Here is a 56,393-nt window from a genome sequence, read left to right on the forward strand (position 1 = left end):
CGTGGCCGTGAAGATGTCAGATACCTCCACTAAGCCCCGGGGGCCCTCCTCACTTCAAGACTGATGTCACCAAGCTCATGGCCAAGTACAGCTAGTGGGCGCCGGCGCCATCCAGGTCTTCATGGAGCACGCCTCCGGCGCACCCAGGCACGGGCGCGATGGCAGGACTGTCTGGAGCACTTACAACCGGGCAAAATCTTGGGTGGTTACCGACCTGACCAGGCTGGGGCGCAGCACCGCGGACCTGTCCGATATCGTCACGGTACTCGGGCGCCGGGGGATAGGCTTCCGATCCCTGGCGGAACTCTGGCTGGACACGACCAGCGCGCGCGGGAAGTTGACCTTCGACATGTTCGCATTCTTGGCCGAGTACGAACGTTCGCGTTTGTCCGAACGCACTAACGCAGGAGGAGCTGCCGCGAAAGCCAGGGGTCGGCTTGGCGGCCGTCCGCCGGCGATGACTGCGGCGAAACTTGAGGCAGCCAGAGACCTGCGCCACCAGGGCAAGAAACTGCAGGAGATCGCGGAGATCCTGAGCGTGAGCATGTCCACCGTGACAAGGGCCCTTGGCCCGCGAACAAGTAGGCCAGGACCGGGGTCCGAGGCCATCGTTTCGCAGCGTCGCTTACGCCAGTCCTGTACGCGTCAATGATCGCGAGATAGCCTGGATGGGGTAAGTTGTCAACCGGATAATCCCGGCAGCAACTCGAAGAATCCCCATCGTGGTCAGCTGCCCTACGAACATCAGCAGCGCCACGAGCAACGTGCCGCCGTAGGTCAAGGAAAAAACTATCCCTCTGGCTGGTACTTGAGAAGGAATTGTTTTGCGTCCGGGCTGCTCATGTGAACTCGGATCGGTCCCAGGATGCTTGGGAGTGCAACCATTTCCTCGTTGTCGATTAGGCCGAGGCCACGGTAGAAGTCATAAGGGAAGCCGTCATCCGTGGGTCCGGGCTGCTGAGCTGGATTTCCTGCCTGCTTCAGGTTTTCCATGAACTCGAACAGCCCGTCCTTGGTCCTAATGTCGTAATCCTTGGCCTGAGGGGCGGAGGGGCGAGGATTCTCAGGTTGCGGAGGAATGTCTGACTGCGTCTCGGTAACGTCCTCATTGGTGATCGTCATGGTTCCCTTTGCCAGGTTACCGGAGTACGACGTCTTGACGGGCGCTCCGGCTCCAGCTTGGTTGTGGGTAATCAGCTGAACCAGCCGGAGCAGATCGTCGTCGTTGAAGGGGTACATCGAGCTGAGCTGGAAAGACACCTTGTCGGGGATACCGAACCGGCTCCACGTGTGGCCGAATTCCAGGTCGATCGAAGGGACAGAGGACAGCGACTTCATGACTCCGCCTCCCAGTATGTAGAGAGTCTTCAGGTATTCCTCAGACCGGCGATGTGCCTCGTCGCCGGGGAATACAGAGTCGCCCCTCAGAACTCCCTGGTGAAGCTGCGTGATGTCGTACGCCCAGACTCGGCCTTTTCCTGCTGGCGTCTCGCGTTCAATCCGGTTGAAGGGGTTGTCCCAACCGTTCGACAGGAACCCAATCGGTGAAAGGATGCGTCCGTGAATCTCGAACCTGATCACCCCGCCGTTCCACCCGTCGCTGACGGTGATCGGAACCCTTACCTTCTGGGCCAAGTGGCTGGGAGGCGTCAATCCGAAGTGGAAGTACACCGTCTGGTAGAACCGAGCGAGGTTAGAATCCCTGTCTACAATCCTCATCCCGAAGGTCTCGGGTGCGGTGCCTGAACCGTTGAAGAGGCTGTCCATTCCCTTATCGAAGCTCTTGGCAGCGTTGAAAATCTCTCCCATTATCCCCATGAAAAATCTTCTTTCTTCCGTATGCGTGTCTACTATCTATAGCTCACTGTTGCAGCCCGTGACACCTGCACTTTCTGGCCGGCTGGCTTGGCACTGCAAGCGTCCGCCTCTCGTGCGGTCGATAACCATCTACGCCGTGGACGAGGACGCCCTGGATGGCGCCGACGAGGCAATCAGCGTGCTCGGCGAGGGCGCCGGCTCGGGGTATCTTCGCCACGGCACGGGCGAGGGCGATCTTCACAGGCGGGAGAGCCCTGCCGGTAGGCCGGCCCCGATCGGGGGCTTAGAGGCCATCGCCGGGGCCTTCGAGTTCCTCGACCTCGGTATTGTCCAGCAGCTGGGCTGTGGTGGTCTCGGTGGTGCGTGCGAGGTCGTCGAGGGCGATGAACCGGGCACGCGCCAGGACAATGGCCAGTTCCGCGAGGTATTGGGGTCCGTTGCGTTGCACCAGGTCGTCCAGGACGTCGTGCATGCGTCCGGTCAGCTCGGTGGGGCCTTCGGATTCCTCGGCCGCGATCCTCGTGAGAGTCAGCGCAGCCAGCGTCGGGTTGTCGTAGATGAGTCCCATGGACCCACGCTACGCACGCCGGGCCCGTTTGTCAGTGACCGGCTCCTGCAGCTCCCGGCCCGGTGCGGGAACCAGGGTGCAGCACAAGGTTGCGATCGTCAGACTTTTCGGAGGTTGGGGGATCCGGGCGGGCGGCCTCGTGCCCTGCCTTCACGTCAGCCGGGTAGGAGCGTGTTCAATTGTGTTTCTTTGTCCTGGTCCAGTTCGTTGCGGCGGTATTTCATGCGTTGGATGTGCAGCCATATGCCGAGGACGCGTTCTTCTTCGGTGTCCGTCTTCTTGTGGCGGGGCCAGTTGTTCCCGGCGGCCATGTAGCCGGTGAGCTCTTGCAGGCGTTGGCTCCACCGGGCTTCGTCGTCGTCTTTGCGGGTCCGTTGTTCCCAGCCGGGGATGTCCTGGAGGCCGTTCCTGTAGGTGGGGGAGAGGGTGCCCTGATCGTGGTCCTGGCGCCGTCTGGTCAGCCACATCGCGAGGGCCCGTTCCCGTGCGGAGGTGGACTTGGTCGAGGGGAGCCGGCCTTCGGCCCTGTACAGGGCGATGGCGTCGTGGAGGTTTTGCAGCCCTTCAGCCGTGACCCGCGTGGACGGTGTGGGGCGGGCAGTGTTGCGGTGGTCGTTCCTGAGCGAGGGTTCCGTGGCCGCGGCGATGGCCAGGTGGTAGCGGATGGTGCTTTGAGCCGCGCCTGTTGTGGCGGCGATTTGGGTAGTGGTGAGGCCTTGACGGTACATCTGGACCCACTCCGGGTGCGGGGCTGTTCGCTTCTGTTCGGGCATGCCGGTCAGCTGTCTGTGCGGATGGCGATCAGCTTCGTGCCGTCCGGGATGGCGGCCTCGAGGGCCGCCTTTGCGGTGTCGTAGCTGTCACCGTCGGCGGTGATGTGGTCGATGCTGCTGTCGGCCATCTGTATTGTTCCGGTAATTTCCGCCGGATCAGCCTAATTGGCTCTCCGGCTTCCCGGCTGCTGCGCCGCGAAGCCTTCCAACGCCTGGTGCAGCCACCGGAGATGGGGGAGGGAGTCCACGGGCCGTGCCCCGCGAAGGTCTGCCGCGGGGGTGATCATCCAGACGGTGAAGTAGTTGTGCGGGAGCTTCAGTTCCATCGCGTGCCGGAACAGGGACACGACCGCGGGGTGGAGCTGGCCGTCGGGGAGGAACTGGAAGCCCGGGCAGTAGGTGCCTTCGCCTATGATCTGTTTACCGGACTAAGTCCATGGTTAACGGCGCGTGTCGCCGGCTGGGACGAGTCCCTTCAGCGTCATGCTTTGGTCATGGATCTCTCGGATCGCAGTTGGCATCGGCATCGAGCGGAGGGACTGACTGTCGCGAACGTCGGACGGGTGATTCCTCGCTCCGGTGTTCCTGGGTTCATGGTCCTCGACGCGATGGGCGAGGAGTTCGCTCCTGCCACGGAGTATCTGCTTGAGCTGGCAGCGACGGACCATTCGCCTCAAACGATACGAACCTATGCCTTGTCGTTGCTTCGGTTCCTTCGATTTTTGTGGGCTGTCGAGGTCAGCTGGGAGAAGGCAACGTCCCTTGAAGCGCGTGACTTCGTGTTGTGGGCGCGCCAGGCCGAGAAGTTCGTCGGGAATCGTAACGTCCCGCGGCGGCGGGGGAGCCGGAACCTTGTCACGGGAAAGAAGCATCTCGGAATGCGTTACTCACCCTCGACGATCAATCACACGACGACGGTGTGTAAGGAGTTTTACGCTTTCCAGCTTCGGGTGGGTGACGGGCCCATCGTGAATCCTTTCGAGCTGCGCCGTGGGCGATCCCATGCGCATCATGATCCTCAGCGGGAGTTTGCCTTGGTGCGGCGACAACCCTTGCGTCAGCGCGAGGCGCACCGGGTGCCAAGATCAATCCCGGATGGGAAGTTCAACGATCTGTTTCGCCGCTTGCGGTCCAACAGGGACCGGGCGTTGGTGGCGTTTTATGTCAGCAGCGGTGCACGGGCGAGCGAGCTGCTCGGGATCACGGGCGACCGGGTCAACGTGGGTGACCAGCTGATCGGCGTTTACCGCAAAGGCGGCCAGCTGCAATGGTTGCCCGCGGCGCCTGATGCTTTCGTATGGCTTCGGCTCTATCAGCTCGAAGGAGGCGTCGCCGGCCCGGATGAACCGGTTTGGCTCACGCTGCGGGGCGAGCCCCGTCCTCTGACCTACGAAGCCATGCGCGCCGTACTGAGACGCTGCAACGACCTGCTCGGTTCGAACTGGACGCTGCACGATCTGCGGCACACGTTCGCGATCCGAGCTCTCGAGGGCGGGATGGGCCTTCACGAAGTCCAGGAGTTACTGGGTCACCAGTCGCTGACTACGACCACGGTCTATGCGGTTCCGCATATGGAGGAAGTCATCGAGCATTACCGGACCCATCTGAGCAGCAGGACTTCCCCTGCCGCTGACAGTTCACCGGCTGGTCAGCCCTATAACCCCGATGAGTTGCGCGTGCTTTGGGGGAACCAGTGACAAGTCCGCCCATCAATAAGATCCAGACCGCACGACGAAGCTGGAATGACCACACGCCGCCACCACAGGAACAACAACCGCCTGCACTGCCGCCCATCCCTTCTGGACCACTGACCAGCGCCAGCATTGAGGACATCATCAACCGTCTTGAGGACTGCCGCCCGTACTGGCCACAGGTGCCTGAGCACAGGGCGCGCATTCGGCGCTTACTCGGTCATTTGAGGCAGTTGCCGGGTGAAACCTGGCAGGACCGCTGGGCGCTGTTCGAGGGCCAGGTCGGGCATGGCGCTCTGACGTGGCGGCTCAGAATTGCCGGCGGTTCAAGCAAGAACACGAAGAATCGCAACGAGGTCGAAGGACTCAATGCGGCGATGGGACCGCTGCTGGCTCTGGACGTCATGCGCCCGTCCCACCGGTGGCTCGCGGGTCAGCGCTTTGCCTTCTGGAAAGCACTCAGCCGGTTCCGGGATCCCGCCCACACAACTGAACTCGAAAACGCCCTACTCCATGCGAAGGCTTCACCGGCCCAGGCCACTAGCGGGATCCTCACCTTAGGTCGCATTCAGGCCCATACAGGCAAATCGATCCGCCAGCTCACAGCCGAAGACATCCTCGACCTGACTACCCAGCTTCCCGGGAAGCTGATCGACGTCAGCCGCAGCGGGCTGACCGCCGTATGGCCCGTGCTGCACGGGCTGGGATGGATCAGACACGATTCCGGGACCATGCCCACACGGCTCCGCGTCGGACCGAAAACGGTGGATGAGATGGTCGACTACTACGACATCACCGGCCCCTGCCGGGAACCACTCATCCGCTATCTTCAGGTCCGGTCGGCTGGCCTCGACTACGCCTCGCTCTGTGCTTTGGGCAGGTATCTGGCTGGCCTCTTCTTCGCCGACATCGTCAAGCACTACCCTGGCCAACGCAGCTTCGCACTGACTCCGAAGCAGGCTGCTGGCTGGAAAGCCAGAGTCAAAGTCAAAGCCGACGGCTCCCCGCGCCGGGAAGTTTACAGCGTCTTCTTCTCCGTCCGGGCGTTTTATCTCGACATCAGCCAATGGGCACTCGAAGATGCCTTCTGGGCGCAATGGGCCGCCCCAAGCCCCGTAACCTTCGCCGAAACCCGTGGTTACGTGAAGCACCGGCGCGCGACCATCGCAACGATGCAACAGCGCACCCGTGAACTGGCTCCCGTGTTGCCCCGTCTGGTGGAGGCTGCCGAACAGGCCCTCCGCGCAGCAGAAGCAACCCTGGCGGATGCCAAGACGGCCGGCGCCGGCCAAACTATCGACATGGACGGCGAGGCTTGGGAAGTCTTCCAGAGCTGTGAATATGCACATGTCCGGATTCGGCGCAATGGAAAGGACCGGGACCTGTCCTTTGAAGAGGACAACGCCTTCTGGACTTGGGCGCTTGTTGAGACACTTCGACACACCGGTGCACGGATCGAAGAAGTCCTCGAGTTGGTGCACATGAGCATCCAGCCCTATAAGGTTCCAGGGACCGGGGAGACCATACCGCTGCTGCACTTCGCTCCGAGCAAGACCGACACAGAGCGTCTGATGGTGGCGGGCCCCGAGCTCGTGCACGTGCTCTACCGAGTGCTCTCGCGAGTCACCAAGGACACTGGTGGTGCACCGCTGACACAGCGATGGGACTCAGCTGAGAAAGTGCTGAGCTCACCTCTTCCGCACCTGTTCGTCCGCCGCCGTGGCGCCGGACCGCCGAACGTGATGACGACGGCCACCGTCTCCACGCTGCTCAATGACTTGGCGCGACGCGCGCATATCAAGGTCAGCGGTGCCGAGGTGAGGTTCACCCCGCACGATTTCCGTCGCATCTTCGCGACCGAGGCTCTTGCCAGCGGCTTGCCTCCACACATCGTGCAGGTGCTGATGGGGCATGCCAGTCTGGCGACGACCCAGGGATACGCGGCGATTTATCCTAGGGACGTCATTCGGCACCACCGCACCTTCATCGAAAAGCGACGGGTCATTCGGCCCACCGAAGAATACCGCGAGCCAACCGCCGCCGAATGGGACGAATTCGAAGCCCATTTCGTGCAGCGCAAACTCAGCCTGGGCAGCTGCGGACGCGCCTACGGCACAGGCTGCCAACACGAACACGCCTGCCTCCGCTGCGCCCTTCTCCGTCCGGATCCCAGCCAGATCAACAGACTCCAGGACATCATCGACAACCTCGAAGAACGCATTACCGAAGCCGAACAACACGGCTGGCTCGGCGATGCCGAAGGACTGCGGGTCACGCTCAACAGCGCCGAAATGAAGCTTGCCCAGATGTTCAAATTACAGAGCCAACAAACGCCCGAAGCCGTCGACTTAGGAATCCCAATGGTCGGGCGGCCGAACCGACACGCCAACCCACCTAAACCGGATAGTCAGATGAATTGAATATCAGGCGCCGTCGTCGATGGACTCGAGCAGCCACTGCGTGGCGAGGGGCTGGCGGCGCAGGGTGAAGGTCTGCAGCGGGCCGTTGGAGTCGGGGATCTGGGTTATCTGCCCTCCGGGAACGTTTGGGCCTGTCAGTTAGGGATGCCAGCGCGAGTCACGTTGCGCACGTCCAGGAATCTTGGCTGCAACGTCCCCATTTTAAGGAGTGGAAAAGCAAACAGAGGCGTAGTTGGTTTTTGCCGGACCCGAAGGGTCAGTTGCCTCATCCTGCGCCAGGCAGCTCATGGCATCGTTCTTGACGTGAAAAGCGTGTGGACGCTGGGGTATGCGGACATCGAGGGAAAAGGGCGGCGATTAATTCGATCGACTGGGCTGGAGCCTAGCAGCGCGATCAGTGCGGAAGCGCAGGGGGGCTGGCAACTAATGGTGGTGGTCCCTTTCCGGGCTGACCGGAAGCACTGAACCCCGGAAGTCGGCGCGGCTGCGCGCAGCCTCGGCAGCAAGGTTTAGGGGCAATACGCGGGCACTTGCCGTCGGCGCGGACCTGGCCATAATCTATGGGGACCCCGCCGCATGACCGGCGAGCGTTGTTGAGCGGACCGCGGCCGCAGTCAGGGCGACCGCCCGATACTCACAGCTCAGGCCAATTCTGGGTGTGCGCTCCCGAAATACAATCCTCAGCCCTTGGAGACAAAGATGTCCCGGAAACGAAGACTGACCGCATCCGTATTCGCGCTCGTTACAGCATTTTCGTTCGCCGTAATCGGTGCGCCGCCTGGCGCCGCCGCAACAACGCCGATTTCCTTCCAATTCACAACGGTGGTCGATGCCACCGCCGTGGGTGGCAGCTCCAGCACCCCCATGCGCGTCATATACCAGTTCAACCCGGACCTGGCGCCAGGTTCAGGGTTGTCCGGTTCCGGCGAAAATTTCGCAAGCTATGGTCCCCTTGAGAAGATCATTTTCGAGGTGGGCAGCCAGTGTGTCGCACTGGCAGGCGCGGGCACTGACATCACAGTTTTCGACAACGCCGGAACAACATTCGTTGAGGACTCCTACAACGTACGGGCCAGCGACGCGGCTGTAGCGGGCAAGACCGTGTTCGGGCTGAACCTCGAATTGGCCAGGTTCCTCCTTGTTGACAATCAAGCGACAATGTTTTCCGACACGTCGTTGCCCACATCACCAGAGTTTGCTGATGCCGCCGACTTCCAGCAGTCCGCCCTGCAGCTCAGGAACCCCACGACAAATCGACGGACTACCGTTAGTGCTGCACAAGATGCGCCTTTCCAGCTGGGGCGGTTCGACCCGCACGGCAGCATCGGCGAGATTATTGATGAGGTCAACGCCCTGCCGGTGAGCAGCGACCTCAAAGCAAAACTGGTTGCTCCACTCGAAAAGGCAAGAACCCTTCTGGAGGGGACCCTACTCCAGAAAAATATCAAGCAGGCGCGTGGTTCTCTGGAAGATTTCATCAAAATCGTCCACACGAATCGCAACAGACTGGGCCAGGAAGCCGCCGCCTCCCTGCGAAACAGTGCGCTCTTTGTCATCGACGAGCTCCCTGCGTGTGCGTGAGGCAGTGATCCGCGCTGCCGGCACGAGCAAATGTGCCGGGCAGCTGGGACCCGGGCGAGTGTTTCCAGGCGCCAGCATGGGCAGCCTCGTTCGGTGCTGTATCGGCGAGTATTTTTCTTATGGCTGGCTGCCAGGACCAGAACCAGTGGAAGTCCGCACGACTGGAACGACCGCCAATTCCTGGGATTGTCCTGCAGTGAATGAGCTTGAGCACTTGCCAGCTACGGCCTCTGGTGGGCCGTCGCTCCTGCCGAAGTCCTCGTACGTGTGCAGGGAGAGCTCACCGCCGAAAACATCCGCATAAAAGTTCAATGCCTCCCGCGCCGTTCCCGGGAAAAAGACATAGATCTGAGGCCCGGCCATGGCGCCCATTAGTCTTGGGCGCCATGGCGGTGCTGTCCTTAACCCGGTCGATGGTGGCACCCGAGTGGAGCAAAGCAGCCGAATCGAGGCACCGTGGCAAAGTTGGCCCTTGCCCTAAAGGTCGAGCCTCAATTCACTGGCGGCGGCTCACCGCCCCGCGTGAATAGGCCGCACTTTCGATCGCTGCGTTCTACTCCACAGGTCGCACAGGACGAAGCGAAAGCCTACGGAAAGTTTGTCGCCGAGGTAGCAGGCATGCTTGAGAACGCGGTGGAATTTCCCGAAGTGTTGCTCCCCGATCTTCCAGTTAACCCTGATGAGCGAACGGTAAGCCCGGAGCACGCGGCCATGCAGGCCCGTCAATTCTTTGGCGTCGGACCGGGCCCGATCCAGCACGTTTTCCGTCTGGCGGAGCGAGCGGGAGTGGTGGTTTGTTTTCAGCGAACCGGGGGTTGCAGCTATCGATGCATACTCGCTACACACAGCCACGCGGCCGATCATAATTCTCAACCCTGTCAAAGACGACTACTACCGGCAGCGGTTCGACGTCGCACACGAACTTGGGCATTTGATAATGCACCACGATGCTGAGCCGGGTGGAAACGTGGCAGAGGATCAGGCCAACCGTTAACCGTCCGGCCGGGGCCAAGAAGGCTTGACACGATCACCTGGACGACCTGCTGCCTAGCGAGCGTTTCCCGAACAGGATCAGCACAACCTATTTAGTCCGGATAAGAAGACTCGAACGAGCTGCCGCATCACCGGGTCCGGGTCTTCCATGAGTTCGGCGAGCCGGCGCCGGACCTGCTCCAGGGCGGGCAGGGCGAATTCGGCCCTGACGGACTCCCAAACCTCCTCTGACACGGGCCTGCCGATGATGGGCTGGGCCATCAGGCGCCGTCATCGACGGACTCGAGCAGCCACGCGGTGGCCAGGGGCTGGCGGCGCAGGGTGAAGGTCCTCAGCGGGCCGTTGGAGCCGGGGATCTGGGCCTGGACGCGCCAGTATTCGACGCTGACCAGGTCCCCGCTGCCCTTGGCGGCGGTGGACCGGGTGTCCCACCACGCGTCGCGGCCGTACCAGTGCTGGGTATCGGTGGCGGGGTCAACGATCCAGATCTGTCCGTCGTGGCGGATGGCCAGCGGTGTGCCGGCGGGGTCGGTGCGGACCTGGACGTCGTGGGCGCGGGCGGGGGCTTCGGGGGTGATGGTCATGGCTGTGTGTTCTTTCCGGTGGTGCTGGGGCTGTGCTGTCGTACAGATAAGGCATGGGTTTAGGCGGCTTTGACGAGGGGGAGTTCCTCCCAGTGGGTGGTGTAGCGGGGGAGAGCATGTCCCGTTTCATGGCCCAGTCCGGCCCGCCGCGGATCCCGCCGTGGCCGAGGCCGATGGAGCCGCGGCCGTATTTCTTGGTGACGACTTCGAGGAGGGTGCCGACGTGGCGTTCCTCGTGCGGGTTCTCGAACAGGGACAGGGGTGCCTGGTTGCCGGTGGGCCGCAGGTCGGTGACCATGATTCCGGCCCGGGCGTACCTCACGCCGTCTCGGATGTGGGGGAGGAGCGCGTGCGCGGCCTTTGTCAGGATCACCGGGTCCGCAGTGGGCATCGGCAGCGGCACACAGACGGAGGGGTAGGAGGTGTCCTTGGGGTTGAAGTGGGAGGTGCCGGCGAATGCGGTGAGGACTTTGGCCTGCAGGTCGTGTTTGGCCAGTCGGGCTGAGGCCTGCTGCCCGTACACGGACATGACCTGCCGGATCCCGGCGGCGGTGGTGATGGGTGTGGCGAAGGAGCGGGAGAAGATCAGCTGGTCCTTCCCGATGCGTTCTTCCTCCATCGGGATGCAGGGGGTGCCCTGCAGTTCCAGGACGGTGCGCATCATGACGATGGAGAACCGGTCCCGGATCATGACCGGGTCGGCCCGGGCCAGATCGAGGATCGAGAAAATGCCCATCACGTTCAGCCGCTTCGTCAGCCGGGTCGCCACACCCCAGATCTCGATGACCGAGAGCCGGCCCATGAGCCCTTCGCGTTCTGATGCGGGGATGGAGTCCCAGTGGCAGACGCCGCCGAATGCGGGGTTGTTTTTGGCCCATTTGTTGGCCAGCTTGGCGAGGGTCTTGGTGGCGGCGATGCCGACGCAGACGGGCACGCCGACGTTCCGCCGGACCGCGGCTTTCATCTCACGTCCCAGTGCCAGCAGCTCGGCGGGGGTTCCTTTGACGCCGAGGAAGGCTTCGTCGATGCTGTAGACCTCCAGCCAGGCCGAGTACCGGCCCAGCAGTTCCATCACCCGGGCGCTGATGTCCCCGTAGAGCTCGTAGTTGCTGGACAGGGCGACGAGTCCCCATTCCTTCGCCCGTGGGGCGAGTTTGAACCATGGCTCACCCATGGCGATGCCCAGGGCTTTGGCCTCGGGGGAGCAGGTGACGGCGCAGCCGTCGTTGTTGGACAGCACGATGACGGGTCTGCCCTCGAGGGACGGGTCAAAGGCCCGTTCGGCGGAGGCATAGAAGCAGTTCACGTCCACGTGTGCGATCTGCGGCATGTGCCGCATCTGGACCGGCTTAGACATTGTCCGCCCTAAACGTGGTGGAGGCATCGGGTTGCCACACCCCAGATGACCAGGTCCGACAGATCTGGCACCCGGATATCCGGGCAGACGGGGTTGTCTGCCTGCAGCACGACGCCGGTGGGTGTGATCCGCAGCCGCTTGATCGTCAGTTCCCCGTCCAGGACGGCGACGACCACGCATCCGTCGTGCGGTTCCAGTGCCCGGTTTACGATCAGCTCATCACCGTCGCTGATCCCGGCACGCTGCATCGAGTCCCCGGACACGCGCACCACGTAGGTGCTGGTGATGTCTTTGATCAGGTGCTCGTTCAGGTCGATCCGGCCATCAAAATAGTCCTGTGCCGGCGACGGGTAGCCCGCCGCGACCGGGACCGGGGAGATCAGCACCGACAACAAGGAGGCGCCCGCATCTATCACGCGGGGACCGAGAATAACGCCCACAACACACCTTTTATTCGAATATATGTTCGATGAATTCAGTGTAGTCCCTGGCACCGACAACGGGACCACTCCACCAAGTTGCACCCGATGCAGGGTGCGGGAGGGCCGACGGTGGCGGTGCTGGGAGCCGAGGTTTCCGCTGCCCCACAGCCGGGGACAATTCTCATGGGTTATCCACTGCTGCGGCTGCGAGGGAGCTACCCCGAGGGCTCCCATTTCAAGCCGTGGATAACCCGAATTGACCCCGGCTGTGGACAGCTCTCCGGTCACCGAAACAGGGTGACGGCTTCACCCATCCGGCCCGGCCCCAGCGTCGAATCATCTGCGATGCCACCGATGCCGAGCGTTTAGGCGCTGGGGGCAGCCATGTTTTTCGGAAAAGCGTCACCTATCAGAAGGCGTGCAGATATGAGCGACCTCCAGTTCAACCGTTTTCTCTCAGAATGCATCACCCATGACCCGGACCGGCCGACAGGTCTTCGCGGGGAGGAACTGTACGGGGTGTATATCAGCTGGTGCCTGCTGCACGGCGAAGCTCCGGCCTCGGGCACGGCCTTCTGGGCAGGCATGAAACGCCAGAGATACGTGGGCCGTCAGCGTCACGCCGGCAGCTACATCTGGCCGGGTCTGGCTATGACCGGACCAGCAGTTGTGGACTATATCCTTTCGAGCCAGCCCAGCCTGGTGTAGAGAACACGGACGGTGGGCGGTCCCGCGTCCGCAAGGCCACTCTTGGTGCTTCTTCTTTAGTGTTCGGTAGGGCTGGGTTTCTTGCGTCGTGTCCGCGCGTAAACGGGGAGGGTCAGGAGCCTGACTATCCCGGCCAGGGCCAAGAGGACGGTGAATGCGGCCAGTTGGCCGAGGAACATCAGAGCAGCCACTGCCAGTGTTCCGGTGTAGGTCAGGGCAAGGGTAAGCGTTTCAGCGTCAGGCATCGACGGCCCTCTCCGAGTAGTGGGGGAAGCGAGGCGGGAGGCCCCGGTACAGGGTCGTGCGTTTTCCCGGTCCTGGTAATTATCTCCCGGGCAGGGGAACCATCGCCCGGAGGAAGGCAGCCTATTTCGCTGGTGGGATCAGCCACGGACCAGCTTCGTGATGCTGCGTTGGGGAGGGGCAGGCATTCGGATCTTCCCTGACTTGGTAAGGCAGAATGGGCCCATGTGCGGCAGATATGTGATGTCCAAAGCCACGGGGGACCTTCTGAGCTACTTCGATGCCAAAGTAGTAGAGGGGGCAGTCCGCCGCCACCGAGCTGGAATGTTGCGCCCACCCAGGATGTGCCGATCATCGCGGAACGGCTGGATGAAGACAGCATCAACCGGCATCTGCTCGTCGGCCGTTGGGGTCTGGTGCCTTCCTGGGCGAAGGACATCAAAATCGGCTCGAAGCTCATTAACGCCCGCAGCGAGACGATTCTGGATGAACCGTCGTTCCGCAAGGCCGCGTTGAAGCGCCGGGCCATCATCCCGGCAGAGGGCTATTACGAGTGGCAGAAGACCGAAGACGGCAAAAAAATACCTAACTACCTTTACTCCGAGAATGAACCACTGCTCGGTTTCGCAGGCCTGTATGAGTTCTGGCTTGATCCCCGGATGCCGGAGGATGACCCGGGCCGCTGGCTTCTCAGCTGCACCGTGCTCACCACCACGACCCAGGACGCCCTCGGGCACGTCCATGACCGCTCCCCGGTGATCATCCCGCGGGACTCATTCGGGCAGTGGCTAAACCCGGACATGACCGACAAGGCCGACGTGCAGAGCCTGCTCGACTCCCTGCCCGAGCCAGTCCTCACACCAAGGATCGTCAGCACGAGTGTGAACAGCGTGCGCAACAACGGGCCCGAACTCATCGAGCCCGCCGTCTAAAAGCCCATGGTTCAATCCTCCCGGCCATCAAGCCCGGGCCCTAAAGGCCCGGCTGGTCCTCGGCCGCTGCGTTCTCTGCCCGGACGTCTCTGAGTATTGCGGCCAGGCCACGCACGGCCGCGGGGTCCGTTGCGAGAGCATGCGTGCAAGCGGGTCACGCCAGAGCCTTCGGCTGCCTGTGCGAGTTCGGCCCAGGCCTCCTGTAGCTCTGCCAGCTGCGCAGGAGGCAACGGCGCCGACGCCTGAGTCACTTCCACTGTAAGTGCTGCAGTGTCGGCCGCCTCCGGCCGTCTTCTGAAATAGCTCCGCAAGCCCATGCCTTACTCGCCTTCGAACGAAGTCCCGCCAGGAGTGCACGGTGAGATGCGCTGCCACTGACGAGACCATTCCACCGTATCAGTGCCCCTGGTCTCCGCTGCGCTTCAACCAGTTGTTGGGCGTCCGCTGGCGCGGTCGGCTGTTGGGTCCAGGGTGCGCCGTCGCAGAGCTCCGTCACTCCCTGGACCTGTCTTGTCTACGACGTTTTCTGGTTGCTGTCCTGCGGATTCTAGGCGTCCGCTCCACCCCGTCTAGCCCCTCCTTCGTCGGGGCCTGCGGTGCAGGAATTTCCCTGCGGCGCTCCTGCGTCGCTTATTTCCTCCGGTAAATGTCCTGCCCCTCGCCCTGCCGGGTAGTCAGGCCTCCGTCGGCCGCCGAGCAAGCAAGCTTGCCAGCAACCAAAAAACAACTGTGAGTCTTTACGTGGCTGGTCTGGGACTAGCTGGCAGTGTTGATGCCGGTCGTTCTGCTTGGTGCGTGACTCGAAAAAACAATTGCCCCTCGAGGGTGCGTTTCCCCCGATTTGTCCACGCTGGGTGGAGCGGCCGGCGCTGACCTGTCCCACGTCGGTGGCTTGATTAGAAGCTTGTCCAGCCTCTGAGGTTGTGGCTCATCACAGTTTTGCCTCGAAGTGACTCTTCCCAGGTCCGGCGCCGGTCGCGCTGCGACCTGTCTTGTCCGTTCGAAAGGAAGGAGCGTGGCCGCGTTGACTATCGTTGCGCAGACCCGCCCGTTCGTCATCGGCGTGGACTGTCACGCCCGCACCCACACTTACGCGATCATTGAGGCCAGCACAAAGCGACAGGTGGCGTGCGAGCAGTTCCCGACCACCTCCGCAGGGATTTCACGCGCACTTGCCTGGGTAGGCCGACGAACAGACGGCGATATGGGGTGTCTATGGGCTGTTGAGGGTATCGGCTCATATGGGGCCCGTCTGGCCAGGGCAGTAACCGACGCCGGTTACGACGTCGCCGAAGCTCCACGCATGAACGCCCGAGGCCGTCGGGGGATCGGCAAATCGGACCCGTTGGACGCTACCGCCATCGGAACCGCTGTCATCGGCTTAGAGGAGTCCCAACTCCGGGTTCCGCGACGGGACGAAGGAACCCGTGCCGGACTCAGGATCTTGAGCACAGCCCGGGATCAGCTGACGCGGGAACGAACGATGTATGTAAATGCACTCATCGCCCTACTCCGGGCACATGATCTTGGAATCGACGCACGTAAACCTTTGATTCCCGCCCAAATCGCCACCATCACCAGGTGGCGGGAACGACAGGAGCAGATGGAACTATCGATCGCCCGCGAGGAAGCAGTTCGGTTGGCGCGCCGCGTTCTCGAAGTGACCACTCAGCTCGCTACGAACCAGAAGCGCATGACAGAGCTGATCCAGCAAAGCCCTGCGGCGCCGCTATTGGAGATGGTGGGCGCCGGGGCTGTCACAGTCGCTAGTGTACTGACAGCGTGGTCGCATCCAGGCAGGGTTCGCAGTGAAGCTGCGTTCGCCTCACTGGCAGGGGTGAATCCCTTGCCTGCCTCAAGCGGTAACACTGTCCGGCACAGGCTCAACCGGGGCGGTGACAGGCGCCTCAACCGTGCCTTGCACACCATCACCATGACCCGGATGACGCACGACCCCGGAACACGGGACTACGTCGCCAAACGCACCCAAGAAGGCCGTAGCTACCGGGAAATCCGCAGATCCCTCAAGCGCTACATCGCCCGAACCCTCTACCGCCAACTCAACACCCTTTACGCCACCGCGGAACCGGCGCCACCCCACGCTGCAGGGGCAGACCCTGCTAGGAATAGGAGCGCACCGTCGCTCCTCAGCACCAACAATTCTGGTTCTCGAGGTGGTCGTTAAGTTTCTGGGATTGCTTCATCGCAGCAGGACACGGACGTTATTCGGTTCGGCCGTTTTGAGCGTCCCGCGCTCGGCACGGGCGGGCCGTGGCGCAGAGCCTCCTACTAGGAAGAGGCGTTAAGCAGGAAATCCTTAGCACCCTGCAACGCGATGCGCCGAAAATTCGTTGCCCAGCTATTTCCCTTCTCATATCCCTAGAGATTTGCGACGTCGGGAGGTTGCCGCGAAGGGACTTCGCGAGGGAGGGACCAGAGCTGAAGAGTATGTGGGCGTACTCAGCCCTTCCCTCGGCGAGGATTACGAGGATGGTCATGCTGCGAGCGGTACCAGGCCCAAGTGGCATATAGCTTGTTGAGGGACGCTGACGAGAGAAAGCCCGCCGAAGGGGGTCGGCGAGCTTTCTACCTGACGGTAAGGGATAACGCAGTCAGCCATCGGCTGGAAAAAAATTTTGCGTGATTGATCTCCCTATTTGAAAGCGTGAGTAGTCTCTGAATTTATTTGAGGCCGGACCGTACGAAGCCCGCTACGATTTGGCGTTGCAGGAAGATGTAAAGCAGGAATACTGGCAGGCAGGCGAGTCCGCTGGCGGCCATGATGGCACCCCAGTTGCTGCCTTCGGCGCCCATGAAGGAGCGGATACCGACCTGCATCACGCTGGTTTCCTGCTGCATGATAAGCAGGGGCCAGGTGTACTCGTTCCATGCGGAGATCATGAGAATCACGGCGAGTGAGGCCAGGGCTGGCACAAGGTTGGGCACGATGACAAGCCAGAGCGTCGCCCAGGTGCTGCGCCCGTCCATTGAACTGGCGTCGATGAGTTCACGCGGGATTGCACGCATGTGCTGCCGCAGCATGAGCACGGCGAAGGCCGAGCAGAGGTTGGGCACAACGATGCCGGCAACAGTGTTGAGTAGCCCGAGCTGGGAGACGAGTACGTAGTTGGGGATCATTGTTACTTGGAACGGTACAAGCCACGACGCGACGAAAAGCAGGTAAATCACTTTGCGGCCCGGGAAGTCGAAGATTGCGAAACCGTAGGAGGCGAGGATGGCGACGAGCAACTGCGCGAGGCTCATGGTGAGCGCCATCACGACTGTGTTGCCGAGCATCTGAAGCATTGGTATCGCTTCGAATACGTAGGCGAAGTTCTCGAATGAGAACGACGGGGCGATCAGTTGCCCGCCAACCATCGCTCCGGGTGCGGCGAATGCTGTGATCACAAGCCACAGGAGTGGCACTACGGCGAGCAGGGCGAGCACGAGCATGATGAGGTGTGCGGGTCCCTGACGCAAGAGCCAGGTTACGGTCCTGCGAGTCAGTGGTGCTACGGGTGCGAGCACAATGGGGGCGCTCGGCTGTATGGGCTGCACGATGGAGAAGGCCATGAGCGGTTCCTAGTCGTCGAAGAAGCTAAGCCGCTCGCTGAGTTCTACGAAGAACAAGGCGATGAGGCTGAAGGCGATGAAGAAAAGCACGCCTGCGGCGGAGGAGATACCAGCGTCGAAGTTCTGGAAGCCGAAGACGTAGAGCAGGTGGTAGACGTTGGTTGAGCTGGAGCCCGGTCCGCCCTTGGTGAGCAGGTCGATGAGGGGGAAGGACCATTGCGCGACGAGCAGCACCGCCATGAGTCCGAGAAAAGCCAGTGTCGGGGAGAGCAGTGGCAGCACGATCGTCCACGTGATCCGCCGTTCACTGGCGCCGTCGATTGCTGCTGCCTCGGAGTAGAGCGGGTCGATGCCCGTGTAGCCGGCGCTGACCATGAGGACCCCGAAGCCGATCATTTGCCAGCCGAGGATCACGACGATTGCCCAGAGCGAAGTGCTCGGGTCACGGAAGACGTTGCCGAGTTCGATGCCTGCGGCAGCTGCCCATTGTGTAATGAGCCCGGTCTGTTCGGCGAAGAGCCAGCGCCAGAGCGCGCCGGTCGCGACGGGGGTCATGAGGTAGGGCAGGAAGACAAGCGCCTGGTACGCATTTGAGGCGCGGCGGCCCAGGCGGCGCACGACGAGTACTGCGGCAGTGGGCAGCAGAACGAGGAAGGTGATCCCGGCGAGGACGTACAATCCGGTGTTTGCGACCGCTGCGCGCATCTCGGGCAGGTTGATGACCTCGGTGTAGTTACCCAGTCCGACGTGAGTCGACGGGGACGTGGGCAACATATTCCAGTCGTAGAACGAGAGGTTCACGGTCTGGATGAGGGGTGCATAGATCCACACTCCGACGAGCACCAAAGCGGGCAGCACGTAGAGGTATGGGATGAGAGGGTTGATGTTGCGCAGCCGGCGAGGGCTGCGGGTCTGGGCTGGTGTGGCGTCGGGTTCGCGGAGACCTTCAGGAGGTAGGGGCGTGAACATCAGCTCTCCAGAAGCCCAGTTGCGACGAAGGGCTTCCCCGCGCGGGCCTGGTCCATCCATTCCTGCGCTTGGACGGGTGAGATCTCGTAGACGGTCGGGCCGTCGGCGAGTGTAAGTTGCGAGTGCACAATACGGTCGGGATAGACATGGACGAGGTTTGCGCTTTGCGCCGCATCCCTTGCCCGGGACTGACCCGGGGGTAGGGCCAGGTCCTGGGTGTAGCAGGTGGCGGCCGCGACGGAGACCGGGATGTTCGCGAAGGTTGAGTGTGTCGAGTAATGGAAGTGCCCGGCAAGGATGCCGCGCACGTCTGTGCCCTGCACGACCTCCTGGAAGGGCGCCGTGTCACTGAGCTCGACGAGTTGCAGTAGCGGCAGGATGGTTGGCACGGGCGGGTGGTGCAACGCGATGAGAGTGCCGTGCTCGGCAGGTGTCGCGAGTTGTTCGCGCAGCCAGCCCAGTTGTGCCGGGGCGAGCTCGCCGTGGTGGTGGCCGGGAACGGTTGAGTCAAGTGCGATGATGCGTAAGCCGTTTACATCATGCACGCGGTCGATCGGGTCAGTGCCCGCCGCCTCGCGCAGCAGCTCGGTACGGAACGCGGCGCGGTCGTCGTGGTTGCCCATCACCCAGAGCACGGGGCATCCGCGTTCCGCGGCGAAGGGCTCGATGAGTTCGCGCAGGCGCACGTAGGCATCCTCGGCACCGGCATCGGCCAGGTCGCCGGTGAGCACGATGGCGTCCAGCTGCGTGCCAGCAGCGCGTAGGCGGTCGAGCAGTGCGGCAACGTTCGCGTCTGAATCAACGGCGCCGTAGAGCGGGCGGCGCTCGTTCACCAGGTGCGTGTCACTGAGGTGCAGGATCGTGTGGCTCGGCTCCGGGTACTGACCGATGTTCATGAGGTTCCCTCTGAGGTGGCCGCGGTGGCGGTCACGAGGCGGGCGCGAAGCGCATTGAAATCGTCATCGTCGAAGCCGTGGCTGCGCAGGTAGCCGACTGCTCCTCCGTGCTCAAGGTCGAGCCGGTCCAAGAGAGCCTCCAGGATCGGTGCGGGGCTGCCGTTGACGATTTCCCTGACGTTGTTGGGCAAAGATGTGACGTCGATGAGGAGTGATTCCAAGATCATTTTGGTCCAGGCTCCTTTGAGATTGGCGTGGGTGACCGCATAGTCGCGGATGACCTCGGCGCGCGGTGTCCCGACGGCCAGAAGTGCGAGAGCGATAACGATGCCGGTACGGTCTTTACCCGCGGTGCAGTGGACGAGCACCGCTCCTTCGTCGTGCCGGGCGATGGTTCGCAGGGCGGTGATGATCCTCGGACCGTACCGGTCGATGAAGCTCTCGTAGAGAGCCCCGAGTGTTTGCTCGGTTGTCAGCGCCGCGGTCGGGTTGAGTAGCTCGACGGGGATGCCGGTGCGCTGGATGCCGGGAAGCTCATAGCTCGCCGTTTCGACTTCTTCAGCGGAGCGGAGGTCGATGATGAGATCGATACCCAGCGCGCCGAGCGCGGCCGCGCCTGCTGCGTCGAGCCGTGCCGGGGAGTCGGACCGGTACAGCCGACCGGGTGCAATGATGCCGCCGGTGGCTTTCCAGATGCCGGTGCTTCGCAGGTTGTAAAGCCCCGGAACGGGGGAACCCTGTGCGCCCTCGTTGCGACCGAGCATGGTCGAGGTCATTCTTTGACCAGCTTCTGGGCACGTGCTGCAGCGTCGGCCATGGTCGTCTTCGGGTCGGCGCCCTGGTAGGCGACCTGCTCGACGGCGTCCATGATGATGGTTCCTATCTGCACGTAGTTCTTGCCCGGGTAGGCCACCCACGGTTCGATGACCTCAAGCTGTTCGAGGTTCGGGGTGAGCAGGTCGGCCTGCTTGGTTGCCCATTCCGCGAGGGGACCGCCCTCCTTGGTCATGGTGGTGCGCAGCGGCAGGTAGCCGATCTGCGGAGTGATGACTTCGTATGCGGCAGGGCTCGTCATGTACTTCGTGAATTCCCACGCGGCCGCCTGCTTGGCGGGGTCCTGCGTGAAGACCGAGAGCATGGATCCGGATGAGGTCGGCACTACACTCTGGCCTTCGATGCCGGGCATGGGGGCTGCGGCGAGTTCCCAGCCGCCGGCAGCGGCGCCCTTCTGGAAAGCTGCCTGCATCGAAGCGGAGTTGATGTGCATCTGCGTGGTACCGGCGGCGAAGGCTTCGTACTGGTCGTTGAAGTCGCCGTTCTGCAGGGCGCCGGCCTTGTGCAGCTCCTGCATTGCGGCGAGAGGCTCGGTAGCGCGGGGCTCACCAGCCGTGATCGTCGATCCGTCCTGGCTCAGCACGCGGCCACCAGCTGAGCGCACCATTGACTGGTAGCACCACTCGCCGATTGCATCGAGGCACGAATTGCCGAAGGACGGCGCGCCGGTCTTTTCGGAGACCTTGGTGGCGATGTCCGCGACGGATTCCCAGGTCGAGAAGTCGGGGTTGGTGATGCCGGCTTCGGCAAGTGCCGTGGCGTTGTAGAAGAAGATCGGCGTCGAGAGGACGTAGGGGATGCCATAGGTGCTCCCGTCGACGACTCCGAAGTTCTGCACCTTCTCGTGCATGGGGTACTCACCGGCGAAGTGCTCGTCGATCGCGTCCTGCCCGTAGAGCTTGTTCAGGGGCTGCGCCTGGAGGTCGCTGACCGCGTAGCTGAGGGTATCGAAGGTCATTTGCACTACGTCCGGCGGGTTGCCGGCGACGACCTGCCGTTGCACGCTCGCTGCAGTACCGCCGGCGGCTGTCGAGTCACCGTTCGCCTGGGGGATGACATCTACATTGGGGTACTTGGCCTCGAACTGCTCGATAAGGGAGAGGATCGGACCTTCCCAGGTGGCGGACCCGAGGTTATAGCTCTCAAAGACAATCTCGACCTTTTGGTCGGGATCAAAAGCGGGCGCGGCTGATGAAGAACCGGCTGTGGTGGCAGTTGGTGCGCAGCCGGTAAGGGCAAGCGCCGCGGCTGCACCGAAGCCGAGGTAGCCAAGGAGGCTGTGGCGTGTAGGCATGGGAGTTCGCTTTCTCAATAGGTAAGGGAGTGGGTGATGCTGCAGTAAGGTCAGGCAGATACAAGGGCGCGATCGGTCGCGACCAGATCAGAGTCCGGCTGCCACTCAAGGCGGCGGCCACTTGCCCGGTCGAAGAGATGCAGATGCTCTATCGCGGCACCGGCGCGCAGCGCCTGACCCTCCACGATTGCGACGTCGGCCGGGGTGCGGAGTACAGCGCTTCGGCGCCCTTCGCCGAACGTGCAGAACAGGAGGTTTTCGTGACCAAGCCGCTCGACGGTCTCGACCACCAGATCCAGCTGCACCGGACCCACACCGTCGATCAACAAATGCTCCGGGCGGAGCCCGAGAACGGCATCGATCGGCGGCGTCGCGCCGGCCCACAGATCCGCTGCTATGCCATCGCCAATAACACGAACAATGCCGCGTTCGGAGGTAACGCTGACGTCAACGAGGTTCATCGGAGGGCTACCAAGGAAACCTGCGACGAAGACCGAGGCGGGCTTGGCATAGACATCGAGCGGCGTACCAACCTGTTCAAGCCGTCCGCCGTTCAGCACGGCAATCTTCGTGGCCATCGTCATCGCCTCAACCTGGTCGTGGGTGACATAGATGAACGTGGCACCCAGCCGGCGGTGCAGATCCACGAGCTCATGACGGGTGGCGGTACGCAGCTTCGCGTCCAGATTGGATAACGGCTCATCCATGAGGAAGGCCTTAGGCTCGCGGACCAGGGCGCGGCCCACGGCCACGCGCTGCCGCTGGCCACCGCTGAGCTGCTTGGGCTTGCGATCGAGTAGATGGCCGATTTCCAGCAGCTCAGCAACCCGTGCGACGTGCTCGCGGGTCGCACCCTTAGCCATCCGCCTCGCGCGCAGCGGGAAAGCGAGATTACTGGCGACGCTGAGGTGGGGATAGAGCGCATAGCTCTGAAAGACCATTGCGAGGTCACGGTGCCGCGCGTGCTGGTGTGAAACGTCAAGGCCGTCAACGAGGAACCGCCCCTCGGTGGTGGGCAGCAAACCGGCCAACATCCGCAGCAGGGTTGATTTACCGCATCCACTCGGCCCCAGCAGAACGAGGAAATCGCCGTCATCGACAGTCAGGCTGACGTCGTCAACGGCCACAGTCGATCCAAAGCGGCGGCTGACCCGCTCGATAGTGATGCTGCCCATCCGGACTCCTTGTAATTATGCGCCGCGTGAAGTGCGGCGTAATTCCATTACAGGAGATGAGGTGAGACAGAAAAAGTATTACAGGTTAACGGGGGATGAATCTGCTTCACTATCGCCCGGGCGGCGATTTCCGGTCACCACGCGGATGATGTCGTCGAAAACCGTCGCGGCCTTATCGCTAGCACCGCGCGCCTCTCCCACTGCTGCGACGAGCGCATTGAGCAGGAAGATCTGAAGGATGTTGCTCGTCAGCACGGAGTCTGGCCATGGTCGGCCCGAGGCCCCAATGATGAGCTTCTCATCAGCCATCCTGGCAAGCACTGATCGAGGGAAACTTGAGACGGCAACGACACTGGCACCAGCAGCACGTGCGGCCTCGACCGACGATAGGGTGGACGAGGTTTCGCCGGAGTCGCTGATCGCCAGCACTACGTCACCAGGCGCCAACAGCCGACATGCGAGAAGTTGCAAAGTAGGCTCTTGGGGCGCTTCTACGGCAACGCCGACGCTCATGAACCTTAGCGCAATCGCGGAGACCGACGCTGCAGACCCTCCTGCACCAATGAGAAGGATGCGCCTTGCATTGGCGACCATTGCCGCAGCCCGGGCGAAGGCTTCCAGATCGACTGTTGTCGGCGCAGCATCCAGTTCTCGCGACGCCTCGGCGAACAAACGATGCAGAGCGTGCTCATGTGTGTTACCGCCGCGGGCTGCTTGAGCTGCAGCGCCTTCATCACGCACGAGCAAGGTGCGCAAATGTGGGTAACCGCCGAAACCCATCGACTGACAAGCACGAGTCACGGTTGCCGCAGAGGTCCCAACCTGGGCGCCAATTTCAGCGGCGCCCAGCCGACCGACAATCGACGGATCACGAATAATTGCCTCCGCCACATCGCGTTCCCGGGGACCGAGGTCCGGAATCGCGGCGCGTATCAGCATGATGGTTGACCCCACCCCAGGATTCAGCATTACTCAATCATATGCATTGCCTGTAACGGCATCACCGATGACGACGAAGCGTGCAATAAGTTTTCAATTTGTTGGTCATTACGGCACCGTCACTGCTTGAGGCCCTTGGCGCGCGATTTTCTTCGTTATCCGGCGCCCCGATTGCCCACCTCTCTTGATGCATGCACGCACGCCCACGGCGTGGAAGTGGGAGAGCACCTACAAGTCAATTCGGGTGCGGTGTCGGCGAAGTCAGCATAGAAGTCCCGAAACGCCCAAAGCTACTTTGCGAGACATCGACAACTTTCGCCTTGGAAAACAACAGCTTTTCAAGACACTGATCAGAGATCCGAAGGAGCATATCGAGGGCGCAGAAGCATGGGTTCCCTGAGTCTCGGAAACATGTCTCACCACAAATCGTCTCGCCGAGGGCGCACGGAGGGCTTTTCGAGGCAAATTTGGCTGGTGACACAACTGAGTTACCGCGCGTCAGTACTTCCAACTAGAATGCGCAGCTCCAACGGGACGCGCTGCTCGCCGTCGGCGTGCAGAAACGCGACGTCTTCGCCAACGTGACCTCCGGAAGCACGACAGCCATCGAACGGCCCGGAATGAAAAAACTCCTTGAGTACGCCGTGAGGGTGACACCGTCCTGGTGTGGCGCGTCGACCGGTTGGACCGATCTCTGATCGACGTGCTCAATACCGGGACCCTGCTGCATGACAGCGGAAGCCGCGTTCGATCCATCTCGGACGGCATCAGACCACCGGCTGGACGAGCCGTAACTGACGCAGCGCGGACGCTGTCCCACAGATTTTCGCAGTAGCAGAGGACAAAAGAAAGAGCCGGGGCAACTGTGCTGGCTCTTCTCGTGTGCTCTCTGGAAGACTGGTGGAAGTTGCTATCAATTCATGTCGGCCGCGTCTGTTCTCATGGCCCAGCCGTCCATCGCCCAGGGGTGGCCTCGATGTTGGTTGCCAGGTGCGCTGTACAGGAGGACAATCTGCTTGACCAACGTCTGGCGGAGGATGATGTCCCGTGAGAAATAGGCGACCACCTGTAAGGGACCCTAAATGGGTACGTGCCAGAGCTAAACCCCTTGGGGAAGTCTCCAAAGGGAAACCCAGACACGCAGTGTGGCGGAAACTGTGGCTAATAATAGGCGGCGTGGCCCTGTTAGCTGGTCTTGCGGCAACTGTCATCTCTTTAGTCCAAACAGCAAATGCTCGGCCCAGCAACGTGAGCACTCTGGTGATGGAAATGGGGCGAGCTGGCGAGTACACATTGGGCGCGTACGCGGTTCCGTTGGACGCACCATTCGCTGAAATACCGGCTGACCTGGCTCCTTCTCCAGATTGACCGGTAGCCACAAACCTGATCCCTGAACTGACGGAAAGCGCCGACTTCAGACGACAAGTTACGAAGGGCATCCCCGCCCAGAGGATGGGAACCACGGAGGAGAAAGCTGACACCATTCAGTTCCTCCTTTCGGAGAGCGCCAGTTACATCAACGGCACGGTGCTCAACATCGACGGCGGACTATCAAGTACACACTGACGTGCAAAAACGGGGGCTTTCGCGAAGACGTCCTCTCGGTCATCCCGTGAACCGCGGCTGTATGGTTTGTCCTGCCAAAGTAGGTATGGACACTGTCCACACCTACTTTCGCTTGATAAGAGTCCCGCTGTGGCGAGGAGCGCGGAAGGGAATTTTGGATCACGAGCGGCATGGTCCCCTGACTGCTACGGGGAACGGCCCATCGACCACGAAGATCAGAGCGACAACCAGCGAAGCGGGCTTGGCTGCTGGTTGTCCAAGAATTGTGGGGAGCGGGCCCTACGGCTGCCAGGAATGGGATCGTACTTCATTTCTGACCTGGGAATGAGCGCGGAGTGGTCTTCTACAGTGGGGTACAAAGGCGCAGGGAACCCGACCGTCTGCAAGAAAGCCCCGCGGCTGGTTGCCCGAGACAACAGGGCCAGAACCCGTTGCTACGGCAAAAGGAGAAACTCTGCAGCTTTTGTTCAGCATGTTGAACGACCGGCACCCTGCGATGCAGACTTTAAACGCAGGGTGCCGGGCGTCGAGCATTGTGGTCTAGGGGTGGACGTCGATGACGACCTTAATCGCCTCGTCCTTTTTTCGATAGCGGTCTTGAATGCTTCGACCACGTCTTCCTGGGCGAAGTGGTGCGTGACCACAGGGGTGGGATCGTACTTCTCGTCGCCGAGGTACGAGACGACCTGCGCGATATCCTCGTTGTTGTAGGCGGTGGAGCCGATCATCGTCAGCTCCGAGAGGACGAACTGCGTCTGCGGGACCTCGATCGGTTGCGGGGTCAGCGCTAGAACGACCATGCGGGAACCGGCCTTGCCGCCCCGCACATAGTCTGGGAGTGCGTTCGGCGCGCCCGCCGAGTCGAAGTAGAGGTCCACGTCCGGGCGCTCCTCACCGAGGAAGTTCGCCACGGTGCCAAACTTCTCCTTAGCGAACTCGATCGGGTCAACATCCTTGCCATTGACCGGGATGCCACCCATCTGTTTCACGATCTCCAGCTTGCCGGGAATGATGTCGGAGACGATGACCTCCTCGACGCCATTGGCCATCAGGTTGGCCAGGACACCCAGGCCTACGGCACCTGCACCGAACACCAAGGCCCGCTCGCCAGCCTTCGGCTTCCCGAGGTTGACGCCGTGGTTGGCCACGGAGAAGGGCTCGATTACCACAGCCTGGTCGAAGCTGACATTGTCCGGAAGGGGGTGCAGGTTGAAGCCGATTTTCGCGTCCTGAACCGAGATGAACTGGCTCAGGCCACCGGCGGAATCAGTGATCTCCAGCTTTGTCCGGCCGTCGTCGCCACGCTTGGAAGTAGAGGCGTTTACGAACACCCGCAGGCCAGGAATGATCTGGGGATCCTCAACCTCCGCGCCAACCTCAACAATTTCCGAAACGAACTCGTGTCCAAGCAGCCCGCCAGGGAAGATCCCGAGATCATCGCCGCCTTTTAGATAGGCGCTAATATCGGTACCGCAAATGCCGGCACGCATGTTCTTGACCAGAACGTCCTTCGGTCCGATCTCAGGAACGGGGGCGTCCTGTACGGCTATTTCCCCGATGCCTTTGTAGATAACTGCGCGCATAAATTGAATCCCTTAGTTGTGTCGGAATGCGTTGGTCGGCTTCGCCAGGCGTTCGGGTGGAAGCCGACCAATAGTGCTCTTCGCATCTCTTTTCACCGCAGCCCTGAACAATTATATATGCAAATGCATATTAATTCCGCGCGTCCCTGCGGTTCCCGACTTACCGGAAGACGATGCCGCCGTCGATGAGCGGGGTCTGGCCTGTCATGTAGTCCGAATCCGGTCCGGCGAGGTAGGAAACGAAGCCCGCAACGTCCTCGGGGGTGGACGCCCGGCCCAGTGTGATGCCTTCCACGTACTTCTTGAAAGTGGCACCCTCCTCTGCTCCGGTGAGTGCGGCGAAGTCGCGGTCAAGCTGTTCCCACATTCCGGTTCCGACGATCCCCGGGGAGTAGCCGTTCACGGTGATACCGAACGCGCCGAGCTCCTTGGCGGCAGCCTGGATGAGCCCGCGGACGGCAAACTTGGTGGACGAATACAGGCCGGTCATCGGAAAGGAATCGTGTGCTGCGATCGAGGTGGCGGCGATGATCTTGCCGCCGTGGTCCAGTTCCTTGAGCTTGGCCGCCGCGACCTGGATGCCGAAAAGCACACCCTTGACGTTGATGCTGAACGTCCGGTCGAAGTCCGCCTCCGTGATGTTCTCCACGGCGCCCACACCGGCGATGCCGGCGTTGTTGATCATGATGTCTAAGCCGCCGAGTTCCTCGACCGTGCGGTTCACGGCCGCCTCGAGGCTGGCCTTGTCCGTCACGTCACCGCCGATGACTATGGCGCGGCGGCCTGCCGCCTCTACTAAGGACTTCGTTTCCTGCAGACCGTCTTCTTTCAGGTCGAAGAGGGCGACGTCGGCCCCATCGCTTGCCAGGCGAGAGGCGATTGCCTGACCGATGCCTTGGGCGGCGCCAGTGACGAAGGCGACTTTTCCGTTAATAGCCATACTGATTCTCCTCTTGGGACGTAGCCCACGTTCTGTGGCGGTGCCCCTTTGGTTTTTCGGGTCGATGTGCCCTTGCGGTGCTGTACTCGGACTGCTCAAGGCGGGAACAGGGCTTGGCTGAGCTGGGGTGGGACCGGTACAAATCTGGACGAGTTCATACTGCGGACGTATTGCGTGGTGGCATCGACCGCGGCATTGCGAACGCCGCCTCGTCGGCCAGCAGGACTGCGACCAGGTAGGCCGCCGGCTTCTGCGACTTGCCGGATTGCTTCATGGCGTTCAACTGGACAAACTGCCGAACTGTCGGCGAATTCTTCCCACGAGCCGCCCCCAGCTGATCAAGCCGGTGCCAGCGCGTCCTCTTCGGTCATGAAGTTCGGGTAGTCGTTCAGTGACTCCTCGGCGAGGACGGATCGGTATTCCTTGAGGCCACCGAGGTAGAACATCACGGTGCGCTTCTTGCCGGGGACATTGGCACCGAAGATCCACGATGCGGCCTGGGGGAACAGTGTCTGGTGGGCGATGTCCGAGCAGGTCTCCGTCCATGTGATCTCTGTTTCCCTGTTGACATCAATCCAGCGGGTGTCGGAGGCCGATACGTGGCGGATGGTCTCGCCAATCCATTCCACCTGGGTTTCAATGGACGGCGGCAGGTTGGTGAAGGGGCCGTTGGGACCGAGGATCATGAACATGTTCGGGAAGCCATTGGTGGCCATGCCGAGGTAGCTCGTGGGCCCGTCCGCCCAGTGTTCCTTGAGGGTTTCGCCGCGGCGGCCGCGGATGTCCACCTTCACGTAGTTGCCGTCCACGGCGTCAAAGCCGGTTGCGCAGATGAGCACGTCGAGTTCGTGCAAGGTGCCGTCAGCCGTAACGATGCCTTCCGCGGTCACGTGGCTGATTGGGTTTTCCTTAACATTCACCAGCGATACGTTGGGGCGGTTGAAGGTTTCATAGAAACCCGAGTCGCACAGCGGCCGCCGGGCGTAGAGATCGGTGGGCGTGAGCAGGCGCCGGGTTTCCGGGTCCTTGACGATTTCAGCAATTTTGCTTCGGATGAACTTCGCGGCCTCTTCGTTTGCGGCGGGGTCGGTGGCGATGTCATTGAAAGTTTCGAACATAAACCGGAAACCGCCGCCTTCCTCCCAGGCCCGCTGGTAGATCTCTTCGCGCTCCTCCGGCGAGACGCTGAACGTGGGAACGGTGCTCTCTTCAAAGCCCATGGCGACTGACGAGGACCGGACCTGGGCCCAGTTGGCGTCGAAGTTCTCCCGGTGCGACTGGAACTCCGCCGGCGTCAGCTTCCGGTTGCCGGCCGGAACGCTGTACTGCGGGGTGCGCTGGAAGGACGTCAAGTGGGCGGCGATCGGAGCGGTGGAGGTGATCACCTGGTTGCCGGTGGAGCCATTCCCAATCACACCAACGCGCAGGCCGGTCAGGTCAAGGCCTTCGGGCCAGGCGCCGGTGTGTACAAGTTGGCCCCTAAAGGTTTCCATGCCCGCGAACTTTGGCAGGTTCGTTGCTGAGAGCAGGCCGAGCCCAGTGACCAGGAACCGGGACCGGAAGGTGATGCCCCGGTCGGTTCCGACGGTCCACATCCCGGTGGTCTCATCAAACTCCGCTTCGGTCATCCCTGTCTCCAGCTGGATGTGCTGGCGGAGGCTGTACCGGTCAACTACACCGTTCAGATATGAAAGGATCTGGGCCTGGGGCACGTACTTTGTGTCCCACGGGGTGTCCTGGTAGAGGTCGCGATCGAAGGAGTACTGGTATACGAAGCTCTCGGAGTCCGAAAGAGCTCCGGGGTACTTGTTCCAGTACCAGGTTCCGCCTACGCCACCTGCGCGGTCGATTGCCACGGCGTCGAGGCCAAGCTCGTTGCGCAGCTTGTGCAGCATGTAGATTCCGCCAAATCCTGCGCCGACGACGACGGCGTCGAGTTCGAGGATGGCTTCGGGGACTGCGTTGTCCATGATGGTGTTCCTCCAGTTACTGGGCCTGTGTGAGATAATTCACTTCGTAGTTACCAGTCTGTGGTGATGAAAGAATGCCGTGGTGTTCCACTTTGGAACACTCCCATCCTCCCCGCGCTGCCGCGATTGATACCCGTTGAGTCATAATCGAAGACGGAAGTATCCACAGACAACCATCCGTGTGCGGGCCTAAACCTTCTGAAAGTGCAGAGTATGTCTGATCCAGTGCGGGAAGCGCGGGAGCGTCTAATTCGCGGTGGACTGATCGCCCCATACCAGGTCAGTGATGAAGTGCCTGAGCTGATTGTGCGGAGCTGGCGGCGCTCACTCGGCAACGCGGTCGAAACTTCAGCCCCGCCTCAGCACTATCAGGAAGTGGACACGGACTCGATGGTGAGCCGCGCAGCTCTCCCTGTGCTTGACCGGTGGCAGCAGCAGCTTGAGGACACCGGCACCACGCTTTTCCTCAGCGACCGCGGGGGTCGAATTGTTGCCCGAAGAACCAGCGACAGCAGTGAACGCCGGCGTCTCGACAGCGTGCATGCAGCGGAGGGTTTCGACTACTCCGAGGACGCAGTGGGAACCAATGCGCTGGGAACGTCGATGGTTGAAGGGCGCCCTGTCGTCGTCAAGGGGAGCCAGCATTACAGCGAGGTCCTGGCCGTTAACGCGTGCGCGGCCGCGCCTGTAATTTCACCCAGCGGCCTGGTCCTCGGCTCCATAGCGCTGGCCGGTCCCTCCGAGGCAGCGAACCCGATAATGCTTTCCCTCACCCGGGAGATCAGCCAGCAGATTGCGGAGAGGCTCCGGGCATCGGCAAGGCCGCAGGATCTGGCCCTGGCGATGTCGTTTATGCGCTTCAGTAACTCGCAACGGCCCACGGTGGTGATGGACCGGGAATCTATTCTGGCCAATACGCCGGGGCTGCCGTACGTCAATGTGGCATCACACGTCATGCTCTGGGAACTGTTTAACTCGCACAACTGGTCCGTCAACAGCATCATGCGGCACCGGCTGGAGGGGACCGCCATCGAAGTGATGGCCCGCCGATCGACCGATGGGCCGAGGGAGCATTTCGTGGTGCATTTCGAGGATCTGCCGGAGTCTGCTGAGCCTCGGACAGGACTAATTGTGCCGTCCCGCGCCTCCGCCGCGGACCTGACGCCGAGGGCTAAGACCTCCCTTGCTGTGATCCTTGTTGAGGGCCCGCCGGGCTCCGGGAGGGCCACGGCAGCTCAAGCGTTGCGCACAGGGCGTGGGGCCCTTGAAGTTTTTGTTGCTGCCGCCGAGGCAATTCCGCCGTGGGCTTCCGTGGAGGCCCTGCTGGCAGCTGGTACGGACGTGCTGATCCGTCGTATTGAGGAGATTCCCGAGCAGGAGATAGTCCGCCTGGCTGGCGTGGTTGACAAGCGCCGACAAGCGCTGCCTCCCGGGGAACGCGCAGGCAGCCTCCTCCTGACAGCGTCGCATGATCAGGCTGTACCAGCGGTCCAGGCTTTCCTCGACACCGTTGGTCCAGCCGTGCATACAGAGGCACTCGCCCGGACTCCCGAAAGGATCCCGGGCTTGGTCAGGCAGATCCTTAACGTGGTGGACCCGGAAGCACGGCACACCATCTCGCCGGCGGCACTGCAGTCCATGGTCCAGTGGAATTGGCCCGGCAATATCACCGAGTTGGCTGAGACAGTGGCGGATTTGGTCAGGTGCGTGAACAATGCGGTCATCGAGCGCCGACACTTGCCGAAACATCTGCAGCAGGCCCCGCCTCGGCGTCACATGGGTCTCATTGAAACGGCCGAGCGCGACGCCATTATCAGGGCGCTGGACGCGGCCAGGGGCAACAAATCCGAGGCTGCCGAACTGCTGGGCATCGGCCGGACAACTCTGTACCGGAAGCTGCGTCAGCTAGGACTTGATACGGGCGAAGGTTCGATCTGACGCGGCCGGGGGTCTCAGCCTTTTGCGGCCTCATCGAGGCCGATCACTTCATCCAGCACGGCCTTAAGCACCGCGCTTGAGTCGGCGCGGCGCCAGGCTGCCCGCAAATCGACGTCCGCGGTGGAATCCTCGAGCGGGACGAACACCACATGTGGGTCTGTCGCGTGCTCGGCAACAGACCGCAGGGTCAGATGGCATCCGACCTCGGCGCTGACCAGCGCCAGTGCGGTCTGCGTGTCCGGAGCCACCTGGACAATGTCCGCGACGAAGCCGGCGTTGTGCGCCAGCCGCCGGAGGCGGTCAGGCAGGACCGCGCCCTCGAAAGGGGTCAATGAGATGAAGCTGTCGCTGGCTAGCCGTCCCATCCCCAGCCGGCGTGCGCCCGCCAACGGGTGGGTATCCGGCATGGCCATTACGAGCGAGTCCTGCATGACCACCCGGGAGGAGATTTCTGATGGGATGACATCCCAGCGTCCCAGCGCGATGTCAGTCTCCCCTTGGACCAGTTTCTTCATCGCAGGCTGGGCGAAGTTCTGGCTGGACAGCTCCAGCTGGATTCCCGGCCGGTTGGATTTCACTTGACGGGCCAGCCGGGCAACCAGCTGATGCGTGGACACGCCAGCGAAGGCGATCCGCACCAACCCCGTCTCGCCGCTCTCGGCCGACATCACTGCTTCTTCGGCACGGCGAAGGGCCTCGAGAACCTCGGTGGCCGGGGCGATCAGTGCTTGCCCGCTGGCTGTGAGCTTCACGGAGCGGGTGTTGCGGTCCAGCAAGCGCGACCCCAGTTCGGTTTCGAGCTGTTTGATAATCCGGCTCAGGGGCGGCTGGGCCATGTGCAGCCGCTCCGCTGCCCGCCCGAAGTGGAGCTCCTGCGCCACGGCCAGGAAGGCCTTCAGCTGGCCGACGTCCATGGTTCTCCTCATAAAGACATTATTCACCACAAGGTATCACCGGGGTGGGCTGGTGTGGCCATACTGCATCACTGGCCATCGGACGCCCGCTAGTAGAGGACAACGGGTCAGCTCCAGTCGTAGAAGCCTTTGCCGGTTTTACGGCCGAGTTCGCCGGCGGCGACTTTGTCGCGGAGGATCTGCGGCGGGGCGAAGCGGTCGCCCAGGGTGGTGTGCAGGTATTCGGCGATGCCGAGGCGCACATCAAGTCCCACGATGTCCGTGGTGCGGAGCGGCCCCACAGGGTGCTTGTAGCCCAGGACCATGGCGTTGTCGATGTCCTCGGCGGTGGCCACTCCCTCCTCGACCATCCGCATTGCTTCGAGCGCGATGGCCACGCCCAAGCGGGATGATGCGAAGCCGGGCGCGTCGCGGACCACCACTGCGGTCTTTCCCAGTCGGGCCACCCACTGTTTTGCCGCGGCGAGGGTCTCCTCGGAGGTTTTCTCGGCGATGACCACCTCTATCAGCGTGGAGGCCGGGACCGGGTTGAAGAAGTGCAGGCCCAGGAACTGCTCCGGCCGCGCGAGCGACTCGGCCAGCCCGCTGACGGACAGCGACGAGGTGTTGGTGGCCAGGTAGGCATTCGGGGCAAGGTGCTCGGCCACTGCGGTGAGTGCGGCTGTCTTGAGCTTTTCATCCTCGGGAACGGCCTCGACGACCAGATCGCACGATGCGAATTCGGCGTAGTCGACGCTCGTCGAGAACCGGTCAAGTACCTCGTTGCGGTCGCCTGCAACCACGCCGCGCTCGAAGGACGCCGCGACGGACGCGGCGACGCGTTCCCGGGCGCCGTGGGCGGTGTCCTCGTCACGCTCGACGACGGTCACTTTGGATCCGTGGATGAGGAACGCGTGTGCGATGCCGGCACCCATGCGGCCGCCACCCAGGACGCCGACGGTTGCCGGCAGGAGTGCTGTCGGAGTTTCTTCGTTGCTGGTGCTCACGGTTACTTCTTCCTGTCGAGGAACTGCTGCATACGGTCGAATTTCGCCTGGGATTCGAAGAGGATGCCTTGGGCGAGGGTGTCGATGATGGGATGGACCTCCCGCGGAGCGTGGAAGACGGTCTTGGTCAAGCGCACCGCGAGGGGGTCCTGGCGGGCGATGCGGTCTGCCAGTGAGTGGGCCGCCTCCAGGAGTTCCCCGGGTTCAACGAGTTCCGTGATGAGCCGTGCCCGGAGGCACTCGTCGCCGGTCAGCGTGCGCCCGGCCAGGAGGATTTCCTTGGCCAGCGGCTCACCAACGAGCTCGCGGAGCCGCCAGGTGGCCCCAGCGGCGGCGACGATGCCGAGCCCGGTTTCCGGGTTGCCCATCCGGAGGCCAGTGGTGCCGATGCGGAAGTCGGCGGCGTAGGCAAGCTCGGCGCCGCCGCCCAGGGCAAACCCGTCGAGGGCGGCGATGACGGGCATGGGAAGCTTGGCGAGCCGGTCGAACAGCGAGGAGTTGATGCCAGCCAAGGCGTCATCCCGACGGCGTTCGCGGAGCTGGGCGATGTCGGCACCGGAGGCAAAAAATGCCTTTGAACCGGTTGCCGCGTCCGCCTGCGTGCCCGCGAGGATCAGGATCTTGGGTGTTGCTTCCAGATGGGCGCAAACAGCGTGCAGCTCTTGGACCATGGCGGAGTCAATGGCGTTGCGCACCTCTGGGCGGTGCAGGCGGACCAGAATCCGGTCCTCGCGCTCGGCAATCCGGAGCGTGGCGAACGCCGAGGCGTCGAGGAAGCCTTGGGCGGCACCTGCCGCATCAACGGCGTCGTAAATTTCCTGAGTTGTCATGACATGCCTTCCAAAAGCAGGGCTGTTCCCTGGCCGACGCCGACGCACATGGTCGCGAGGCCGAGCTTGCGGGCGTTGCCGGCGAGTTCGCGTTCCATGCGTCCGAGCAGGGTGACCACGAGCCGGGACCCGGAGGAGCCGAGCGGGTGGCCGAGGGCGATGGCACCGCCGTCAGAATTCACGATGTCCTGCTCCAGTTTCAGTTCGCGCATCACGGCGAGGGACTGCGAGGCGAAGGCCTCGTTCAGTTCCACGGCGCCCAGATCACCGACGGAGAGTCCGGCGCGGTCCAGGACCTTGCGGGTGGCGGGGACCGGGCCGATGCCCATCACCTCAGGCGCCACTCCGGCCGAGCTGCCCTCCAGGATCCGGGCCCGCGGCGTCAGGCCGTACCTTTTGATTGCGGCTTCGGAGGCGACGATGATCGCTGATGCTCCGTCGTTGAGGGAGGAAGCGTTCCCGGCGGTGACCACGGAGCCGCCTTTGACGACGGGCCGGAGTCCGGCGAGGACCTCCAACGTGGTCCCGGGCCGGGGCCCTTCGTCGGTGTCCACCAGCGTGGTGGCGCCCTTGCGTCCGGCAACGCTCACGGGCACGATTTCGTCAGCGAACCGGCAGGCACTGATCGCTGCCAGAGCACGTTCGTGCGAGCGGGCGGCGAAGGCGTCGCAGTCATCCCTCGACGTGCCGTACACGCGGGCGACTTCCTCCGCGGTCTCCGGCATGGAGAAGGAGGCCTTGCCGTCACGGGAACGCTCGCCGCTCAGGAACGCGGGATTAACGAAGCGCCACCCGATGGACGTGTCGAAAACCGCGCCGGGCTTGGCGAAGGCTTTGTCGGGTTTCTCCATAACCCAGGGGGCGCGGCTCATGGATTCCACGCCGCCGGCGACCACGATGTCCGCAGCTCCTGCCTTGACCATGTGGCTTGCCATGATGATGGCGGACAGGCCGGAGGCGCAGAGCCGGTTTACGGTGATGCCGGGGACACTGTCGGGGTAGCCCGCGAGGAGCCAGGCCATGCGTGCCACGTTGCGGTTCTCCTCGCCGGCGCCGTTGGCATTGCCGAGGATGACCTCGTCCACCACTGCCGGGTCAATGCTGGCGCGTTCGACGGCGGCGCGTACCGTCAGTGCCGCGAGGTCATCCGGCCGGACGGAGGAGAGGGAGCCGCCGTAGCGGCCCACGGGCGTGCGGGCGCCACCAATCAGAAAGGCCTCAGCCATGTTTTTGCTTTCCTTTGTTCGTGTCGCCGGCGTTCTGGCGCGGTCATCTGTCGCGATCCGCGACGGCGGACCGGGAAGCTTAGTTGAAGGCGGAGATGCCCGTGATGTCGCGGCCCACGATGAGTGCCTGCATGGAGTCGGTGCCCTCGTAAGTGGATACGACTTCCATGTCGGTCATGTGGCGTATGACGTGATTCTCCAGCAGCAGGCCGTTGCCGCCGAGCAGGTCACGTGCCTCGTTGCAGATCCATTTGCCTTTTTGGGCGGTTGCCATTTTGACCATCGACGCCTGTGCGACGGTGAGCTGGCCTCGGTCCGCGAGTTCGGCCATGCGGTTGCACAGCAGCTGCATGGTGGTGAGTTCGCTGAGCATGTTCGCCAACCGTGACTGCACCAGCTGGTACGACGCGATCGGTTTGCCGAACTGGATGCGGGTTTGCGCATAATCGGATGCAATTTCGAAGGCGGCCATGGCATGGCCTACCGCCTCCCAGGCTGCGCCGCCCCGGGTTGCCTGAAGCACGCGGGACACGTCACGGAACGAGTGGCATCCCTCTAGCCTGTTGGCCGCGGGCAGGCGCATTTCCTCGATGACGATGTCGGCCTGGAGGATGGCACGCTTGCCCACCTTGCCGGTGATCACGGTGGGGGAGTAGCCCTCCGGGTACCGGCCGTCGTCGTCCTTTTCGATGACGAACGCGTTGACGTTCCCGTCCTCGGTGTTGCGGGCGAACAGGACAATAACGTCAGCGACGTGCCCGTTGCCGATCCACCGTTTGCGGCCGCCCAGGACCCACTGGTCCCCGTCGCGGCGGGCGCTGGTCTCCAGTGCGACAGAGTCCGAGCCGTGGTCCGGTTCGGTCAGGGCGAAGGCTCCTGTTTTTTCGATCCGGGCCAGGGCAGGAAGCCAGCGCTGCCGCTGCTCGTCGCTGCCGAGAATGTTCAGGGCCCCCATACAGAGATTCGAGTGGATGCCGAGGAAGGTGTTGAGGCTGCCGTCCGCCCGGGCCATCTCGCGGGCCACCATGCCGGCGGCCTTACGGCTCATACCCGGGCATCCATAGCCTTCGATGATGGTGCCGATGATTCCCAGCTCGGCCAGCGGCGGCAGCAGTTCGGTGGGGAATTCGGCCTTCTCCCAGTACTCATTGATGACCGGCAGGACACGCTGCTCGGCGAACGCACGGACTTTGTCCCGGATGCCGATCTCCTCAGGGGTGAGGTCGTCATCCAACAGGAAGTAATCGGAGAGCGTTGCGCGCTGATCAATTGTGGTGGTCATTGAACTGTCCGTTCGTAAACTTGTTGGAACTGTGGTGATGCTGCGGCGGGGACTGCTGCTCCTGGGGACGCTGAACGCAGCCACGCGAGAATGGGCTCTCGGTGGGCATTGTGATCCGGCGGGGCCATGTCGTAGCTGACCGGGGTTTCGGAGAAGGTGATGGGGTTGCGGATCCCCGGCAGCGCGGACTCGCCCGTACCGACTTTGACGACGGGATCCAGTCCGATCCGTTCGGCGAATTCAAGGCCCTGACGGACGTCGTTGATCGGCGCGCAGGGGATCCGCGCCTCTGTGAGGATCTCAAACCATTCGGCGGAACCTCGGCTGCGGAGGGCCTCCAGCAGCAGCGGCCTCAGAGCCTTGCGGTTGAGGCTGCGCTGGGGAGCCGTGGCGAAGCGGTCGTCGCCGGTCAGGGCCGGCGTGCCGATCGCCTGGCAGAGCCGGCGGAACTGGGGGTCGTTGCCAATGGCGATCACAATGTCACCCTCGCCCGTGGTCAGCGGCTCATAGGGGTAGATGCTGGGGTGTTCGTTTCCGAGCCGGGTGGGCACACTGCCGCTGAGGAGGTACCCCGCTGTCTGGTTGACCATGCCGGACAGGGCGGAGGACATCAGGTTGACTTCGATCCGCTGTCCTTTACCGCTGCGCTGGCGTTCCTGGAGGGCGGCCAGGATGCCGATGGCCGCGTGCAGGCCGGTCATCACATCAAACACGGCCACGCCGGACCTGTACGCGGGAGTCTCGGGTGAGCCGGTCACGCTCATGAGACCAGACATGGCCTGGACCAGGAGGTCGTAGCCGGGAAGGGACGCGCCGCCTGCTGTCCCGAACCCGGTAATGGATGCGTAGATCACGCTGGGGTTTGTTGCCGCAACCGTGTCATAGTCCAGGTCAAACTTGTTCAGCCCGTTGGGCTTGAAGTTCTCCACTACCACGTCCGCCTGCCCGGCAATCTCCTGGGCAATCCGCCGGTCCTCCGGGTCCTGGAGATCCAGGGAGATGGAGCCCTTGTTCCGGTTGATCGAGAGGTAGTAGGTGGACTGGCCGTCCCGGACGGGCGGCTTCCAGGCCCGCGTCTCATCGCCGTCGGGGCTTTCGATCTTCACCACGGTGGCACCCATGTCAGCCAGCAGCATGGTGCAGTACGGGCCAGCAAGCACGCGGCCGAAGTCGGCCACGAGCAGCCCGGCAAGTGGTCCGCTGCCAGTGCGACCGAACATGTCGGCGTCGAGCGGCGCGTCAGGTGCCGCAAAATTTGCGGCCCGATGCCGCCCATTGAGGGGGCTTGTTTCAATCATCACCATGCTCCTTGGAATCCTTGGGTGCTAGATCTATGCCTTGGGGATCCGGACGAGCTTTTTGTTGGCGAATTCGTTAATCCCATACTGCGCGAGTTCCCGGCCGACGCCCGAACGCTTGACGCCGCCAAAGGGCAGGTCCGGTGCGCTGCGGCTGATGCTGTTGATCCACACCATGCCGGTTTCCAGCTGGTCGGCGAGCTGCTGGGCGTAGTCGACATCGGCGGTGTAGATGGAGCTGGACAGGCCGTAGGGGGAGTCGTTGGCCAGGTCGATGGCAGCCTCGGGGGAATCCACGTGGAAGACCACTGCTGCCGGGCCGAAGATCTCTTCCGAGTAGGCACGCATCTGGGGTGTCACGCCGGTCAGCACCGTGGCAGGGTAGTAGGCGCCCGGTCCGTCTGGGCCGGCACCGCCGGTGGAAGCGGTTGCGCCCTTGGCGACGGCGTCCTGGACCAGCTCGTCGATTTCTTCGACGGCGGACTGGGAGGACAGCGGACCGAAGGTCGTTTTTGCATCCGTGGGGTCACCAGGCGTGATCCTGGACATGGCTTCGGTGTAGCGCTCCAGGAACTCGTCGTAGATGTCGCCGACGATGATAAAACGTTTGGAGGCAGTGCAGGCCTGGCCGCCGTTGTACATGCGGCCGGAAACGGCGCCGGTCACGGCCTTGTCCAGGTCGGCGTCCGGCAGCACGATGAACGGGTCTGAACCGCCCAGCTCAAGCACATACTTCTTCAGGTGGCGTCCGGCGACCTCTGCGACGGCGGATCCGGCCTTCTCGGATCCTGTCAGGGAGACGCCCTGGACCCGCGGGTCGGCAATCATCGTGGCGATCTGGCCGCTGGTGGCAAATGCGTTGATGTAGACGTCCCCCGGCAGCCCGGCATCCCGGAAGACTGCCTCGATGGCCAGCGCCGACTGCGGGCAATTGCGGGAGTGCTTCAGCATGACCGTGTTGCCGAGCGCGATGTTGGGCGCGGCGAAGCGGGCCACCTGGTAGTACGGGAAGTTCCACGGCATGATGCCCACAAGGGGGCCGATGGGTTCGGTACGGACAACCGCCCGGCCGGGTCCCTTGACGTCCAAGGGCTCTTCGCGGAGAAAGCGTTCGGCATTGTCCGCGTAGTACTCGTAGATGGAGGCAACGAGGGCAACCTCGCCCTTGGCTTCCGCCGTTGTCTTCCCTACTTCAAGGGTCAGCAGCGCGGCCAGCTCGTCGGAGCGTTCGCGGTGCAGCTCGGCCACCCGGCTGAGGATGGCAGTTCGTTCGGCCAAGGGAACGGAGCGCCATTCACGGTATTCCGTGAACGAACGCTTCAGTACGTCCTGTACGTCCTCGTCGCTGAGGGACGGGAACTCGGCAACGCGTTCGCCGGTTGCCGGGTTGATAGTTGCGTAGTTGCTCATCGTCCTGATCTCTTCCTGCGGGGAATTTGTCTTAGTGACTACGATCCCAGCTGTCGGCTATACAGTCCAATACTTATTAGTCGTTCTATCTATGACAATTTCGCACTAATACCCTGGGCGGACTATCCAGGAAGGCGGAATCGCGGGGTGACTGCCCTGTTTGAGGCCTTGTGCCATCAGATCGGGCTGAATCGCCAGGCAACCTAAATAATGGGCATTCGACGGCCGCACGGCCCGAGGGCCGGGCCACAGTTGATTCGGCGGCCTGATGACCGCGCCCTGTTTGCGCGGCGGCTATGCCTCCTTGAATACGGGATATGACCGGGTTAGATGCATATGCATTTAATTCTCGGCCTAAGCGGGACCGCCGGACGAAGCCAGCCGCTCATTCAGGTGCAACGAAGGGATTAACATGCGTGCAGTCATCTATAAGGGCATCGGCGAGATAGTCGTCGGGGAAAGCCTCCGTTCCCGAGATAGGCCCGAAGGACGTTCTGGTCAACAACATGCGGGCCGGCAATTCGTCCTCTCGGAGCTGACGATGATCGGCTCCACCGCCTACAACAACGAGGACATCGCGCAGGTCGTCTCGTCCCTCGGCGACGAGAAGTACGATCCGCCGCCTGTGCTCACACACCACTTCGCCCAGGAAGATGTGGTCGAAGCGTTCAAGACCGCGATCGAGAAGAAGGACGAGGCGATCAAGATAGTCGTCGACGTCTACCTCTAATTGTTATGCTCGACGCCGGCACGCTGAGAAAACAGCCTTCATCGCAGGGTGCCAGGCGCTGTGCATACGCGGTGCGGAGCCCGGGCCGGAAGTGCGCGTTGATAAAGCCAACAATCGGAATCGGAAACTCCTAAGGGGGCAATTTTGGTTTTCCGCTCCGGTAAAACAAAGGGCTCGGTCCGCCGGATTTCGCAGACCGAGCCCGTCAATCCAAGGCCACGATCACCTGTTGCGGTAGGCCTCTATAACGCTCGAAGCGTCTTGCGCTGCAAGGCCGAGTGCCACCGCGCGCTCGAGTACGGTACGGGCGGCCTTGGTCATCTCGCCTTGGAAGCCAGTGTTTTCAGCCGTGTCGTCTACCAGCGCGCAGTCTTTCAGGAAGATGTCGACGCGGGCGGATATGTTTTCCGGTTTCCGGTCAAGGATGCGCGGGCCGTAGTGTTCAAGCATCCATGAGCCGCCGGCGCCGCCTCTTACGGCTTCGAAAACCTGGTGAGTATCGAGGCCAAGCCGTTCGGCGAAGCCAAGGGCTTCGGCGGCGACCACCAATTGGCTGGTGGCCAACAGCTGGTTCACCATTTTGAAGGCCTGACCGTCGCCGACGTTGGGACCTGCGAAGACAACTTTGCCCATGGTTTCGAGTATCGGACGAATGCGTTCGATCTCCTCCGGGTCGCCGCCGGCGAAGAGAGTGAGGGTGCCGGCGATTGCGCCGGGCACGCCGCCGGTCACAGGGACATCCAAGAGCATGGGGCCGGCGGGCGGCCGCTCTGCGGCGAGTTTCTGCATGGCGGCCGGGCCGAGCGTGGAGAGAATGACGATGGTGGAGCCCGCACCGGCACGGGCGTACAGGCCTTCCGGTCCATTCAGGACGGCTGCAGCCTGGTCGGCGGTGGCAACCATGACCAGCACAGTGTCCGCAGGAAGAGCGCTATTGATGGATTCGGCGGTCTTCAGGCCTTGCTTGCGCGCTTCGGCCAGGCGCTCTGGTGAGGTGTCGACGGCGGTGACGTTTCCGGCTGCTGCGGCGCGCACGGCCATGGGGAGGCCGATTGCGCCGGCTCCGATGAAGGCGATCTGGGGGGTGCTCATGGCAAGCATCCTTTCATGTAACGGTTTACGTGGACGTGGGAAAGCGTGGCCAGGCATCGAGCCCGGCCACGCTTTCCAGTGCTATGCGCTGATAAGGGTTTGGATCTGTGTGACGGTGGTGAAAACTGCGACGGCGGCGTAAAACAGCACCGCAAGGCCGAGTGCCAAGATTCGTGGGCGGGTGATGCGAACTACCTTGTGCAGGCTGCGGTTCAGGCGGATAAGGAGGGCGCAGTACACCACCATGACCCCGCAGTTCAGGATTGCAGCCATGGCCAGCAGGGTGATGGGCTGGGTAATGCCAACACTGAGGATGATGACGCCCAGGGCAATCATGGTCCACACGCACGTGGTGTAGATCTTTGCTTCGGTCCAGAACTTGTGATCGCGCAAGTAGCTGACGGCAAGGACGTCGGCGACAACGCGGGCGACGATGTCCACTACGGCCAGATTCGCGAACATCAGGGCGACGGTGCCGATGAGCAGGTAGAACGTCTGCAGCGGGCCGCCGAACTGCTCGCCGATGATGTTGGCCTGCACCTGGATGAACGACAGGTCGCCCTTGCCTTCATAGCTCCCGACGGGCATCAGCCGGTAGGCAAGGAGTGAGAAGATCACGATGGTGAACAAACCGATGACGAAGAAGGACCAGAACTGTTCGGTCTTGGCATTCTTCCACCAGGTCTTCCAGTGCCCCTCACTCTCGGGGGTAATTTCAAACTGCGTGCCCGTGGCAGATCCGGCTTCTTCGTGACCGGTGATAGGGGAGACAATGCGAGGTGCGTGGGCTCCCATGCCCCAACCCTTATCCCGGATGTAGTTGCTGACGGTCAGATTGAGTGCGCCGCCGCCGCCCGCGAACACCATCGCTGTGACCAGGAATGCGGCCGGGATGCCCTCCGGCATGCGCCCGGCTCCCTGGACAGTGGCTGCAGGCAGCGCGGCCCACGGTTCCCATCCGATGACGAACAGAATGATCACCACGGCGAAGACCAGGATCGCGATGACCTTGAGGAACTCGATCTTTTCCACGGTCTTATAGACGATGGGCGAGAGCGTGAGGACGAGGCCAATAATGACAAGGCCGCCGACAGCGATCCACTGTACGCTTCCCTGCCCGCCGGCCGTGAAGGTCACCATGGTGGCCGCGCTGCTCATCCAGCCGGGCCACGCGAAGGGGACAACGGTCATGATGACAAACAGCGGAGCCCAGCCGCGCCAGAGACGCGTGAATCCGGTTACGGCTGTTTCGCCCGTTGCCAGCGTGTAGCGTGCTACTTCAGTGTTGATGAAGTACTGAAGCCCCAAACCGACTGCGGCGGCCCAGAGAAAGGTAAGCCCGACCTGGCTGGTGATGTACGGGTGCGAGATGTATTCGCCCGATCCGATGCCAACGGCCACCAGGATAATGCCCGGGCCGAGCATTTTACGGAGTCCGACGGGCTTGGGTAGCTCCGCCCATCGCAGGGCCGGAAGACGGCCCATTTTCTGGCGGCCTGCGGAACCGGAGGCGTCTTTGCCCTCCAGCCCCTGGGCGGCTTGGGAATCATTCAATTTCATGGCCTTGGCTCATTCTCGTTGAGGGGTCCGGCAGCGTGTTCACTGCTGCACTTGCGTCAGCGTCGCTGTGGCTGGAGCGTTTCGGGGCTACATCCTGCGTCGACGCCGGTGTGACCTCCGTAACAACTCCTTCCAAGAATGCTAGGGAGTCCTGTCTATCTAACACAAATACCAATGAGTGATGGTTCAATACGAAAACTAGATGACTGATGCGGATGGTCTTGATGGCAATTAGACGTCAGGTTCCGGCAGAACGTCGTCACAGACCTCGAGAACCCGGGCGAGGGCCGGGGACGTATTGTCAGTCCGCCATGCGATGGCGGCATGCAGCCAGATCGGTTCGCCGGCGATCGGCAGATAGGCCACGCCTGTGGGCTGGACATGTTGGACGGAAGTGAGCGTCAGCGTGGCGCCGGCGCCTGCCGCCACCAGGGCGAGGATCGTATATGAGTCAGGAGCTTCCTGAACAATCCGGGGAGTAATTCCCCGTTTGGCGCAGGAGTCGACGAGGGCGGCTCGCAGCGAAGATCCCCCCTCTGCGGGAAAGCTGATGAATGGATCGTCGGCCAGTTGTTCCAAGCGGACCTCCGACCCTCCGGCGAGGGGGTGCGAGGAAGGCAACGCGCAGATGAGTCGTTCATGTTCGACTATCCGGTAACTGATGTCAGGGTGGGGGATGGGCAGGCGGACGAAGCCCATGTCGAGCTGTCCATTGGCGACCTGATCCAAGGCTGCGTTGGCATAGATCTGCCCCTGTAGGACGAAATCGATGCCAGGATAGCGGCGCCGGACCTCCTGGGCTAGAGGGGGAAGGATCTTGCTGCTCGAGGCTCCTGCAAAACCGAGGCGGACGCGTCCGGATTCACCGGCTGTGATGGAACGCGCGGCAGCCTGCGCGAGCTCGACGTCGGCCAGGACTTTGCGGGCGGGGCCCAAGAGCCTCTCCCCGGCATCGGTTAGCGTCACTGATCGCGTATTCCGATTGAAAAGTTTGATTTTGAGTTGCTTCTCTAGTTGCTGGATCCGGTAGCTCAGCGGCGGCTGCGCGATCTGAAGGCGCTCGGCCGCGCGGCTGAAATGGAGCTCCTCCGCTACCGCGACGAATGCCTCAAGTTCTTTGAATTCCACTGTTCATCCTTGGGTTCTCGTTGCCCGGGCCGCACCTCGGACCAGGGGGGCGCGAGGATCGAAGCACACACGGTTTGATTTATATATCTAAAGCATAGATAACTAAGTGCTCGATTGGTATTGGACGCCGAATAAGTTGTTTTGGGAAGGTAAAGCCATAGGGCGCAGCGTTGTCTGCGGTATTGAAGGAGTTTCCACGTTGACCATGCAAGCGTCGAACACACGCCCACAGGGGGTTCCCCCTGGCGGCAGGACCAAGAACAAGGCGCTTTCCATGCGGGAAGCGATTGCCCGCTACGTCCATGACGGTGATGTCGTGGCGATTGAGGGCTTTACACATGCGATACCTACAGCGGCAGGTCACGAGATCATTCGCCAAGGGCGGAAGAACCTGACCTTGGTGCGGATGACTGCAGACATTGTGGTGGACCAGATGCTGGCCGGAGGGTGCATCAGTACTCTGGTGTCGTCTTTCGTCGGAAACTCCTCGGCTGGCTCCTTGGGGGAGTTGCGCCGGCGAGTGGAGCGGTCCGATCCCGCCCCTCTGGATTACCAGGAGTACAGCCACTACGGGATGATCTGCCGGTACTTGGCCGGTGCTCAAAGACTGCCTTTTTATCCTCTCCGGTCATACTTTGGGTCGGACCTTCCGCGGATCCAAGATGGGATGCGCAAGGTCACCTCACCTTTTCCTGATGAGAAGGGATTGTACGAAGAAATTTACGTAGTCCCGCCGATCAACCCCGACGTCACGATTGTGCACGCCCAGCGGGCCGACCGATCGGGCAATACACAGATGTGGGGCCTCACCGGCATCCAGGCCGAAGCGGTCTTCGCAGCCAAGCATGCGATTGTCGTTGTTGAGGAGATCGTCGACGACGACGTCATCCGGGCCGATCCCAACCGCACGGTGATCCCTGCGCTGGCAGTGGATGCTGTCGTGGAATGCCCCGGCGCCACCCATCCCTCATTTTCGCAAGGCTACTCCGACCGTGACAACGATTTTTATCGGTCCTGGTCAGGCATCAGCGCCGACCCGGTCACCCTCTCGAACTGGCTGGATGAGTGGATCTACGGAACAGACGACCATGCAGACTACCTGGCCAAGCTTGGAGATGCCACGCTGGCCCGTCTCCGTGTAGGAGAGGCGCTGAGCGGTCGGGTCAACTACGGAACACGGCTCGAGCCGGCCGACGGCGCCGGCGAAAACACAAAGGACCCGCGATGACTTCATTGGCCGCAGAAATCGGCATCAGTGCGACGGAGTTGCTTACCGTCGTCGCTTCACGCGAACTGGCAGGCAGAAATACTGTGTTTGCGGGAATCGGGTTGCCTACGCTCGCTGTTTCACTCGCCAGCATGACCACTGCGCCGGATTTGGAAATCGTTTACGAATCCGGCGTGTGTGGAGCACATCCATCCCATCTTCCCGAAACCATCGCGGACGCTGTCCTGATCACCGGAGCAGAGGCTGTCCTGTCGATGCCGGTCCTGTTCGGCTATGTCTTGCAGGGCGGCCATATCGACGTCGGATTCCTCGGTGCGGCCCAGATCGACCGGTGGGGAAACCTGAACTCCTCCGTAATTGGACCATGGGAGAAACCAAAGGTGAGACTGCCCGGCTCAGGTGGCGCGGTCGAAGTGGCTGCCAACTCCAAGGAAGTGTTTGTGGTGATGCGACGCCACGACGCCCGCACTTTTGTGGAGACCCTGGACTTCTGCACGTCACCAGGCCCGGACCGTGCCCTTGCAGAAGGTGGCCGCGTGAGAGGGGCAGGGGTAACCAAGGTGATAACCGAGTTCGGAATCCTGACTCGGTCCGGGGTGGACCAGGAACTGAAACTGTCCGCGGTCCACGAGGGCGTCACCGTGGACAAGGTTCGTGCGAACACTGGCTGGGACCTCCAAATTGCCGATGATCTGGCCATTACGCCGCAACCTACGGTAGAAGAGTTGCGGTTGCTCCGCACAGAGATTGACCCGCGCCGTGTCTACCTGCGATGACCGCGAAATAATAGAGAGCATCGAAAACCATGAAGATTGAACGCATCGAAGCCATTCCCTATGAAATCCCGTATGTCAGGGCGCTGAAATTTGCCAGCGGGGAAGTCACGACCGCCGACCACGTTCTGCTGCGCATCCACACCGACGCCGGTTTTGTCGGACAGGCTGACATCCCGCCGCGCCCCTACACATATGGTGAGACACAAGCGTCAATAGTGGCTGTAATCGAAGGCATCTTCGCCCCGGCACTGATCGGCATGGACCCGTTCCGCCGCCAGGCGGTCCAGCAGATGCTGCGCAGAACCGTGCACAACAACACGGCCAAGGGTGCCATAGACATAGCGCTGTGGGACATCATCGGCCAAGCAACCGGCAGCTCTGTCTGGAGCCTGTTGGGCGGCTTTGCTCCGTCCATGCGCGTGAGCCACATGCTCGGTTTCAAAGAGCCCGAGGTGCTGCTCGACGAAGCCCGGCGTTTTGGTGAGGACTACGGCATCACTACCTTCAAGCTCAAGGTGGGCCGGCGACCGCTGGCCCTCGACATTGAAGCGTGCCATGTGCTGCGCGAGGGGTTGGGCGAGAATGTGGAAATCTATCTCGATGCTAACCGTGGCTGGACAGCCAACGAAGCAATCGAGGTCCTACGCCGTACGGAGGGCCTAGGCCTCAGCTTCCTCGAGGAGCCTTGCGACGCCAAGGAAGCCATGGGCCGTCGTCGGCTGGTGCAGATGTCAACGATCCCAATCGTGGGGGACGAAAGCGTGCCGACGGCAGGAGACGCTTCACGCGAGCTGCTCTCGGGTGGCTGCAACGGCCTCTGCATCAAGACCGCACGGACCGGCTTCACTGAGTCCCAGGAAGTACTGGGACTGGCCACGGGACTTGGTGTAGACGTCTATATGGGAAACCAGATAGACACCCAAATCGGAACGATTGCCACTGTGGTGTTCGGCGCGGCGCATGAAGCTACAAGCCGACGTGCAGGAGAGCTGTCCAACTTCCTTGATATGGCCGACGACCTACTGGCCGACCCTCTCGTCATTACGGAAGGCCGGATACACGTACCGGAAGGTCATGGCGTCGGCGCCAGGATCGACGAAGATAAGCTCGCGTTCTACCGCGTCGATGGCGTTTAGTCATCCTCATCCAGATAATTCCTAAGCGAACAGGCTCAACAATGACGTCCCTCAGTGCTCCGGAGAAAGAATTCGCCCACCCGCGCCAAACAATGCGTGCTGTAGTAAAGGCAAGGCCCGAACGTGGTGCCGAATTCGTCGACAGCTACGCCGAACGGCAACTTGCGGCCGGTGAGGTAAGAATACAGATTGCTGCAGCCTCGGTTTGCGGAACTGATCGCGAGCTCTACGAGTACTCGCCCATGGCGCAGGCATTCAACCTCAACATCCCCGTGGTGCTGGGCCATGAGTGCGCCGGCACCGTTATCGAAGTCGGACCCGGCGTTGACTCTCTTGCTATCGGGGACAGAGTGGCGCTCGAATCCCACGTCGCCTGCTGGGACTGCTATCCGTGTGATACCGGAAACGCACACAACTGCCTCAACATGCAATTGCTCGGTTTGCACCTTGACGGCGGTTTCGCCGAGAGGCTGGCCATCCCCGCAACCGCATGCTTCAAGTTGCACCCGGATTTCCCCCTCGAACAGGGCGCTCTCCTGGAGCCGGCCGGGGTTGCCATGCACGCCATTCAGCGATCCAAGATTGACCTCGCAGGGGCTGACGTGGTGATCAGCGGCGGAGGCCCGGTGGGCCTTTTTATTGCGGCGATTTCCCGCGCCATGGGTGCGGGCAACGTGGTGGTTATCGAACCCAACGCCTACCGCCGAGGACTCATTGAGGAACTGGGGGCAACGTCACTTACCCCCGGGGACGATGTAATAGGAACTTGCCGCCGGCTTTCGGGCGCCAAATTTGGTTTTGATGTCGCCTTCGAGGCCTCCGGCGTGCCGGCAGCGCTGCCGCCACTTCTGGAAGCCCTTCGAAAGGAGGCGACGGTTGTCGCCGTGGGAATTCCGGGCCGGCCGCTCGAATTGGACGTCGCCGCGTACCTCATAAAGAAGGGGCTCACCTTCACAGGCAGCTTCGGCCGCGCTCTCTGGGGAACTTGGGAGAATATCGCTGACCTCGTTGCCAGCGGCAAACTGGACCTGTCCAAATTCATCACGCACCGCCTTCCGTTGTCTGCCCTCGACGAAGCAATCGAACTCCTTTCCCAGGAGTCCTGCAAAGTCCTGCTTATTCCGGGCCTGCCTGACGGAAGCGAGACAATTTCCAAGGGCGATGCATGAACCACCAGGAAGAACTTCCCAGCTACAGCGACCTGCTGGCCCGAACAGACGCGCCGCCGGGCAGCAGTTGGGGCCTCTTTGGGGACGATGATGACCTCGGCACCCTGAATTTCCTGACCCCCGAACGCCGGATCCGTGCGGCGAGTCTGGTCAGTAGCGGCCAAGCCTATTCCCTTGACCTTCCCCTGGATGCCTTTCGACAGCCGCTGATTTCCCACCGCGGCGCCCTGCAGCACACCGTCTTCGGCCTGAACGAGTTCCATCGCGACGACAAGATTGACAACCTTTTCCCACAGGCGACAAGCCAGATTGACGGACTCCGTCACTTCGGTCACCCGGACTACGGCTTCTACAACGGCGCCGATCCCGAGAGACTGATCGCCGGAGACCCGACACTGGGGATCCACCGCTATGCCGAACACGGAGTGGCCGGCAGGGGAGTGCTGCTGGACGTCGGGCGCTACCTGGAGCACAGCGGAGATCCCATCGACTACACCCAGGCGCGGTCCATCCCCGCCCGCGTACTCGACGAAACAGCCCGGCATCAAGGGGTCAACATCGAACCAGGCGACATTCTGCTGTTGCGTTTCGGCTGGCTGGGGCATCGCATGAACCAGATGAGGCAGGACGCGCAAACAGGCAAAGACACTTTGTCTGACACCCCACTGGTTTCTGTGGGCCTGGAACAGAGCCACGACACTGCCGAGTGGTTCTGGGATCACCGTGTGGCACTTGCCGCTGCCGACAACGTCGCACTGGAGGTGTGGCCGGCAACTGCTTCGGGACTCAGTGTCCGAGCCGACACGCAGGGGGCACTCCCGCCCTCCTCACATACCGGCATGCTTCACCGGATCCTCATACCGCTGCTTGGTCTCGCCATCGGGGAACTTTGGCAGCTGGACGAACTGGCCGAAGCCTGCCATGCCGACAGGCGCTACGAATGCATGCTCGTGGCCACGCCGCTCAGGTTGCCCGGTGGTGTCGGCTCACCGTCTAACGCCGTCGCAATCCGCTAACGGCCCCAAGAACACAACTGATCGGACTACAACGTGGACATGCTTAAGAATCGGACGGCCGTCATAACCGGCGGTGCAAATGGCCTGGGACTGGCTACCGCGGTGGCATTCGCGCGTGAGGGGGCAAACGTAGTTATCGGCGACCTTGACGCCGAGCAGGCCGCCAAAGCAGCAGCGGGTCTGGGCATCGGCGCCCGGGCCGTGGGCATTGGATGCAACGTGACGTCTGCCGACGACGTCGATGCTCTGGCGCAGGCAGCACGTGCGAGCTTCGGCGGGCTTGACGTATGGGTCAACAATGCAGGGTTCACCCGCGATGCCACCATGCGAAAGATGTCTGAAGACGATTTTGACGCCGTCATTTCAGTCCACCTTAAAGGCGCCTGGCTGGGCACCCGTGCTGCTGCAGGTGTTATGCGCGACCAGCCGGGCGGAGGGTCAATCATCAATGTGTCTTCAATATCCGGCAAGGTTGGGAACCCTGGCCAGACCAACTACAGCTCGGCGAAGGCGGGCATTGTCGGCCTGACGAAAGCCGCTGCCAAGGAAGTCGGTTTCGCCAACGTCCGGGTAAACGCGGTCCAGCCAGGAATCATCCGCACCGCTTTGATCGATTCCATGAAGCCTGAAGTCCTCCAGGCCCGTCTGTCAGAGGTGCCTCTCGCACGCTTTGGCGAGCCCGAGGAAGTGGCCTCGGTCATCCTGTTCCTCGCCTGCGATCTGTCCAGTTACATGACGGGCACGGTGCTCGAGATCGCGGGCGGCCGGAACATTTGACACAAACTTCACGACTTCAACGAAAACAGAACAAGGAGCATTTTGAATCAGGCTTTTGTTTACGACGCCGTTCGCACGCCGTTCGGGAAGTTCGGCGCCGGCCTCGCGGCCGTGCGTCCGGATGACCTTGCCGCGCACGTGATCAGGGAATCCGTGAAGCGCGCCCCGGGGCTGGACCCCGAGCGGATCGATGAGGTCGTCTTTGGCAATGCCAACGGCGCCGGTGAGGAGAACCGCAATATCGCCCGGATGGGCACGCTGCTCGCCGGCCTGCCGGTCTCGATCCCCGGCACGTCCGTGAACCGGCTCTGCGGTTCCTCGCTGGATGCGGCGATCATCGCCTCGCGCCAGATCAACGCCGGCGATGCCGAGTTGATGCTGGTGGGTGGTGCCGAGTCGATGTCCCGCGCCCCCTGGGTGCTGCCGAAGACGGAGAAGCCGTACCCGGCCGGGGACATGACCCTGGCCTCCACCACGCTGGGCTGGCGCCTGGTGAACAAGGCCATGCCCAAGGAATGGACCATCTCCCTGGGTGAGGCCACCGAACGGCTCCGCGAGAAGTACGGCGTGACCCGCGAGGCGCAGGATGAGTTCGCCGCGAACTCGCACAACCTCTCCGCGGCCGCGTGGGATGAGGGTTTCTACGACAACCTGGTGACCCCGGTCCCGGGTACCGACCTGGTCCGCGACGAAGGCATCCGTGCCGGGTCCTCGGCGGAGAAGCTCGCGGGGCTGAAGACCGTGTTCCGGACCGAGAACGGCACCGTGACGGCCGGGAACGCCTCGCCGCTGTCCGACGGCGCCTCCGCGGCCTGGATTGGCTCCGAGAGTGCCGCCGGGCTGCTGGGGCTCGAACCGCTGGCCCGCATTGCCGGGCGCGGCGCGCACGGCAACGATCCGCAGTTCTTCGGGTACGCCCCGGTGGAGGCCGCGAACAAGGCCCTCGCGAAGGCGGGCATCAGCTGGGACCAGGTGGGCGCCGTCGAACTTAACGAGGCGTTCGCCGCGCAGTCCCTGGCCTGCATCAACGCCTGGGGCATCGACCCGGCAATTGTGAACCGGCACGGCGGTGCGATCGCCATGGGCCACCCGCTCGGCGCGTCCGGCACCCGGATCCTGGGCACCCTCGCCCGGTCCCTGCAGGCTTCCGGCGAACGCTGGGGCGTCGCCGCGATCTGCATCGGCGTGGGCCAGGGCCTCGCCGTCGTCCTCGAAAACGTCACCGCCTAAAGTCCCGATATAAGGCAAGGAAATACCCGGTTGGAAAGCTCCAGCCGGGTATTTTCTTCGAACGATGGGGCCGGGGATAGCCGCTGTGGCCCAGAACTTAAATGGCGATGGCCGTTGCATTCCCGGTGTCGGGGCTGCAACGGCCATCGGGGCCGGTCCAGGGTACGGAACTACGCCTTCGGTTCCTTCACTTGGTGAATCTCGATCATGTTGCCGGCCGGGTCCGTCAGGAAGATCTGGTGCCATCCTTCAACGGACCAGATGCCCCAGTCGTCGAACGGAATGTTATGTTCCGTCAGGCGGGCCTTGATTGCTTCAATATCGTCGGTGCGGAACGCGAAGTGGCCGCCGACGAGGGGATTTACCGAGTGCCCTTCCTGCAGGGCAAGGTACGCCTGGCGCCGGGTGGCGTGCACCTGCAGTTCTTCGGGGTCGCCGGCTTCGAAAAAGCGTGCGCCCTCTTCCCATTCAGCGTTTCCATCCGTGACTCCGGCGTCGGCAGCGTGGGTGGTCGCGATCATCTTGGGCGACGGCAGCAACGGCAGGCCGAGGGCGTCGCGATAGAAATCGCTGAGGGAATGCATGTCATCCGAAGTGACGTTCACGTGATGGAGGCGAAGATAAGCCATGGGAATTCCTTTCGTCGTTGTTCAAGTATCTGCTCCTGCCGCTTATGGCGTCCAATATTTATTAGGCGATCAGTTATGTAAATTCCGTATAAGTGGTCGCACGGCGACTGGCCTAGGTCGAGCAGATCGGTGACCCAACGTGGAGGGCCGCAACATCGTCATTGCCGCTGCGGTGGCCGCCGGCTGAGCGGACTGCTGTTGTTGCGCAGCCGGCGCCGGTCCCACAGGCTTGCCCTATACCGGGAGGGACTGGAGCAGTGGGTTCCGGCTCCCTCCGTAGGAGCGGGGCAGGCCCAGGACTTCGGTGGCCACGAAGGTCTTGATCATGTTGTTGTTGACCGGGGCCACCTGGAACTTGCGTTCGACGTCGTATTCGTCCACGAAGCCGTAGCCGCCGTGGGTGTCGAGGCAGGCGTTGGCGGCGGCCCAGCTGGCCTCGGAGGCGAGGTGCTTGGCCATGTTTGCTTCTGCGCCGCAGGGTTCGCCGGCGTCGAAGAGCCGGGCGGCTTCGTAGCGCATCATGTCCGCGGCGCGGACCTTCATGTAGGCGTCGGTGATGGGCAACTGCACGCCCTGGTTGGTGCCGATCTTGCGGCCGAACACTTTGCGGCTGTTGGCGTAGTCCACGCCGCGCGTGGTGAACCAGTAGCCGTCGCCGATTGCTTCGGAGGCGAGCAGGATGCGTTCGGCGTTCCAGCCGTCGATGACGTAGCGGAAGCCGTTGCCTACCTGGCCGATGACGGCTGATGCCGGGACGCCCATGCCGTGGTAGTGGATCTGGTTGGTGGCGTAGTTGAACATGGTGCGGACCTTGACCACTTCGAGGGTGTCAGGCTGTTCGGCCCGGACCTGGCGGAGGTCCACTAGAAACAGGGTCAGGCCGTGGGTCTTGTCGGTGCCTTTGCCTGCGGGCTTTTCGGAGGTGCGGGCGAGGACGAAGAGGAGGTCGGATTCGTCGATGCGGCTGGTCCAGCTCTTGTGGCCGGTGATGACGAAATCGTCGCCGTCGCGCACTGCTGCGGTTTCGATGCTGGTGGTGTCCGAGCCTGCCTTGTCCTCGGTGATGGAGAAGGCCTGCAGCCGCAACGTGCCGGCGGCGATCTGCGGCAGTACTCGTTCTTCTGGGCCGCGTTGCCGTGCCGCAGCAGAGCCCCCATGGTGTACATCTGCGCGTGGCATGCCGCTGAGTGGCCGCCGGACACAACAGAAGTACCCTGGGGGTCCTGCTCCTCATCGGGGGCGGTCTGACCCTGTCCGCCCAGTTCTTCACCAGCGGCCTCGGCACCTGGATCGGAAAGCAAATGGGTGGGCTGGGAGTCTTTCCGGCCATCATCCTGCTGGTCGCCGTCGCCGTCGTACTCATCCTGCTTACCGAGCTGACCAGCAACACCGCCACCGCAGCTGCCTTCCTGCCGGTCACGGGGGAGGTCACGGTGGGCGCCGCGGTGCACCCGTTACTGATGTCCCTCACAGTGGAGATGGCCGTCACCTGCACCTTTATGCTCCCGGTTGAGACGCCATCCAACGCGGTCGCCTACGCCACAGGCCAGCTCGGGATGCGGCACATGATCCGGGGCGGCGTCTGGCTTAACATAGTCGGCGCTGTCATCACAATCGGAATGCTCTACTCGTTCGCTCCGATGGTGTTCGGCGTATCACCGTAGCGTCCGAGGCCAAGACCCCTGCGGCCTCTATCTCTGTAGGTATCGGAGCGCTATCCAACGGATATTGGAAGTCTGCCCGCGAGCCTGAGCATGATGGGTCCAGCGGCTTAAGCCACATCACACGAGTGGGTGCAGGGAAACAATTCCGCGCCATCGACGCCACGGATGGCCCGGCCCCACCCCACTGTTCATCGAAGGAGATGACATGCAATCCACCACAGAATTGAATGCTGCACGGCGCAAGGCCGTAGCGGCGGCAGGCATCGGAAATTTTGTCGAATGGTTCGACTTCGCGCTCTACGCGCAGTTTGCCGTCATCATCGCCGCCCAGTTTTTCCCGTCGTCAAATCCCTCAGCGGCGCTGCTGTCCACCTTCGCGGTGTTCGCTGTCGGGTTCTTCGCACGGCCCATCGGGGGCATCATTTTTGGGCACTTCGGAGACAAACTGGGCCGCAAAGCCTCCCTGTCCGCCGCCGTCCTGCTGATGAGCGCCGCCACTATCGCCATCGGCTTGACGCCGAATTACGCGACGGTCGGTGTGGCGGCTCCAATCCTGCTGGTGGTCTGGAGGGTGCTACAGGGACTGTCTGCCGGCGGTGAGTACGCCGGCTCCAGCAGCTTTGTCATCGAATACGCACCCAAGGGCAGGCGCGCACTCTTCGCCAGCGTCAATCCCGTAGCCACAGCCCTGGGTACCGTCGGAGGTGCCGGCGTCGGCCTGCTGGTGACCGGCATTCTGGGCTCCGCCCAAGTCCAGGACTGGGGCTGGCGTATTCCTTTCCTCATCGCCGGACCGCTGGGCCTGGTGGGACTGTACCTGCGGTCACGGGTTGAAGAGACGCCGGAATTTGAGGCAGTACGCCGAGCTGGCATCAAGTCCGAGCACGCCCCGCTGGTGGAGGCCTTCAAAGTGGCCAAGGGTCGCATGCTGCTGCTGGTCGGCTGGGCGATCGTCAATGCGGTTGGGTTCTACCTGCTCAGCGGATACATGATCGCCTACATGACGCAACACGTGGGGCTGTCCCAGTCTGAGGCGTTGACCGCCTACATCGTTGCACTGCTGGTGTTCTCCGTCGCGAGCCCCCTCGCCGGACTGGCGACGGACAAATATGGTGCGCGGCCCGTCGCCCTGTTGACCGCGGCCGCGCTGGCCGTGGTGGTCCTGCCGGCCTTCGCGCTGGTGGGAGTCGGCACGCTGCTGTTCGCGATCCTGGGGCTGTCCCTCTACGCGGTGGTGGTGGGTGGCATTTCCACCCTGACCCCGCTGTTTATGGTGGACCTCTTTCCCACGCGCATCCGCTACACGGCCAGCGCCGTCGCCTACAACGTGGCCTACGCGGCGCTCGGCGGTACGGCACCCTACGTTGCAACATACCTCGTGGACCGCGCCGGAAACGGCGCAGCGCCCGGATACTACGTGCTGGTCATCGCTGTTATTGGCGTACTGGTGGCACTCTTCGGGCTGCGGACTGTCTACCGGCCAGGGCGTCGGGGAGTCGCCTCGCCTGCTGTTGCCGCGGCCGACGACGGCTCGAAGGTCAGCATTTAGGGTCCGGGTCTATTTGGGCAAAGGATATTGGAGCCCTACCAAATGGGTATTGGACGTCCAAGCAACGTTCTTGGCAGGATTAATTCACCAGACAAGAAACCAGGAAAGATTCAATGAAGAATTTACGAGAAGTAGTCATTTGCGACTCAGTTCGAACGCCTATTGGAAAAATGGGGGGTGCGCTGAAAAGCATTAGTGCCCTTGACCTTGGTGTTACGTTGGTAAAGTCCCTTTTGGAGAGGAATAAGCTCTCCGGGGAATTCATTGATGAAATCATTATTGGCCAGGGATATGGCTCTGCGGATGCGCCGGCCATCGGCCGGGCCATCGCCCAAGATGCCGGGTTGCCCGATTCCGTCGGCGGACTGCAGGTTGACCGGCGCTGCGGATCGGGCCTGCAGGCTATCCTGGACGCTGCCATGCAGATCCAGACCGGCGTCTCCGAACTGGTCGTTGCAGGCGGCGCGGAGTCAATGAGCGCTGCGCCCTTCTACAGCACCACGGCGCGCTGGGGTGCAGGGGCTGACGGTCTCGGGCTCAAGGACTCGCTCGTCCACGGCAGGATCCACGCCGGCGGCGTGTCCAAGCCCATTCAGGGCGGGATGATCGAGACCGCAGAGAACCTGCGGCGCGAGTATGGAATCTCCCGTGAGGACCAGGATGCCTTGGCGGCCCGCAGCCAGGAGCGGGCGCTCAAAGCCATCGCCGATGGAAGGTTTGACGACGAAATCGTCCCGGTGTCCGTACGCGGACGCAAAGGCGAGACCATAGTTGACCGCGACGAGCATCCGCGGGAGACCACGCTGGAAGCACTCTCACGACTGGAGCCGGTGCGGCGGCGGGTGGATCCGGATGCGACAGTGACCGCCGGCAACGCATCCGGACAAAACGATGCCGCTGCCCTATGCATCGTGACAACGCGGGGAATGGCTCACAGGCTCAACCTGCGGCCTGTAGCGTCACTAGTGTCCTGGGCCCGGACCGGTGTGGCGGGGG

At 62.4% G+C, this 56,393-nt stretch carries 48 protein-coding genes and 6 pseudogenes (1 of these 54 running past the window's edge); 22 read left to right on the top strand and 32 right to left on the bottom strand.

Annotation, left to right across the window (positions count from 1 at the left end; translation table 11 throughout):
- The first annotated feature begins 121 nt into the window (after window positions 1-121).
- On the top strand, window positions 122-652 hold the full coding sequence (locus J2808_RS20905; protein ID WP_309820706.1) for a recombinase family protein: 531 nt from the start codon (window positions 122-124) through the stop codon (window positions 650-652).
- A gap of 137 nt (window positions 653-789) precedes the next feature.
- On the opposite strand, the gene J2808_RS20910 is transcribed toward J2808_RS20905, so the two are convergent.
- The 5 genes from J2808_RS20910 to J2808_RS20930 all read right to left on the bottom strand — a co-directional run bounded on the left by J2808_RS20910 (window position 790) and on the right by J2808_RS20930 (window position 3,506).
- Complete coding sequence (locus J2808_RS20910; RefSeq protein WP_309820546.1) at window positions 790-1,818, bottom strand: hypothetical protein; 1,029 nt, start codon at window positions 1,816-1,818, stop codon at window positions 790-792.
- 283 nt (window positions 1,819-2,101) lie between these two features.
- Complete coding sequence (locus J2808_RS20915) at window positions 2,102-2,386, bottom strand: hypothetical protein (RefSeq protein WP_309820548.1); 285 nt, start codon at window positions 2,384-2,386, stop codon at window positions 2,102-2,104.
- A gap of 155 nt (window positions 2,387-2,541) precedes the next feature.
- On the bottom strand, window positions 2,542-3,159 hold the full coding sequence (locus J2808_RS20920) for a helicase associated domain-containing protein (protein ID WP_309820551.1): 618 nt from the start codon (window positions 3,157-3,159) through the stop codon (window positions 2,542-2,544).
- 5 nt (window positions 3,160-3,164) lie between these two features.
- Window positions 3,165-3,287, bottom strand: coding sequence for a hypothetical protein (locus J2808_RS20925; protein ID WP_309820553.1), 123 nt, complete (start codon window positions 3,285-3,287; stop codon window positions 3,165-3,167).
- Window positions 3,288-3,320: 33 nt separating this feature from the next.
- On the bottom strand, window positions 3,321-3,506 hold the full coding sequence (locus tag J2808_RS20930) for a hypothetical protein (RefSeq protein WP_309820554.1): 186 nt from the start codon (window positions 3,504-3,506) through the stop codon (window positions 3,321-3,323).
- Window positions 3,507-3,515: 9 nt separating this feature from the next.
- Between J2808_RS20930 and J2808_RS20935 the strand changes: the two genes are divergently transcribed.
- From J2808_RS20935 to J2808_RS20945, 3 genes are all read left to right on the top strand, one after another.
- Window positions 3,516-4,856 (top strand): tyrosine-type recombinase/integrase, encoded by a 1,341-nt coding sequence (locus J2808_RS20935; protein WP_309820557.1) that lies wholly within the window; start codon window positions 3,516-3,518, stop codon window positions 4,854-4,856.
- Complete coding sequence (locus J2808_RS20940; protein ID WP_309820559.1) at window positions 4,853-7,270, top strand: tyrosine-type recombinase/integrase; 2,418 nt, start codon at window positions 4,853-4,855, stop codon at window positions 7,268-7,270. Before J2808_RS20935 ends, J2808_RS20940 begins: the two co-directional genes overlap by 4 nt.
- 699 nt (window positions 7,271-7,969) lie before the next feature.
- Complete coding sequence (locus tag J2808_RS20945; RefSeq protein ID WP_309820561.1) at window positions 7,970-8,851, top strand: hypothetical protein; 882 nt, start codon at window positions 7,970-7,972, stop codon at window positions 8,849-8,851.
- Window positions 8,852-9,070: 219 nt separating this feature from the next.
- Here J2808_RS20945 and J2808_RS20950 read toward each other — a convergent pair.
- Window positions 9,071-9,214, bottom strand: a pseudogene (locus J2808_RS20950) (VOC family protein); the annotation flags it as partial.
- Window positions 9,215-9,581: 367 nt separating this feature from the next.
- On the opposite strand from J2808_RS20950, the gene J2808_RS22300 reads away from it, so the two are divergent.
- Entirely contained in the window at window positions 9,582-9,845 is a 264-nt protein-coding gene (locus J2808_RS22300) for an ImmA/IrrE family metallo-endopeptidase (protein ID WP_397428100.1), read from the top strand.
- Between the two features lie 259 nt (window positions 9,846-10,104).
- Here the strand turns inward: J2808_RS22300 and J2808_RS20955 are convergent, their stop codons facing one another.
- The 3 genes and pseudogenes from J2808_RS20955 to J2808_RS20965 form a co-directional block, all read right to left on the bottom strand.
- Window positions 10,105-10,428: a hypothetical protein gene (locus tag J2808_RS20955; RefSeq protein ID WP_309820564.1), complete on the bottom strand. Its 324-nt coding sequence runs from the start codon at window positions 10,426-10,428 to the stop codon at window positions 10,105-10,107.
- 59 nt (window positions 10,429-10,487) lie between these two features.
- Window positions 10,488-11,785 (bottom strand): annotated as a pseudogene (locus J2808_RS20960) (Y-family DNA polymerase).
- 8 nt (window positions 11,786-11,793) lie between these two features.
- On the bottom strand, window positions 11,794-12,225 hold the full coding sequence (locus tag J2808_RS20965; protein WP_309820565.1) for a LexA family protein: 432 nt from the start codon (window positions 12,223-12,225) through the stop codon (window positions 11,794-11,796).
- A 408-nt stretch (window positions 12,226-12,633) separates the two neighbouring features.
- On the opposite strand from J2808_RS20965, the gene J2808_RS20970 reads away from it, so the two are divergent.
- Window positions 12,634-12,915, top strand: coding sequence for a hypothetical protein (locus J2808_RS20970; RefSeq protein WP_309820567.1), 282 nt, complete (start codon window positions 12,634-12,636; stop codon window positions 12,913-12,915).
- 56 nt (window positions 12,916-12,971) lie between these two features.
- Here J2808_RS20970 and J2808_RS20975 read toward each other — a convergent pair whose 3' ends face one another.
- Window positions 12,972-13,160, bottom strand: coding sequence for a hypothetical protein (locus tag J2808_RS20975; protein WP_309820569.1), 189 nt, complete (start codon window positions 13,158-13,160; stop codon window positions 12,972-12,974).
- Between the two features lie 241 nt (window positions 13,161-13,401).
- On the opposite strand from J2808_RS20975, the pseudogene J2808_RS20980 reads away from it, so the two are divergent.
- Together J2808_RS20980 and J2808_RS20985 are read left to right on the top strand one after the other, a co-directional pair.
- Window positions 13,402-14,090: pseudogene (locus J2808_RS20980) on the top strand (SOS response-associated peptidase).
- 1,024 nt (window positions 14,091-15,114) lie between these two features.
- Window positions 15,115-16,158 (top strand): annotated as a pseudogene (locus J2808_RS20985) (IS110 family RNA-guided transposase); the annotation flags it as partial.
- 614 nt (window positions 16,159-16,772) lie between these two features.
- Here the strand turns inward: J2808_RS20985 and J2808_RS20990 are convergent.
- The 7 genes from J2808_RS20990 to J2808_RS21020 all read right to left on the bottom strand — a co-directional run bounded on the left by J2808_RS20990 (window position 16,773) and on the right by J2808_RS21020 (window position 23,800).
- Window positions 16,773-17,663, bottom strand: a complete 891-nt coding sequence (locus tag J2808_RS20990) for a carbohydrate ABC transporter permease (RefSeq protein WP_309820571.1) — start codon at window positions 17,661-17,663, stop codon at window positions 16,773-16,775.
- Window positions 17,664-17,672: 9 nt separating this feature from the next.
- Complete coding sequence (locus J2808_RS20995; RefSeq protein ID WP_309820574.1) at window positions 17,673-18,632, bottom strand: carbohydrate ABC transporter permease; 960 nt, start codon at window positions 18,630-18,632, stop codon at window positions 17,673-17,675.
- On the bottom strand, window positions 18,632-19,528 hold the full coding sequence (locus J2808_RS21000) for a phosphodiesterase (protein ID WP_309820575.1): 897 nt from the start codon (window positions 19,526-19,528) through the stop codon (window positions 18,632-18,634). Before J2808_RS21000 ends, J2808_RS20995 begins: the two co-directional genes overlap by 1 nt.
- Window positions 19,525-20,292 (bottom strand): tyrosine-protein phosphatase, encoded by a 768-nt coding sequence (locus J2808_RS21005; RefSeq protein ID WP_309820577.1) that lies wholly within the window; start codon window positions 20,290-20,292, stop codon window positions 19,525-19,527. The genes J2808_RS21000 and J2808_RS21005 overlap by 4 nt, the downstream gene beginning before the upstream one ends.
- Window positions 20,293-20,300: 8 nt before the next feature.
- A complete protein-coding gene (locus tag J2808_RS21010; protein WP_309820579.1) occupies window positions 20,301-21,656 on the bottom strand; it encodes an extracellular solute-binding protein in 1,356 nt (451 codons plus the stop codon).
- A gap of 50 nt (window positions 21,657-21,706) precedes the next feature.
- Window positions 21,707-22,831: an ABC transporter ATP-binding protein gene (locus tag J2808_RS21015; RefSeq protein ID WP_309820581.1), complete on the bottom strand. Its 1,125-nt coding sequence runs from the start codon at window positions 22,829-22,831 to the stop codon at window positions 21,707-21,709.
- A gap of 78 nt (window positions 22,832-22,909) precedes the next feature.
- Window positions 22,910-23,800, bottom strand: a complete 891-nt coding sequence (locus J2808_RS21020) for a MurR/RpiR family transcriptional regulator (RefSeq protein WP_309820583.1) — start codon at window positions 23,798-23,800, stop codon at window positions 22,910-22,912.
- Window positions 23,801-24,309: 509 nt separating this feature from the next.
- On the opposite strand from J2808_RS21020, the pseudogene J2808_RS21025 reads away from it, so the two are divergent.
- A pseudogene (locus tag J2808_RS21025) lies at window positions 24,310-24,587 on the top strand (recombinase family protein); the annotation flags it as partial.
- 563 nt (window positions 24,588-25,150) lie between these two features.
- A pseudogene (locus J2808_RS22305) lies at window positions 25,151-25,336 on the top strand (SDR family oxidoreductase); the annotation flags it as partial.
- Between the two features lie 467 nt (window positions 25,337-25,803).
- On the opposite strand, the gene J2808_RS21030 reads toward J2808_RS22305, so the two are convergent.
- From J2808_RS21030 to J2808_RS21040, 3 genes are all read right to left on the bottom strand, one after another.
- Window positions 25,804-26,919 carry a zinc-dependent alcohol dehydrogenase gene (locus J2808_RS21030; RefSeq protein WP_309820584.1) on the bottom strand — a complete coding sequence of 372 codons (1,116 nt, stop codon included), beginning with the start codon at window positions 26,917-26,919 and terminating at the stop codon, window positions 25,804-25,806.
- 160 nt (window positions 26,920-27,079) lie between these two features.
- The gene (locus J2808_RS21035; protein ID WP_309820587.1) at window positions 27,080-27,859 is read right to left on the bottom strand and encodes an acetoin reductase; all 780 of its coding nucleotides are present in this window, start codon (window positions 27,857-27,859) and stop codon (window positions 27,080-27,082) included.
- A 338-nt stretch (window positions 27,860-28,197) separates the two neighbouring features.
- On the bottom strand, window positions 28,198-29,829 hold the full coding sequence (locus J2808_RS21040; protein WP_309820589.1) for a flavin-containing monooxygenase: 1,632 nt from the start codon (window positions 29,827-29,829) through the stop codon (window positions 28,198-28,200).
- Between the two features lie 213 nt (window positions 29,830-30,042).
- Here J2808_RS21040 and J2808_RS21045 point away from each other — a divergent pair, with 213 nt between their 5' ends.
- Window positions 30,043-31,767, top strand: coding sequence for a sigma-54-dependent Fis family transcriptional regulator (locus J2808_RS21045; RefSeq protein ID WP_309820591.1), 1,725 nt, complete (start codon window positions 30,043-30,045; stop codon window positions 31,765-31,767).
- Between the two features lie 14 nt (window positions 31,768-31,781).
- Here the strand turns inward: J2808_RS21045 and J2808_RS21050 are convergent, their stop codons facing one another.
- From J2808_RS21050 to J2808_RS21080, 7 genes are all read right to left on the bottom strand, one after another.
- Complete coding sequence (locus J2808_RS21050) at window positions 31,782-32,693, bottom strand: LysR family transcriptional regulator (protein ID WP_309820593.1); 912 nt, start codon at window positions 32,691-32,693, stop codon at window positions 31,782-31,784.
- A gap of 95 nt (window positions 32,694-32,788) precedes the next feature.
- Window positions 32,789-33,667 carry a 3-hydroxyacyl-CoA dehydrogenase family protein gene (locus J2808_RS21055; RefSeq protein ID WP_309820595.1) on the bottom strand — a complete coding sequence of 293 codons (879 nt, stop codon included), beginning with the start codon at window positions 33,665-33,667 and terminating at the stop codon, window positions 32,789-32,791.
- Between the two features lie 2 nt (window positions 33,668-33,669).
- The gene (locus J2808_RS21060; RefSeq protein WP_309820597.1) at window positions 33,670-34,497 is read right to left on the bottom strand and encodes an enoyl-CoA hydratase/isomerase family protein; all 828 of its coding nucleotides are present in this window, start codon (window positions 34,495-34,497) and stop codon (window positions 33,670-33,672) included.
- The gene (locus J2808_RS21065) at window positions 34,494-35,723 is read right to left on the bottom strand and encodes an acetyl-CoA C-acyltransferase (RefSeq protein WP_309820599.1); all 1,230 of its coding nucleotides are present in this window, start codon (window positions 35,721-35,723) and stop codon (window positions 34,494-34,496) included. Before J2808_RS21065 ends, J2808_RS21060 begins: the two co-directional genes overlap by 4 nt.
- Window positions 35,724-35,802: 79 nt before the next feature.
- Window positions 35,803-37,005: an acyl-CoA dehydrogenase family protein gene (locus J2808_RS21070; RefSeq protein ID WP_309820602.1), complete on the bottom strand. Its 1,203-nt coding sequence runs from the start codon at window positions 37,003-37,005 to the stop codon at window positions 35,803-35,805.
- Window positions 37,002-38,303, bottom strand: coding sequence for a CaiB/BaiF CoA transferase family protein (locus tag J2808_RS21075; RefSeq protein ID WP_309820604.1), 1,302 nt, complete (start codon window positions 38,301-38,303; stop codon window positions 37,002-37,004). Before J2808_RS21075 ends, J2808_RS21070 begins: the two co-directional genes overlap by 4 nt.
- Window positions 38,304-38,336: 33 nt before the next feature.
- Window positions 38,337-39,713, bottom strand: coding sequence for an NAD-dependent succinate-semialdehyde dehydrogenase (locus J2808_RS21080; RefSeq protein ID WP_309820606.1), 1,377 nt, complete (start codon window positions 39,711-39,713; stop codon window positions 38,337-38,339).
- A gap of 412 nt (window positions 39,714-40,125) precedes the next feature.
- Between J2808_RS21080 and J2808_RS21085 the strand changes: the two genes are divergently transcribed.
- The gene (locus J2808_RS21085) at window positions 40,126-40,443 is read left to right on the top strand and encodes a hypothetical protein (RefSeq protein ID WP_309820608.1); all 318 of its coding nucleotides are present in this window, start codon (window positions 40,126-40,128) and stop codon (window positions 40,441-40,443) included.
- 222 nt (window positions 40,444-40,665) lie between these two features.
- On the opposite strand, the gene J2808_RS21090 is transcribed toward J2808_RS21085, so the two are convergent.
- From J2808_RS21090 to J2808_RS21100, 3 genes are all read right to left on the bottom strand, one after another.
- Entirely contained in the window at window positions 40,666-41,535 is an 870-nt protein-coding gene (locus J2808_RS21090) for an NAD(P)-dependent oxidoreductase (protein ID WP_309820611.1), read from the bottom strand.
- Between the two features lie 81 nt (window positions 41,536-41,616).
- The gene (locus tag J2808_RS21095; protein ID WP_309820613.1) at window positions 41,617-43,095 is read right to left on the bottom strand and encodes an Nramp family divalent metal transporter; all 1,479 of its coding nucleotides are present in this window, start codon (window positions 43,093-43,095) and stop codon (window positions 41,617-41,619) included.
- A 231-nt stretch (window positions 43,096-43,326) separates the two neighbouring features.
- Window positions 43,327-44,223, bottom strand: a complete 897-nt coding sequence (locus J2808_RS21100) for a LysR family transcriptional regulator (RefSeq protein ID WP_307485994.1) — start codon at window positions 44,221-44,223, stop codon at window positions 43,327-43,329.
- 274 nt (window positions 44,224-44,497) lie between these two features.
- On the opposite strand from J2808_RS21100, the gene J2808_RS21105 reads away from it, so the two are divergent.
- From J2808_RS21105 to J2808_RS21135, 7 genes are read left to right on the top strand one after another with little or no spacing between them, the layout of a single operon-like run.
- Window positions 44,498-45,451, top strand: a complete 954-nt coding sequence (locus J2808_RS21105) for a CoA transferase subunit A (protein WP_309820617.1) — start codon at window positions 44,498-44,500, stop codon at window positions 45,449-45,451.
- Window positions 45,448-46,227 (top strand): CoA-transferase subunit beta, encoded by a 780-nt coding sequence (locus tag J2808_RS21110; RefSeq protein WP_307485988.1) that lies wholly within the window; start codon window positions 45,448-45,450, stop codon window positions 46,225-46,227. Before J2808_RS21105 ends, J2808_RS21110 begins: the two co-directional genes overlap by 4 nt.
- 29 nt (window positions 46,228-46,256) lie before the next feature.
- Window positions 46,257-47,363: a mandelate racemase/muconate lactonizing enzyme family protein gene (locus J2808_RS21115; RefSeq protein WP_307485986.1), complete on the top strand. Its 1,107-nt coding sequence runs from the start codon at window positions 46,257-46,259 to the stop codon at window positions 47,361-47,363.
- Between the two features lie 41 nt (window positions 47,364-47,404).
- The gene (locus tag J2808_RS21120; protein ID WP_309820622.1) at window positions 47,405-48,532 is read left to right on the top strand and encodes a zinc-dependent alcohol dehydrogenase; all 1,128 of its coding nucleotides are present in this window, start codon (window positions 47,405-47,407) and stop codon (window positions 48,530-48,532) included.
- The gene (locus J2808_RS21125; RefSeq protein ID WP_309820624.1) at window positions 48,529-49,548 is read left to right on the top strand and encodes a cyclase family protein; all 1,020 of its coding nucleotides are present in this window, start codon (window positions 48,529-48,531) and stop codon (window positions 49,546-49,548) included. Before J2808_RS21120 ends, J2808_RS21125 begins: the two co-directional genes overlap by 4 nt.
- A gap of 39 nt (window positions 49,549-49,587) precedes the next feature.
- Window positions 49,588-50,325, top strand: a complete 738-nt coding sequence (fabG, locus tag J2808_RS21130; protein WP_309820625.1) for a 3-oxoacyl-ACP reductase FabG — start codon at window positions 49,588-49,590, stop codon at window positions 50,323-50,325.
- A 42-nt stretch (window positions 50,326-50,367) separates the two neighbouring features.
- Entirely contained in the window at window positions 50,368-51,555 is a 1,188-nt protein-coding gene (locus tag J2808_RS21135) for a thiolase family protein (RefSeq protein WP_309820627.1), read from the top strand.
- Between the two features lie 170 nt (window positions 51,556-51,725).
- On the opposite strand, the gene J2808_RS21140 is transcribed toward J2808_RS21135, so the two are convergent.
- A complete protein-coding gene (locus J2808_RS21140) occupies window positions 51,726-52,184 on the bottom strand; it encodes a VOC family protein (RefSeq protein WP_309820629.1) in 459 nt (152 codons plus the stop codon).
- Between the two features lie 234 nt (window positions 52,185-52,418).
- The gene (locus J2808_RS21145) at window positions 52,419-53,363 is read right to left on the bottom strand and encodes an acyl-CoA dehydrogenase family protein (protein ID WP_309820631.1); all 945 of its coding nucleotides are present in this window, start codon (window positions 53,361-53,363) and stop codon (window positions 52,419-52,421) included.
- Between the two features lie 8 nt (window positions 53,364-53,371).
- Between J2808_RS21145 and J2808_RS21150 the strand changes: the two genes are divergently transcribed.
- The 3 genes from J2808_RS21150 to J2808_RS21160 form a co-directional block, all read left to right on the top strand.
- Window positions 53,372-53,848, top strand: coding sequence for an SLC13 family permease (locus tag J2808_RS21150; protein ID WP_309820633.1), 477 nt, complete (start codon window positions 53,372-53,374; stop codon window positions 53,846-53,848).
- Window positions 53,849-54,053: 205 nt separating this feature from the next.
- Entirely contained in the window at window positions 54,054-55,397 is a 1,344-nt protein-coding gene (locus J2808_RS21155; RefSeq protein ID WP_309820635.1) for an MFS transporter, read from the top strand.
- Window positions 55,398-55,510: 113 nt separating this feature from the next.
- Window positions 55,511-56,393, top strand: the 5' portion of a protein-coding gene (locus J2808_RS21160; RefSeq protein ID WP_309820637.1) for an acetyl-CoA C-acetyltransferase. Its footprint extends 344 nt past the window's final position; only the first 883 of its 1,227 coding nucleotides appear in the window; its start codon is at window positions 55,511-55,513; the stop codon falls past the right edge of the window.

Source organism: Pseudarthrobacter sulfonivorans (genome assembly GCF_031454915.1).
Lineage (GTDB): Bacteria > Actinomycetota > Actinomycetes > Actinomycetales > Micrococcaceae > Arthrobacter > Arthrobacter sulfonivorans_C.

What these genes read in the sequence shown, in the direction of transcription:
- J2808_RS20905 (WP_309820706.1), top strand. Translation starts at nt 122, where the DNA reads ATGGAGCACGCCTCCGGCGCACCCAGGCACGGGCGCGATGGCAGGACT.
- J2808_RS20910 (WP_309820546.1), bottom strand. Translation starts at nt 1,818, where the DNA reads ATGGGGATAATGGGAGAGATTTTCAACGCTGCCAAGAGCTTCGATAAG.
- J2808_RS20915 (WP_309820548.1), bottom strand. Translation starts at nt 2,386, where the DNA reads ATGGGACTCATCTACGACAACCCGACGCTGGCTGCGCTGACTCTCACG.
- J2808_RS20920 (WP_309820551.1), bottom strand. Translation starts at nt 3,159, where the DNA reads ATGCCCGAACAGAAGCGAACAGCCCCGCACCCGGAGTGGGTCCAGATG.
- J2808_RS20925 (WP_309820553.1), bottom strand. Translation starts at nt 3,287, where the DNA reads ATGGCCGACAGCAGCATCGACCACATCACCGCCGACGGTGACAGCTAC.
- J2808_RS20945 (WP_309820561.1), top strand. Translation starts at nt 7,970, where the DNA reads ATGTCCCGGAAACGAAGACTGACCGCATCCGTATTCGCGCTCGTTACA.
- J2808_RS20955 (WP_309820564.1), bottom strand. Translation starts at nt 10,428, where the DNA reads ATGACCATCACCCCCGAAGCCCCCGCCCGCGCCCACGACGTCCAGGTC.
- J2808_RS20970 (WP_309820567.1), top strand. Translation starts at nt 12,634, where the DNA reads ATGAGCGACCTCCAGTTCAACCGTTTTCTCTCAGAATGCATCACCCAT.
- J2808_RS20975 (WP_309820569.1), bottom strand. Translation starts at nt 13,160, where the DNA reads ATGCCTGACGCTGAAACGCTTACCCTTGCCCTGACCTACACCGGAACA.
- J2808_RS20990 (WP_309820571.1), bottom strand. Translation starts at nt 17,663, where the DNA reads ATGGCCTTCTCCATCGTGCAGCCCATACAGCCGAGCGCCCCCATTGTG.
- J2808_RS20995 (WP_309820574.1), bottom strand. Translation starts at nt 18,632, where the DNA reads ATGTTCACGCCCCTACCTCCTGAAGGTCTCCGCGAACCCGACGCCACA.
- J2808_RS21000 (WP_309820575.1), bottom strand. Translation starts at nt 19,528, where the DNA reads ATGAACATCGGTCAGTACCCGGAGCCGAGCCACACGATCCTGCACCTC.
- J2808_RS21005 (WP_309820577.1), bottom strand. Translation starts at nt 20,292, where the DNA reads ATGCTCGGTCGCAACGAGGGCGCACAGGGTTCCCCCGTTCCGGGGCTT.
- J2808_RS21010 (WP_309820579.1), bottom strand. Translation starts at nt 21,656, where the DNA reads ATGCCTACACGCCACAGCCTCCTTGGCTACCTCGGCTTCGGTGCAGCC.
- J2808_RS21015 (WP_309820581.1), bottom strand. Translation starts at nt 22,831, where the DNA reads ATGGGCAGCATCACTATCGAGCGGGTCAGCCGCCGCTTTGGATCGACT.
- J2808_RS21020 (WP_309820583.1), bottom strand. Translation starts at nt 23,800, where the DNA reads ATGCTGAATCCTGGGGTGGGGTCAACCATCATGCTGATACGCGCCGCG.
- J2808_RS21030 (WP_309820584.1), bottom strand. Translation starts at nt 26,919, where the DNA reads ATGCGCGCAGTTATCTACAAAGGCATCGGGGAAATAGCCGTACAGGAC.
- J2808_RS21035 (WP_309820587.1), bottom strand. Translation starts at nt 27,859, where the DNA reads ATGGCTATTAACGGAAAAGTCGCCTTCGTCACTGGCGCCGCCCAAGGC.
- J2808_RS21040 (WP_309820589.1), bottom strand. Translation starts at nt 29,829, where the DNA reads ATGGACAACGCAGTCCCCGAAGCCATCCTCGAACTCGACGCCGTCGTC.
- J2808_RS21045 (WP_309820591.1), top strand. Translation starts at nt 30,043, where the DNA reads ATGTCTGATCCAGTGCGGGAAGCGCGGGAGCGTCTAATTCGCGGTGGA.
- J2808_RS21050 (WP_309820593.1), bottom strand. Translation starts at nt 32,693, where the DNA reads ATGAGGAGAACCATGGACGTCGGCCAGCTGAAGGCCTTCCTGGCCGTG.
- J2808_RS21060 (WP_309820597.1), bottom strand. Translation starts at nt 34,497, where the DNA reads ATGACAACTCAGGAAATTTACGACGCCGTTGATGCGGCAGGTGCCGCC.
- J2808_RS21065 (WP_309820599.1), bottom strand. Translation starts at nt 35,723, where the DNA reads ATGGCTGAGGCCTTTCTGATTGGTGGCGCCCGCACGCCCGTGGGCCGC.
- J2808_RS21070 (WP_309820602.1), bottom strand. Translation starts at nt 37,005, where the DNA reads ATGACCACCACAATTGATCAGCGCGCAACGCTCTCCGATTACTTCCTG.
- J2808_RS21075 (WP_309820604.1), bottom strand. Translation starts at nt 38,303, where the DNA reads ATGATTGAAACAAGCCCCCTCAATGGGCGGCATCGGGCCGCAAATTTT.
- J2808_RS21080 (WP_309820606.1), bottom strand. Translation starts at nt 39,713, where the DNA reads ATGAGCAACTACGCAACTATCAACCCGGCAACCGGCGAACGCGTTGCC.
- J2808_RS21085 (WP_309820608.1), top strand. Translation starts at nt 40,126, where the DNA reads ATGCGTGCAGTCATCTATAAGGGCATCGGCGAGATAGTCGTCGGGGAA.
- J2808_RS21090 (WP_309820611.1), bottom strand. Translation starts at nt 41,535, where the DNA reads ATGAGCACCCCCCAGATCGCCTTCATCGGAGCCGGCGCAATCGGCCTC.
- J2808_RS21095 (WP_309820613.1), bottom strand. Translation starts at nt 43,095, where the DNA reads ATGAAATTGAATGATTCCCAAGCCGCCCAGGGGCTGGAGGGCAAAGAC.
- J2808_RS21105 (WP_309820617.1), top strand. Translation starts at nt 44,498, where the DNA reads ATGCGGGAAGCGATTGCCCGCTACGTCCATGACGGTGATGTCGTGGCG.
- J2808_RS21110 (WP_307485988.1), top strand. Translation starts at nt 45,448, where the DNA reads ATGACTTCATTGGCCGCAGAAATCGGCATCAGTGCGACGGAGTTGCTT.
- J2808_RS21115 (WP_307485986.1), top strand. Translation starts at nt 46,257, where the DNA reads ATGAAGATTGAACGCATCGAAGCCATTCCCTATGAAATCCCGTATGTC.
- J2808_RS21120 (WP_309820622.1), top strand. Translation starts at nt 47,405, where the DNA reads ATGACGTCCCTCAGTGCTCCGGAGAAAGAATTCGCCCACCCGCGCCAA.
- J2808_RS21125 (WP_309820624.1), top strand. Translation starts at nt 48,529, where the DNA reads ATGAACCACCAGGAAGAACTTCCCAGCTACAGCGACCTGCTGGCCCGA.
- fabG (WP_309820625.1), top strand. Translation starts at nt 49,588, where the DNA reads ATGCTTAAGAATCGGACGGCCGTCATAACCGGCGGTGCAAATGGCCTG.
- J2808_RS21140 (WP_309820629.1), bottom strand. Translation starts at nt 52,184, where the DNA reads ATGGCTTATCTTCGCCTCCATCACGTGAACGTCACTTCGGATGACATG.
- J2808_RS21145 (WP_309820631.1), bottom strand. Translation starts at nt 53,363, where the DNA reads ATGCCACGCGCAGATGTACACCATGGGGGCTCTGCTGCGGCACGGCAA.
- J2808_RS21155 (WP_309820635.1), top strand. Translation starts at nt 54,054, where the DNA reads ATGCAATCCACCACAGAATTGAATGCTGCACGGCGCAAGGCCGTAGCG.